This is a genomic window from Novosphingobium sp. HII-3 (assembly GCF_002916655.1).
GTDB lineage: Bacteria > Pseudomonadota > Alphaproteobacteria > Sphingomonadales > Sphingomonadaceae > Novosphingobium > Novosphingobium panipatense.
Genome location: NZ_PPSM01000014.1, coordinates 55,016 through 109,445, shown reverse-complemented (window position 1 = coordinate 109,445; position 54,430 = coordinate 55,016). Strand labels below are relative to the sequence as shown.

Annotated in this window: 64 protein-coding genes (2 of these 64 cut by a window edge); 29 read left to right on the top strand and 35 right to left on the bottom strand. The window is 66.0% G+C overall.

Annotated features, from left to right (window positions below):
- Positions 1–1,001: the 3' portion of a sensor histidine kinase KdpD gene (locus tag C2R25_RS04365; protein ID WP_103728014.1), read on the top strand. 448 nt of this gene lie to the left of the window's left edge; 1,001 of the gene's 1,449 nt are visible here — the last part of the coding sequence; the start codon falls outside the window, past its left edge; the stop codon is at positions 999–1,001.
- A gap of 14 nt (positions 1,002–1,015) precedes the next feature.
- Here the strand turns inward: C2R25_RS04365 and C2R25_RS04360 are convergent, their stop codons facing one another.
- Entirely contained in the window at positions 1,016–3,670 is a 2,655-nt protein-coding gene (locus C2R25_RS04360) for a M1 family metallopeptidase (RefSeq protein WP_233203759.1), read from the bottom strand.
- 262 nt (positions 3,671–3,932) lie between these two features.
- On the opposite strand from C2R25_RS04360, the gene pabB reads away from it, so the two are divergent.
- The 4 genes from pabB to arfB all read left to right on the top strand — a co-directional run bounded on the left by pabB (position 3,933) and on the right by arfB (position 8,097).
- Positions 3,933–5,744: an aminodeoxychorismate synthase component I gene (gene pabB / locus C2R25_RS04355; protein WP_103728013.1), complete on the top strand. Its 1,812-nt coding sequence runs from the start codon at positions 3,933–3,935 to the stop codon at positions 5,742–5,744.
- Between the two features lie 48 nt (positions 5,745–5,792).
- On the top strand, positions 5,793–6,959 hold the full coding sequence (locus tag C2R25_RS04350) for a pyridoxal phosphate-dependent aminotransferase (protein ID WP_103728012.1): 1,167 nt from the start codon (positions 5,793–5,795) through the stop codon (positions 6,957–6,959).
- 68 nt (positions 6,960–7,027) lie between these two features.
- Positions 7,028–7,684, top strand: a complete 657-nt coding sequence (locus tag C2R25_RS04345) for an RluA family pseudouridine synthase (RefSeq protein ID WP_199183761.1) — start codon at positions 7,028–7,030, stop codon at positions 7,682–7,684.
- The gene (arfB, locus tag C2R25_RS04340; protein WP_103728011.1) at positions 7,681–8,097 is read left to right on the top strand and encodes an alternative ribosome rescue aminoacyl-tRNA hydrolase ArfB; all 417 of its coding nucleotides are present in this window, start codon (positions 7,681–7,683) and stop codon (positions 8,095–8,097) included. The genes C2R25_RS04345 and arfB overlap by 4 nt, the downstream gene beginning before the upstream one ends.
- On the opposite strand, the gene C2R25_RS04335 is transcribed toward arfB, so the two are convergent.
- The 5 genes from C2R25_RS04335 to dksA form a co-directional block, all read right to left on the bottom strand.
- Positions 8,098–8,310, bottom strand: a complete 213-nt coding sequence (locus tag C2R25_RS04335) for a hypothetical protein (RefSeq protein WP_103728010.1) — start codon at positions 8,308–8,310, stop codon at positions 8,098–8,100.
- Positions 8,311–8,334: 24 nt separating this feature from the next.
- Positions 8,335–8,724 carry a DUF4112 domain-containing protein gene (locus C2R25_RS04330; protein ID WP_103728009.1) on the bottom strand — a complete coding sequence of 130 codons (390 nt, stop codon included), beginning with the start codon at positions 8,722–8,724 and terminating at the stop codon, positions 8,335–8,337.
- Positions 8,725–8,793: 69 nt separating this feature from the next.
- On the bottom strand, positions 8,794–10,278 hold the full coding sequence (locus C2R25_RS04325) for an ABC transporter substrate-binding protein (protein WP_103728008.1): 1,485 nt from the start codon (positions 10,276–10,278) through the stop codon (positions 8,794–8,796).
- Between the two features lie 64 nt (positions 10,279–10,342).
- Entirely contained in the window at positions 10,343–10,714 is a 372-nt protein-coding gene (locus C2R25_RS04320; RefSeq protein WP_103728007.1) for a PilZ domain-containing protein, read from the bottom strand.
- A 161-nt stretch (positions 10,715–10,875) separates the two neighbouring features.
- The gene (dksA, locus tag C2R25_RS04315; protein ID WP_103728006.1) at positions 10,876–11,334 is read right to left on the bottom strand and encodes an RNA polymerase-binding protein DksA; all 459 of its coding nucleotides are present in this window, start codon (positions 11,332–11,334) and stop codon (positions 10,876–10,878) included.
- A 313-nt stretch (positions 11,335–11,647) separates the two neighbouring features.
- Here dksA and C2R25_RS04310 point away from each other — a divergent pair, with 313 nt between their 5' ends.
- A complete protein-coding gene (locus C2R25_RS04310; protein WP_103728005.1) occupies positions 11,648–11,986 on the top strand; it encodes a hypothetical protein in 339 nt (112 codons plus the stop codon).
- A gap of 1 nt (position 11,987) precedes the next feature.
- On the opposite strand, the gene C2R25_RS04305 is transcribed toward C2R25_RS04310, so the two are convergent.
- From C2R25_RS04305 to C2R25_RS04285, 5 genes are read right to left on the bottom strand one after another with little or no spacing between them, the layout of a single operon-like run.
- Complete coding sequence (locus tag C2R25_RS04305; protein WP_233203758.1) at positions 11,988–13,154, bottom strand: GNAT family N-acetyltransferase; 1,167 nt, start codon at positions 13,152–13,154, stop codon at positions 11,988–11,990.
- Complete coding sequence (locus tag C2R25_RS04300) at positions 13,147–13,941, bottom strand: glycerophosphodiester phosphodiesterase family protein (RefSeq protein WP_103728003.1); 795 nt, start codon at positions 13,939–13,941, stop codon at positions 13,147–13,149. The genes C2R25_RS04305 and C2R25_RS04300 overlap by 8 nt, the downstream gene beginning before the upstream one ends.
- Positions 13,922–14,386, bottom strand: a complete 465-nt coding sequence (locus C2R25_RS04295; protein ID WP_103728002.1) for a RidA family protein — start codon at positions 14,384–14,386, stop codon at positions 13,922–13,924. Before C2R25_RS04295 ends, C2R25_RS04300 begins: the two co-directional genes overlap by 20 nt.
- A complete protein-coding gene (locus C2R25_RS04290; protein WP_103728001.1) occupies positions 14,379–15,020 on the bottom strand; it encodes a hypothetical protein in 642 nt (213 codons plus the stop codon). The genes C2R25_RS04295 and C2R25_RS04290 overlap by 8 nt, the downstream gene beginning before the upstream one ends.
- Positions 15,017–15,289: a DUF3572 domain-containing protein gene (locus tag C2R25_RS04285; protein WP_346770688.1), complete on the bottom strand. Its 273-nt coding sequence runs from the start codon at positions 15,287–15,289 to the stop codon at positions 15,017–15,019. The genes C2R25_RS04290 and C2R25_RS04285 overlap by 4 nt, the downstream gene beginning before the upstream one ends.
- A gap of 64 nt (positions 15,290–15,353) precedes the next feature.
- On the opposite strand from C2R25_RS04285, the gene C2R25_RS04280 reads away from it, so the two are divergent.
- The 3 genes from C2R25_RS04280 to C2R25_RS04270 all read left to right on the top strand — a co-directional run bounded on the left by C2R25_RS04280 (position 15,354) and on the right by C2R25_RS04270 (position 17,406).
- Entirely contained in the window at positions 15,354–15,716 is a 363-nt protein-coding gene (locus tag C2R25_RS04280; protein ID WP_103727999.1) for a response regulator, read from the top strand.
- A 177-nt stretch (positions 15,717–15,893) separates the two neighbouring features.
- Positions 15,894–16,133, top strand: coding sequence for an acyl carrier protein (locus tag C2R25_RS04275; RefSeq protein ID WP_103727998.1), 240 nt, complete (start codon positions 15,894–15,896; stop codon positions 16,131–16,133).
- 7 nt (positions 16,134–16,140) lie between these two features.
- Positions 16,141–17,406, top strand: a complete 1,266-nt coding sequence (locus tag C2R25_RS04270; protein WP_199183760.1) for an aminotransferase class I/II-fold pyridoxal phosphate-dependent enzyme — start codon at positions 16,141–16,143, stop codon at positions 17,404–17,406.
- A gap of 39 nt (positions 17,407–17,445) precedes the next feature.
- On the opposite strand, the gene C2R25_RS04265 is transcribed toward C2R25_RS04270, so the two are convergent.
- From C2R25_RS04265 to C2R25_RS04240, 6 genes are all read right to left on the bottom strand, one after another.
- Entirely contained in the window at positions 17,446–17,994 is a 549-nt protein-coding gene (locus tag C2R25_RS04265; RefSeq protein WP_103727997.1) for an NADPH-dependent FMN reductase, read from the bottom strand.
- A gap of 77 nt (positions 17,995–18,071) precedes the next feature.
- Positions 18,072–18,377, bottom strand: coding sequence for an usg protein (locus C2R25_RS04260; protein ID WP_103727996.1), 306 nt, complete (start codon positions 18,375–18,377; stop codon positions 18,072–18,074).
- 121 nt (positions 18,378–18,498) lie between these two features.
- Entirely contained in the window at positions 18,499–19,014 is a 516-nt protein-coding gene (locus C2R25_RS04255) for a nuclear transport factor 2 family protein (RefSeq protein WP_103727995.1), read from the bottom strand.
- A gap of 3 nt (positions 19,015–19,017) precedes the next feature.
- Positions 19,018–19,884, bottom strand: a complete 867-nt coding sequence (locus C2R25_RS04250) for an alpha/beta fold hydrolase (RefSeq protein ID WP_103727994.1) — start codon at positions 19,882–19,884, stop codon at positions 19,018–19,020.
- A gap of 4 nt (positions 19,885–19,888) precedes the next feature.
- The gene (locus tag C2R25_RS04245; RefSeq protein ID WP_103727993.1) at positions 19,889–20,848 is read right to left on the bottom strand and encodes a TauD/TfdA family dioxygenase; all 960 of its coding nucleotides are present in this window, start codon (positions 20,846–20,848) and stop codon (positions 19,889–19,891) included.
- A 67-nt stretch (positions 20,849–20,915) separates the two neighbouring features.
- Entirely contained in the window at positions 20,916–21,554 is a 639-nt protein-coding gene (locus C2R25_RS04240) for a YqaA family protein (protein ID WP_103727992.1), read from the bottom strand.
- A 196-nt stretch (positions 21,555–21,750) separates the two neighbouring features.
- On the opposite strand from C2R25_RS04240, the gene C2R25_RS04235 reads away from it, so the two are divergent.
- The 19 genes from C2R25_RS04235 to C2R25_RS04150 all read left to right on the top strand — a co-directional run bounded on the left by C2R25_RS04235 (position 21,751) and on the right by C2R25_RS04150 (position 36,805).
- A complete protein-coding gene (locus tag C2R25_RS04235; protein WP_103727991.1) occupies positions 21,751–22,242 on the top strand; it encodes a hypothetical protein in 492 nt (163 codons plus the stop codon).
- Positions 22,229–23,554 (top strand): DNA-packaging protein, encoded by a 1,326-nt coding sequence (locus tag C2R25_RS04230; protein ID WP_103727990.1) that lies wholly within the window; start codon positions 22,229–22,231, stop codon positions 23,552–23,554. Before C2R25_RS04235 ends, C2R25_RS04230 begins: the two co-directional genes overlap by 14 nt.
- A 69-nt stretch (positions 23,555–23,623) precedes the next feature.
- Positions 23,624–24,766 (top strand): phage portal protein, encoded by a 1,143-nt coding sequence (locus tag C2R25_RS04225; protein WP_103727989.1) that lies wholly within the window; start codon positions 23,624–23,626, stop codon positions 24,764–24,766.
- Between the two features lie 15 nt (positions 24,767–24,781).
- Entirely contained in the window at positions 24,782–25,090 is a 309-nt protein-coding gene (locus tag C2R25_RS04220) for a DUF6127 family protein (RefSeq protein WP_103727988.1), read from the top strand.
- Entirely contained in the window at positions 25,090–25,479 is a 390-nt protein-coding gene (locus C2R25_RS04215) for an HK97 family phage prohead protease (protein WP_103728568.1), read from the top strand. The genes C2R25_RS04220 and C2R25_RS04215 overlap by 1 nt, the downstream gene beginning before the upstream one ends.
- Positions 25,480–25,518: 39 nt before the next feature.
- The gene (locus C2R25_RS04210) at positions 25,519–26,649 is read left to right on the top strand and encodes a phage major capsid protein (protein ID WP_103727987.1); all 1,131 of its coding nucleotides are present in this window, start codon (positions 25,519–25,521) and stop codon (positions 26,647–26,649) included.
- Between the two features lie 70 nt (positions 26,650–26,719).
- The gene (locus tag C2R25_RS04205) at positions 26,720–27,268 is read left to right on the top strand and encodes a hypothetical protein (RefSeq protein WP_103727986.1); all 549 of its coding nucleotides are present in this window, start codon (positions 26,720–26,722) and stop codon (positions 27,266–27,268) included.
- A complete protein-coding gene (locus C2R25_RS20355) occupies positions 27,265–27,426 on the top strand; it encodes a hypothetical protein (protein ID WP_158250613.1) in 162 nt (53 codons plus the stop codon). Before C2R25_RS04205 ends, C2R25_RS20355 begins: the two co-directional genes overlap by 4 nt.
- A 3-nt stretch (positions 27,427–27,429) precedes the next feature.
- Positions 27,430–27,819, top strand: coding sequence for a DUF3168 domain-containing protein (locus tag C2R25_RS04200; RefSeq protein ID WP_103727985.1), 390 nt, complete (start codon positions 27,430–27,432; stop codon positions 27,817–27,819).
- Positions 27,820–27,880: 61 nt separating this feature from the next.
- A complete protein-coding gene (locus C2R25_RS04195) occupies positions 27,881–28,288 on the top strand; it encodes a phage major tail protein, TP901-1 family (protein WP_103727984.1) in 408 nt (135 codons plus the stop codon).
- The gene (locus tag C2R25_RS04190) at positions 28,285–28,590 is read left to right on the top strand and encodes a gene transfer agent family protein (protein WP_103727983.1); all 306 of its coding nucleotides are present in this window, start codon (positions 28,285–28,287) and stop codon (positions 28,588–28,590) included. The genes C2R25_RS04195 and C2R25_RS04190 overlap by 4 nt, the downstream gene beginning before the upstream one ends.
- Entirely contained in the window at positions 28,587–28,772 is a 186-nt protein-coding gene (locus C2R25_RS04185; RefSeq protein ID WP_103727982.1) for a phage tail assembly chaperone, read from the top strand. Before C2R25_RS04190 ends, C2R25_RS04185 begins: the two co-directional genes overlap by 4 nt.
- The gene (locus C2R25_RS04180; RefSeq protein ID WP_103727981.1) at positions 28,765–29,340 is read left to right on the top strand and encodes a tail tape measure protein; all 576 of its coding nucleotides are present in this window, start codon (positions 28,765–28,767) and stop codon (positions 29,338–29,340) included. Before C2R25_RS04185 ends, C2R25_RS04180 begins: the two co-directional genes overlap by 8 nt.
- Positions 29,341–29,350: 10 nt before the next feature.
- Positions 29,351–31,699: a DUF2460 domain-containing protein gene (locus C2R25_RS04175; protein ID WP_103727980.1), complete on the top strand. Its 2,349-nt coding sequence runs from the start codon at positions 29,351–29,353 to the stop codon at positions 31,697–31,699.
- Entirely contained in the window at positions 31,696–32,517 is an 822-nt protein-coding gene (locus C2R25_RS04170; RefSeq protein WP_103727979.1) for a DUF2163 domain-containing protein, read from the top strand. Before C2R25_RS04175 ends, C2R25_RS04170 begins: the two co-directional genes overlap by 4 nt.
- Positions 32,514–32,936, top strand: coding sequence for a C40 family peptidase (locus C2R25_RS04165; protein ID WP_103727978.1), 423 nt, complete (start codon positions 32,514–32,516; stop codon positions 32,934–32,936). Before C2R25_RS04170 ends, C2R25_RS04165 begins: the two co-directional genes overlap by 4 nt.
- A 1-nt stretch (position 32,937) precedes the next feature.
- Positions 32,938–35,121 (top strand): phage tail protein, encoded by a 2,184-nt coding sequence (locus C2R25_RS04160; RefSeq protein ID WP_103727977.1) that lies wholly within the window; start codon positions 32,938–32,940, stop codon positions 35,119–35,121.
- Positions 35,122–35,141: 20 nt separating this feature from the next.
- Positions 35,142–35,597, top strand: coding sequence for a DUF2793 domain-containing protein (locus tag C2R25_RS04155; RefSeq protein WP_233203757.1), 456 nt, complete (start codon positions 35,142–35,144; stop codon positions 35,595–35,597).
- Positions 35,598–35,785: 188 nt separating this feature from the next.
- On the top strand, positions 35,786–36,805 hold the full coding sequence (locus C2R25_RS04150; protein ID WP_103727976.1) for an OmpA family protein: 1,020 nt from the start codon (positions 35,786–35,788) through the stop codon (positions 36,803–36,805).
- Positions 36,806–36,937: 132 nt separating this feature from the next.
- Here the strand turns inward: C2R25_RS04150 and queC are convergent, their stop codons facing one another.
- From queC to C2R25_RS21200, 6 genes are all read right to left on the bottom strand, one after another.
- Entirely contained in the window at positions 36,938–37,645 is a 708-nt protein-coding gene (gene queC / locus C2R25_RS04145; protein WP_103727975.1) for a 7-cyano-7-deazaguanine synthase QueC, read from the bottom strand.
- A 39-nt stretch (positions 37,646–37,684) separates the two neighbouring features.
- A complete protein-coding gene (locus tag C2R25_RS04140; RefSeq protein ID WP_199183759.1) occupies positions 37,685–38,086 on the bottom strand; it encodes a hypothetical protein in 402 nt (133 codons plus the stop codon).
- Positions 38,087–38,142: 56 nt separating this feature from the next.
- Positions 38,143–39,051 (bottom strand): Hsp33 family molecular chaperone HslO, encoded by a 909-nt coding sequence (locus tag C2R25_RS04135; RefSeq protein ID WP_103727974.1) that lies wholly within the window; start codon positions 39,049–39,051, stop codon positions 38,143–38,145.
- Positions 39,048–39,974: an ornithine carbamoyltransferase gene (gene argF, locus C2R25_RS04130; protein WP_103727973.1), complete on the bottom strand. Its 927-nt coding sequence runs from the start codon at positions 39,972–39,974 to the stop codon at positions 39,048–39,050. Before argF ends, C2R25_RS04135 begins: the two co-directional genes overlap by 4 nt.
- The gene (locus tag C2R25_RS04125) at positions 39,974–41,164 is read right to left on the bottom strand and encodes an aspartate aminotransferase family protein (protein WP_103727972.1); all 1,191 of its coding nucleotides are present in this window, start codon (positions 41,162–41,164) and stop codon (positions 39,974–39,976) included. Before C2R25_RS04125 ends, argF begins: the two co-directional genes overlap by 1 nt.
- Positions 41,165–41,298: 134 nt before the next feature.
- Complete coding sequence (locus C2R25_RS21200; RefSeq protein WP_103728565.1) at positions 41,299–42,051, bottom strand: cold-shock protein; 753 nt, start codon at positions 42,049–42,051, stop codon at positions 41,299–41,301.
- Positions 42,052–42,336: 285 nt separating this feature from the next.
- Between C2R25_RS21200 and C2R25_RS04115 the strand changes: the two genes are divergently transcribed.
- A complete protein-coding gene (locus C2R25_RS04115) occupies positions 42,337–42,762 on the top strand; it encodes a TIGR01244 family sulfur transferase (RefSeq protein ID WP_103727971.1) in 426 nt (141 codons plus the stop codon).
- Positions 42,763–42,999: 237 nt separating this feature from the next.
- On the opposite strand, the gene C2R25_RS04110 is transcribed toward C2R25_RS04115, so the two are convergent.
- The 12 genes from C2R25_RS04110 to C2R25_RS04055 all read right to left on the bottom strand — a co-directional run.
- Complete coding sequence (locus tag C2R25_RS04110) at positions 43,000–44,316, bottom strand: ammonium transporter (protein WP_103728564.1); 1,317 nt, start codon at positions 44,314–44,316, stop codon at positions 43,000–43,002.
- 14 nt (positions 44,317–44,330) lie between these two features.
- Positions 44,331–44,669: a P-II family nitrogen regulator gene (locus C2R25_RS04105; protein ID WP_007687500.1), complete on the bottom strand. Its 339-nt coding sequence runs from the start codon at positions 44,667–44,669 to the stop codon at positions 44,331–44,333.
- Between the two features lie 161 nt (positions 44,670–44,830).
- Positions 44,831–45,535 (bottom strand): endonuclease/exonuclease/phosphatase family protein, encoded by a 705-nt coding sequence (locus tag C2R25_RS04100; RefSeq protein ID WP_103727970.1) that lies wholly within the window; start codon positions 45,533–45,535, stop codon positions 44,831–44,833.
- A 79-nt stretch (positions 45,536–45,614) separates the two neighbouring features.
- Positions 45,615–47,150 carry a peptide chain release factor 3 gene (locus C2R25_RS04095; protein ID WP_103727969.1) on the bottom strand — a complete coding sequence of 512 codons (1,536 nt, stop codon included), beginning with the start codon at positions 47,148–47,150 and terminating at the stop codon, positions 45,615–45,617.
- Between the two features lie 66 nt (positions 47,151–47,216).
- On the bottom strand, positions 47,217–47,966 hold the full coding sequence (locus tag C2R25_RS04090; protein ID WP_103727968.1) for an SDR family NAD(P)-dependent oxidoreductase: 750 nt from the start codon (positions 47,964–47,966) through the stop codon (positions 47,217–47,219).
- A gap of 11 nt (positions 47,967–47,977) precedes the next feature.
- Positions 47,978–48,868, bottom strand: a complete 891-nt coding sequence (locus C2R25_RS04085) for an aldose 1-epimerase family protein (protein ID WP_103727967.1) — start codon at positions 48,866–48,868, stop codon at positions 47,978–47,980.
- Between the two features lie 19 nt (positions 48,869–48,887).
- Complete coding sequence (gene pheT / locus C2R25_RS04080) at positions 48,888–51,296, bottom strand: phenylalanine--tRNA ligase subunit beta (RefSeq protein ID WP_103727966.1); 2,409 nt, start codon at positions 51,294–51,296, stop codon at positions 48,888–48,890.
- A 19-nt stretch (positions 51,297–51,315) separates the two neighbouring features.
- Entirely contained in the window at positions 51,316–52,413 is a 1,098-nt protein-coding gene (gene pheS / locus C2R25_RS04075; RefSeq protein WP_103727965.1) for a phenylalanine--tRNA ligase subunit alpha, read from the bottom strand.
- Between the two features lie 204 nt (positions 52,414–52,617).
- Positions 52,618–52,980 (bottom strand): 50S ribosomal protein L20, encoded by a 363-nt coding sequence (gene rplT, locus C2R25_RS04070; protein WP_103727964.1) that lies wholly within the window; start codon positions 52,978–52,980, stop codon positions 52,618–52,620.
- A gap of 13 nt (positions 52,981–52,993) precedes the next feature.
- Positions 52,994–53,197: a 50S ribosomal protein L35 gene (gene rpmI / locus C2R25_RS04065; RefSeq protein ID WP_008829613.1), complete on the bottom strand. Its 204-nt coding sequence runs from the start codon at positions 53,195–53,197 to the stop codon at positions 52,994–52,996.
- Positions 53,198–53,320: 123 nt separating this feature from the next.
- Positions 53,321–53,743 carry a gamma-glutamylcyclotransferase gene (locus C2R25_RS04060; protein WP_233203755.1) on the bottom strand — a complete coding sequence of 141 codons (423 nt, stop codon included), beginning with the start codon at positions 53,741–53,743 and terminating at the stop codon, positions 53,321–53,323.
- Between the two features lies 1 nt (position 53,744).
- Positions 53,745–54,430: the 3' portion of an inositol monophosphatase family protein gene (locus C2R25_RS04055; protein WP_103728563.1), read on the bottom strand. The gene runs 103 nt beyond the window's last position; only the last 686 of its 789 coding nucleotides appear in the window; the start codon falls outside the window, past its right edge; its stop codon occupies positions 53,745–53,747.

Genomic DNA, 54,430 nt, shown 5'->3' with positions numbered 1-54,430 from the left:
AGAACGGCCGCATCTCTCCGTCCGAGGCGGACGAGATCATGGCGGGGCACCTTCTTGTCGTCGGAGTCAAGCAGCCCGGCAAGGCCAACTGGATGATCGCCCGCGTCCGCAGCCCTGAAGCTTTTGGAGGGATGATCCGCACGCTGGTGATCCAGACCCTGATCATCTACCTGGTCCTGGTTGGCGCGGTCGCCCTGATCCTGCGGCGGATGACGCGCCCGCTTGCGGCGCTCACCCGCCGGGTGGAGCAATTCGCCGTAGCGCCCGGTTCCGCCGGGCAGCTGGCGCCGGCCGGCCCCGAAGACATGCAACGCCTCATCGTCGCACACAACGCCATGGAAGCGCGGATCGTCGCGATGCTTGACGAGAAGGACGTGATGCTCGGCGCCATCGGTCATGATCTGAAGACACCGCTGGCAGCCCTGCGCGTGCGCATCGAATCGGTGGAGGACGACGCAGAGCGCGGGCGGATGGCGCACACGATCGAGGACATCGTGCGCACGCTGGACGACATCCTCTCGCTCGCCCGGGTCGGACGCCCGAGCGATCCGCGCGAACGCACGGAACTCTCCGCCCTCGTCGCTTCCGTGGTGGAGGAGTACGAGGACATGGGTGAGCCGGTGGAACTGGCCGACACGCAGCGGATCGTGCTGGAGTTGCGGCCCACCTGGCTGCGTCGTGCGCTGCGCAACCTCATCGACAATGCCATCCGCTATGGAAGCCAGGCGCGCGTGCAGCTTGAGCGGCACGGCGAGCGCGCGGTGATCCGCATCGACGATGACGGGCCCGGCATCCCAGACGACGAGATCGACGCGATGACGAACCCGTTCACACGCGGCGATCCCTCCCGCAACAAGGCCACCGGCGGGGCCGGGCTGGGCCTCGCCCTCGCACGTGCCATCGCGGACCAGCACGGCGGTGCGCTGGTGCTGGCCAACCGCCTCTCGCCCGCCGGAGAGGTCGAGGGGCTGACGGTAAGGCTGGAACTGCCGCTGGCCTGAAGCGCCTCCTTGATTTAGCGCAGGGCGGCGAACTCCTCGTCGATGCGGCTGCCCATCATGTCGTCCAGAAGGCCGCAGTTGCGAACGCGCTCCACTGCGCGCTCCAGTTCCAGTACACCGGGCGTCCCCGCGAAGGCCGGGCCGAAGTCCCGGGCGATCCTTTCGGCCCACGGGACCGAGCAGAACCGCCCCAGCATCTGGGGAAGACGAGTCGAAAACGCTTGCGCATCCGCCGCGTCCAACAGCGGCTTCACATTCCGCAAAGCCCAGTCGTACCCATATTCGCGACTGGCGCTGCGGGCCATGACGCCATCCAGGATGTCGCGCCGTTCGCCTTCGCGCAGGCGCGGATCCTTCAGCTCCAGCAGCCAGGCCGCCATTTTCGGAAAGCCCGTCCTCGCCACCGCCGCCAGTGCAGCGGGACGGAACACCGGGTCTTCCGAGGCAAGCGCCTGATCGAGGAGCTTTCTCACCGCCTCAGCGTCCCGTTCGTAGAGGTAGAGGTCGAAAGCGTGATCGAACCAGGTCGGATCCAGCGCGGCGCGGTCTCCCGCCAGGTAAGCCACCGCCGCGTCTTCGAGCAAACGGCGCAAGGCGCGTCCCCCGCGTGCGCCGACAAGCGCGTTGACCACCTGCACCCGCCGCTGCGCCCGGGAGGCTGGCTCGCGCGCGTAGACGCCGAAGCGCGGATCGAAGCCATACTCCTTCAGGGAAGGGCCATAGAGCCGGTCCCGCAGTTGACGGAACCCCCGCCGCCCCTGCGCACCCACGATGTTCTCCCGCACCAGACGCGACATCGCCTTGTCGGGAGCATCCGCTGCATGAGGGTCGTCATGGCGGATAAGCTTTCGCTGCAATGCCGCCATTTCGTTAATGGTGCCCCGGCCTGCACGGATCGATGCATAGAGCGAATCCACCAGCGCCAGCGCCTCGCCTCCGGGCAGGCCATCAGCCGTCGCAATGAGGCTCTTCCAGTGCCCTGCGGTAAGTTCGAAACGGTAGTAGCCCGTCCCCCCGGCGTTCGGGAACACCTCGCCCTCTCCCGGAAGCTCGAAGGTTTGCGTACGCTGGTCCAGGATGAAACACCGGCGCACGGCGCCGCGCCGGAGGCAGAGCGGTATCGTCCAGAGCGTCTCCGGCGGCGCCACACCTGCAGTGGTATAGGGCAGCTGCGTCACCGTCACGCGCTGCCGGTCCCGCCGCAGGGCGAGCAGAGGCACCCCCTGCTGTTCGACGAAGCTGCGCAGGGCGGGAACGAGCTTCGGGTTGCCTGCCACTTCGGCGAGAGCGAAGAAGAAATCCTCGCTCGTCGCAGTTCCGCCGCGATGCGCCGCGAGGTAATGGCGCACGCCTTCACGGAACCTGTCCTCTCCCAGCCACGCGGCCACCATGCCCACGACGTGCCCGCCCTTGCCGTACGTCATGGCGTCGAAAGCCGTCTTGATGCGGCGGCTGTCGTCGATCGGCTGGCGAACCGGCCTGCCCGCGATCAGCGAATCGGTCTCCATCGCCTCATACCCCGCCGCGAGCGCGTCTCCCGCGATCCCCAGATCCGGCCGCCAGGCGTCCGCGATGCGGTAGCCGATCCAGTTGGCGAAGCTTTCATTCAGCCAGAGGTCGTCCCACCACTCGGGAGTGACGAGGTTCCCGAACCACTGGTGTCCCAGTTCATGCGCCACGACGCGGCCGAATGCGCGCTGCTGCGCGACCGGCGCTTCGTTGTCGAGCACCAGAAGATCGTCCCGGTAAAGCGCCGCCCCCGCGTTCTCCATCGCGCCGGAGTGAATTGGCGTCGTCACCTGGTCCATCTTCGCGAAGGGAAAGGCTTCGCCGAAGTAGTCCTCCAGCAGAGCCGTGATCGCCCTTGAGCCCTCCAGCGCGAAGGACAGGCGGTTCCGGTTCGGTGCGGTGGAAACGATCCGCAGCGGAAGGGCATCCGGGTGCCGCGCCCGCGGCGGCACCTCACCGCTGGCGGAGACGAAAGGTCCTGCCATCACGGCCACGAGGTACGTGGGCAGCGGCACTGTCGGCGCAAAGCGATGGACGAGCAGCCCGCCCTCGCGTGTCGGCTCTCCCTGCTCAGGCGCATTCCCGATTGCGGTGATGCCGTCGGGCGTACGGAGGGTGAGCGTGAAGGGCGTCTTGAACCCCGGCTGGTCGAAGCCGGGAAAGGCCGCACGCGCATCGACAGCCTGGAACTGGCTCCACGCATACCATGCCCCGTCCACCTGCACGCGGAACAGGCCCGCCGGTTCGTCCGCGAAGGGTGCGTCGTAATCGAAGGCCAGCGTCACCGCGCCCGGCCCAAGAGCCCGGGCGAACTCAGCCCTGGCAAGGCCCACCGGATCAAGCTGCACCCAGCGGCCCTCCACCGCTTCCCCCGTCCTATGGGCCGTCAGGCGGCTGACCCGAAGTCCCCGCCCGTGGAGATAGAGGGAAGCCGTTTCGCGGGCTAGGACGACGTCGATCTCGACATGGCCGGAGAAGCGCGGGCGCGACGGATCAACCGTAAGGTCAAGGCGATAAGCAGTGGGCACGGCGGCATCATCCAGCCGCCCCAGCGGAAGGGTATCGGCCCGCGTGTGGGACGCCCCGCCTAACAGGGCCAGAACGGCTGCAAACAGCGCCGCAAAAGGCGCCCATCCACGTCGGCCTGCCTTTCCCCTCACCCGCGCATCCAGCCCCCGCTGCAATGAGTTGACGGCCCGTTAGCGTAGCCGGCGTGGGGGGCGCAGGCACTCGCCCCGGCTCGTGCCGGAGGGGTTCCGCGCAGCCGAAGGCATTCCTCGCTCATCCCGGTGTCTCGTTTGCTTGTTCTACCAGGGTGTACGGGCATCGCCCCCGATTGCAACATGGGGCGCATCTGGCGCACAAGGCGCTGCAGAGGAGTTTTGCCAGCCGCCATGACTGCGGCTAAGGGCCGCGCCTACCATGGTCCACCCTTTCGTCCTTCTTGATGACGCCCGTTCCGAGGGCGCGGTCGATGCGCGGCTGTACCGGGCCTTGCGCGAAACCGTCGTGGCGATGCGCGCCAGCGAGGTTCTGCCGGCGCTGGAGCGTCTTCAGGCGCTCTCGAAAGCGGGCCTGCATCTGGCGGGGTACATGACGTACGAAGCGGGACTCGCGCTGGAACCACGGCTTGCCCCCCTGCTCGTCGAGACCGGCCGTCCGCTGCTGTGGTTCGGCGCTTTCGACGGCTACGAGACGATACACGCGCCGGAGGTGCCCCATTGGCTTCGCGCCACCGCCCGCCCAACCCCGCCCGCCATAGGCCCGCTCGAGCCTCAGGTGAGCACCGGCGAGTATGCGCGGCAGTTTGCGGCCATTCGTGATGCGATCGAAGCGGGAGACATCTACCAGGCCAACCTCACATTCCCGCTCGAAGGGCCTTGGAGCGGCGACCCTCTTGCGCTTTATGCCGCGCTGCGTCCTCGCGCCGCCGCCGGCTATGGCGCCGTCATCCACGACGGCGCCCGATGGCATCTCAGTTTCTCCCCGGAACTGTTCTTCACCCTCCACGGCCGCGATGTCGAGGTTCGCCCGATGAAGGGCACACGTCCGCGGGGGCGCAACGAGGCTGAGGATGCCGCGCTGCGTGCCGACCTTGCCGCCAGTGTGAAAGACCGGGCCGAGAACCTGATGATCCTTGACCTCATGCGCAACGATCTCTCGCGCCTTGCGGTCCCGGGAAGCGTACGCGTGGAAGCGCCCTTTGCCGTCGAGAGCTATCCGACGGTGCACCAGATGGTCTCCACCGTCCATGCCCGGCTTCCGCAGGATCATGGTGCCGTCGACCTCCTTCGCGCACTTTTTCCCTGCGGATCCATCACCGGCGCGCCCAAGATCCGCGCGATGGAACTGATCGCGCAGGTGGAGAGCGCACCGCGCGAAGCCTACTGCGGCAGCATCGGTTATCTCGAACCCTCTGGCGATGCCGCCTTCAATGTGGCAATTCGCACCTTGCGTCTCGATTGCAGCGGCCGCGCGGTCCTAGGGGTTGGATCGGCCGTAGTCGCGGATTCGCAAGCGCTTCCCGAATGGCGGGAGTGTCTGGTCAAAGGGGGTTTCGTGCGAGAGTCGGAAGTGCGGGTTGCCGGAGCAGCGGCCTCTGTGGCCGCATCGCCCGCCAGCTTCGATCTGATCGAGACGATGCGATTCACGCCAGAGGACGGCATCGCGCTGCTGGAACTGCATCTGGAGCGAATCGCCGCAAGCGCGGCCGCGCTGGGCTTCGGCTTCGACCGTCATGGCGTGCGCAATGCCATCCAGGCGCTGTGCTTCGATGCGGACGCTGCCTCCAGGCTGCGGCTCGTGGTCGGCCGCAGCGGCGCGTTCTCGCTGGAACTGGCCGCCCTTCCCCCCGCTCTGCCTGTCCCCGCCATCGTCGCGGCCCTGCGCCTGCCGGTCGACAGCGGCGACTGGCGGCTGCGCCACAAGACGACCGACCGCGGCTTCTACGAAAAGGGTCTCGAAGTCGCGCGCGCCAACGGTGCCGACGAGGCCATCATGCTGCGGGACGATGGCCTCGTCACCGAAGGCTGCTTCACCAGCATCTTCGTCGAGCGAGGCGGCAAGCTGCTGACTCCTCCTGCCGCACTTGGCCTGCTGCCGGGCATCCTTCGGCGGTCGCTGCTGGACAGCGGCCGCGCCGAGGAAGCGAACCTCACGCTGGACGATCTGAGCGCCGGTTTCCTCATCGGCAATGCCTTGCGCGGCCTGTCGCCTGCGCGTCTGCTCGACTAAAGTGGCCGATCTCGCATTTTCAACGATCCTGATCTAAGACTCCCGGCGATGCACATCTCAATCGCTCTCTCCCGCATCGCTCCATCGCAGACCACCGCGATGACCGATCGCGCCACGCAGCTTCGCGAAGCGGGGCGGGACATCATCTCGCTGTCGGTTGGGGAACCGGATTTCGCGACCCCGCCGCATGTCCTCGAAGCCGCCAAGGCTGCACTGGACAGGGGGGAGACGCGCTACACGCCGGTGGGTGGCACCTCGCGCCTCAAGCAGGCTGCCGCGCTGCACTTCGGCCGGGACCTCGGCATTGCGGTGTCGCCTTCGCAGGTCACCGTCAGCGCCGGCGGCAAGCAGGCGATCTTCCACGCAATGGCGGCCACCGTCAGCGAGGGGGACGAAGTGATCGTGCCCTCCCCCTGGTGGGTCAGCTATCCTGAAATCGTGCGCTTCGCCGGTGGCAAGGTGGTTCCGCTGCGCACTCACGCGAAGGATTCCTACCGGTTCACGCCGGCCGATCTCGAAGCGCAGATCGGTCCGCGCACGCTGTGGCTCATGCTCAACAGCCCCGGCAATCCGACAGGGGCCTGCCTGCCGGCGGAAACCTTGCTGGGCATTGGCGAAGTGCTGCGGCACCACCCGCGCGTCATGATCCTGTCGGACGACATCTACGCCCCGATCAATTATACCGGCGGCGCCCACGCGACGCTGGCCAACCTGTGCCCGGATCTTGCCGATCGCATCCTGACTATCTCCGGTGTCTCCAAGAGCCACGCAATGACCGGCTTTCGCATCGGAGTCGCGGCGGGGCCGGAATGGCTCATCACCGCAATGGAACGGCTGCAGTCGCACTCGTCAGGCAATCCCTGCTCGATCAGCCAGGCCGCCGCGGTCGCCGCCTTCGAAGGTCCGCAGGACTTCCTCGTGGACTGGTGCGAGCGTTTCCGCGCCCGGCGCGACCTCGTCGTTTCATCGATCAACGCCATACCCGGCCTTTCCACGCCCTCTCCGGACGGCGCCTTCTACTGCATGGTCGATGCCACGCCCCTGATGGAGCGGTTCGAAGACGATACGAAGCTGGCGCTTCACCTCCTCGACCATGGCGTCGCGGTCGTCCCCGCCTCGGCGTTCTGCGGCCGGGACGGCTTTCGCATCAGCTTCGCGGCGGACGAGGCGCGGCTTGTCGAGGCCTGCCGGCGGATCGCCGGGGCCGTGGCCTGATATTCCCGGCGGCATCGCGTCGACGGTGCCGCGACCGGCTCCCGAAGGGGGCAACGAAAGAAAGAATCATGGAACTCGAAATTCTCTTCGAAGACGGCGAAGCGCTCGTCATCGACAAGCCCGCCGGCCTGCCGCTCGATCAGCCGCGCGCCGGTGGACCAAGCCTCGAAGATCGGCTGGACGAGCTGAAGCTCGGCTTCCAACGTCAGCCTTTCCCCGTCCATCGCCTTGACCGCGACACGTCCGGATGCCTCCTTCTGGCCCGCAACCCAAAGGCGCTCAAGCGCTTCGCCGCCGCTTTCGAGGAGCGCACGGTCGAGAAGCGCTACCTCGGCATCGTCGCAGGTGAACTGAACGAGGAGGAGGGCACGATCGCCCTAAACCTCTCCAAAGTCAGCACGGCAAAGGACGGCTGGCGCATGATCCCTGCGCGCAAGGGCAAGCCGGCCGTCACGCACTGGCGAAAGCTGGACGCGCGCGGCGGACTGACGCTGGTGGAGTTCCGCCCCGAGACGGGCCGGACACATCAGATCCGCGTGCACGCCGCCTCCGGGCTGGGCTTTCCGCTCCTGGGCGATCCCGTCTACGGGTCCAGGAGCGGAGCCGGCCGCACGATGCTTCATGCGGCAGGTCTGACCGTTCCGCGCGGCGGCGAAAAGCCTCCGATCGTCGCCGTCAGCCCGATGCCTGCCGATTTCCGCGCCCTTGGCTTCACGGATGAATGACTGCGGTCGATGACATAGTGGAGCGCGCCCAGGCTCTCGCGAGCGAGAGCTTCATCGCCTCCACCGGGCCGGGCGGGCAGAACGTCAACAAGGTGGCCACGGCCGTGCAGCTCCGTGTCGATATCTACGCTCTGCGTCTGGTGCCGCCGGTCTTCGCCCGGGTCAGGGAATTGGCCGGAAGCCGCATGACGGCGCGCGGCGAGCTGATTCTCACCGCCCGCCGCTTCCGGACTCAGGAAGCCAACCGGGCGGACGCGCGCGAACGGCTGGCAGAGCTTCTGGTGGAGGCGCACAAGCTTCCGGAAAAGCGAGCCAAGAGCCGTCTCAACCGTGTCGGCAAGGAGCAGCGGCTCAAGGGCAAGAAGCTGCGCGGCTCCGTCAAGGCCGGCCGCGGCAAAGTCAGCTTCGACTGATCAGTCCGCCGCCTCCGCCGGCGTGGGGGCAGAAAGCGTGGCATCTTCTGTCGGCGGCCGGCGTGCATCGAGGATAGCCGCCGCCTCGTCGAGTGCGCGGGCTTCTCCGACCGTGACGCCGCCGGGGCCGGGCGCCGTGTCCGACTGCGAACAGGCTCCCAGTGCAAGCAAGGGCAGGGCAAGCAGGGGAAGGGCAAGGCTGACTGGTCTCATGATCCTGCCGTAGCCCAGTCGCGATCAGGCGTCGATGACCCGGGTATGCGGGTGATGCTTGTCCAGATGCTTGCGGATGATCTTTAAGTTGCGGCTGTTGGACCGGAACACGAAGTCGAACAGATCGCCCGCGATCGGTATAGCGCCCACCAGACTGTCGAACCCGACATTGGCGCTCATGCGTGCCAGTTGCCACTTCGACATGCCCAGATTGCGCGCCTCCCAAACCAGGTAGAGGCCCAGTGCCGCGGCAATCAGGTCGCCCGCCACGGGCACGAGGCCCACGACCGCGTCGAGCCCTACCTGCCGGCGGATGCCCGGCACGGTAAACGCCCGCTCCAGCACCCGCTCAAGCATCTCGATACGACGCCGCACCGATGCCGGGTCGTTCCCTATCGGAAGTTCATGCTCCATGCGCCGGGCAGGCTGCGGTCCTATCGCCACTCTCAGGCCTTTTCTTGACGCGGCTCGGCGCCGCATCTTCTACTTGGGGAGCCAGGCGAGCGGCATCAAGGGATGCCAGCCCCACTGGTTGGGAGAGAAGCCGGACACGGTGCCGCGAACCAGCGACCAGCGGATGGGCGTGCCGAACGGTATGAAGACATTCGCGCCCGCGAGCTCTGCTTCCGCTTCGGTCAGCATCGCGGCGCGTTCCGCCGAGGAGACGGCGACGGCAGCATCGGCCACGCGCGCATCGGCCTCGGGAGAGCAGATTCCCCGTCGCGCCCGGCAGGACAGGCGGTTCAGGAACCAGGCCGCGCGGGGGTAGCGTGCCACATCGTCGATGAGGAGCAGATCAGCCCCTTCCTGCGCCTCCGCTCTGTCGAGGCCAACGCCGATCGCCGCGAAATTGCTGGAGAGGCGCTCGAACAGCACCGACGATCCGCCTCCGTCCGGAAGCCAGATCGTCAGGCGCGGGCGGCTGGCTTCGGCGCCATTGCTCGCGATCCAGTCGCGCACACGGGCCGCGGCCACGGCCCGGCGTTCCTCGATGGTCTGTCCTGACCACCGCTCCCCGATGGTGCCAAGGTCACCGTCCAGGCTCGGCGACACGATGCGCGTGGTCGGCACCCAGCCGCCAACCCCGAAGGGCGCGATGAGGGCGTCCCGGTCGACCGTCATGGCCAGCGCTTCCCGATTGGCGGCTTGCGAAAGGAAGCCCTGCTCGTTCATCACCCGCAGCCCGAACAGGCCGATCACGGGGTCAAGCTGGATAGTGCCGCGCAGGATGCCGACGGAGCGGGTCAGAAGGAAATCCTCAATCCGTCCACCCAGTACGAGATCGACACTGCCCTCGTTGAACGCGGCAACTGCATCCTCTCCGCGCAAGCGGCGCAGCTCGATGCGTCGGGTGCGCTCCGCCCAGCGGTCGATCGCCGGCATGCCCAGTTGTACAGGATCAATGGCGGTCAGCAGCGTCCGGTCACCCGCGCGCGCAGCGATCATTGGCCCGGTGCCTTCCCCCTTGTGGCGCAGGCCCAGCTCCGGCTGGGCAAGCAGCTGGAGCAGGTAAGGCATGGGCCGGGCAAGCCGGATCTCGATCACGCGCCCGGCGGTGGCACGTACATCGTCCAGACCGGCAAGGTCCATCGCCAAAGGCGTTCCCTTGACCGCCTGCAGGGCGGCACGGAAGGCGCGCCGTGCGCTTTCGGCCGTGATTGGCTCACCGTTGGCCCAGGTGCCGTCGCGCAGCCGGAAGATATAGCTCTGGCCGTCGTCCGTCACGATCCAGCGGTCCGCCAGAGCCGGGATGACGCGGCCTGCGTCGTCGAATGCCACCAGCCCTTCGACGGTGGAGGCGTGGACCAGCAGCCCTCCAGTCGATGACAGGTCATCGCCGGATAGCACGCCCCTTTCCTCGCCGAGAACCGCCACGCCAAAGGCGGAATTGTCGGAGCCGCTGCAGGACGCGAGCATGAGACCGGCCATGACAGCCAGGACCCGGTAGACGGGGCGCTTGAACACCATGGCTAGGGACTAGTCGATTTCATCTGTCTCGCAAATGAAACCACAACCTTTTGGTTGCAGATCCTCAGATCTTGCGCAGAGCCGATTTGTCTGTGGTGGGCTCGGGCGTAGAGATGCGCATGTAGTAATCCAGGGAGGATTCCGGCGTACGGGCGATGGGCTCACGTGCCAGGCGCGGATCGATGTCGTCGCGGAACGCCACGCCGAAGCGATTGTCCTGCACCCAGGCCACAGTGCCCTCGACCCAGCCGATATTGCGGATGTTGACTCGCACGACGGTTCCGCGCGCGACGCGCACGTTACCCTCGCCCATCATGCCTCCCGCCGAGAGATTCCGGACCTTGATACGGAACTCGCCCTCGATACCCTCGACACGCAGATCAGCCAGCAAAAACAGGCTGTCCCGTGCGATCTGCCGATTTTCAGCTTCGTTCATGCGCTTTGGTCCGGGCGTTCAGGGCAGCACCTCCATGTGCCGCCGATGCAGGCAAATTACCGTGCCTGGGCCAGGATTTCTAGCGAACATTGGCGAATAAAGGGTTAACGCGACGGCTTCGAGCAAAGGCGAAGCCGCGCGCCCCTTAAACTTCCGCCGGTTCAGTCGTCCCGAGACACCTTCTCGCGGCGCTCATGCGCTTCCTGCGCCTCAACCGTCATGGTTGCGATCGGGCGAGCTTCGAGACGGCCCAGGCCGATCGGTTCGCCGGTCACTTCGCAGTACCCGTACTCGCCTTCCTCGATGCGGCGCAGGGCCGAATCGATCTTGGCGATCAGCTTGCGCTGACGGTCACGCGTACGAAGTTCGATGCCCCAGTCCGTCTCGCTGGAGGCACGGTCGTTCAGGTCAGGTTCGCGCAGAGGCCCGTCCTGCAACTGCTGCAGGGTTCCTGCAGAGGCGTCGAGGATGGAGCGCTTCCACGCAAGCAGCAGCTTACGGAAATACTCCTGCTGCGCCTCGTTCATGTATTCTTCGTTAGGTTCGGAAATATAGGCGCCGCCAATTGCGCGTTTCGCCTTTGCGAGTACATCAATTTCGTCAGCTAGGGCCGTTGCCATCCAGAGAACTCCGCAGTGCCTCCTCGGATCGCCAACGCCCTGCAGTCCCGGATTTTTCCGATAACCGTAACGATCCGCGGGTTGTGCCGCGCCTATAAGTCGACGTCACCTTGCGCACAAGCGGTTAAGCGAGGGAGAGGCAAGAAACTTGCCTGAGCACAGCAGTGGTGACTTGAAGTTAATACGACCACGTTCAGGTCAGCTAACGGCATTAACCATATCTTGACCCGCGCGACGCAGTTTCATCTGCAGAACGCAAACGGACTTCCTGTCCCCCGTTCCGGGACGAGGTCGCAGCCGGGGGAGAAATGGAATGGAAGCAACGAAGATAGACGGGCGGCTGGCTACATGCGCAACTGGGCAGGACCTGGACACGGCCGACATGATCATCGCGCAAGCGCTGGCCGCGGCAGCGGCAGGCGACGCCTCCGGCTATTTTGACCTCGGTGTCGCGTACTCCACCGGCAGCCCCGCCCTCGCCTGCGATTTCATCGAAGCGCACAAGTGGTTCAATCTTGCGGCCGTAGGCGGGCATGAGGACGCCGCGTCGTGCCGCGCGCAAGTGGCGGAGGACATGACCGCTCGCGAGATCGCCGAAGCGCAGCGCCGGGCCCGGCAGTGGCTCGGCGCGACGATCCGATGCGCCGCCTGACCTAGCGGTCGGCCGGTCCGGGCGCAGGCGCCTCCGCCTTGCGAAAAGGCGTCCTGCCGTCGAGCCATATCTGATCCAGCGCGATGCCCGCGCGCTCCTGCGCGAGGTAATCGGCTATGGCAGCGCGCAGCCCATCGTGCACGATGTAGTGCGCGGAGACGGTGCGTACCGGCTCGTAGCCCCGGGCAAGCTTATGCCCGCCCTGGGCCCCCGCTTCCACGCGATTCAGCCCCAGACGAATGGCCGCATCGATGGCCTGATAATAGCACAGTTCGAAGTGCAGGAAGGGCTTGTCGATCCGGGCGCCCCAGTAGCGGCCGTAGAGCGCATCCCGCCCAATGAAGTTCAAAGCGCCCGCCACCGCCTCGCCCGCGCTGAAGGCGAGGACCATCAGCATGCGGTCCGCCATCGCCTCCCCCAGGAGGCTGAACGCCTGGCGGGTAAGATAGGGCCGGCCCCACTTGCGCGCGCCCGTGTCCTGATAGAATTCCCAGAAGGCGTCCCAATGTTCCTCGCGGATCTCCGTGCCAATCAGCGCGCGAATCTCCACGTCCTCCTGCGCCCTGGCGCGTTCCTTGCGCAGGTCCTTGCGCTTGCGGGAAGAAAGGACGCCGAGGAAATCGTCAAAGCTGGCGTAGCCGCGGTTCTCCCAATGGAACTGGATATCGTCGCGCAGGAGCCATCCCGCCCGCTCGAAGATCGGCACTTGTGCAGGCTCGATGAAAGTGGCGTGAGCGGAGGAAAGACCGTTGTCCCGGCAGAGCGTCTCGGCCGCACGCAGCAGGGGAACGGCAAGTTCTGGGTCCTGCGTCAGCACGCGCGGGCCGGTAGCGGGAGTGAAGGGAACCGCGATCTGCAGTTTGGGATAGTACGACCCACCCGCCCGGTGCCATGCATCGGCCCAGGCATAATCGAAGACATACTCGCCCTGAGAATGGTCCTTCAGGTAAGCCGGCAGCGCGGCTACCGGTCCTCCGCCGGGACTGTCGACGACGATCGGCAGGGGTGTCCAGCCACTGCGCCCGCCAACGCTTCCCGACCGTTCCAGAGCGCTGAGGAAGGCATGGCTGACGAAGGGATTGCCGCCATCGGTCAGCGCATCCCAATCTGCCGCCGGCAGATCGCCGACAGCGCCAAGGACACGGGCGGTGAAGCTGCCGTCATTCACGGTCGGCCGGTGCTCCCGTCCTTGCCTTCCCCACGGTGCCTTCGAAGATCGCGGCATCCGCGAAGGCTTCGACCCCCGCATCGTCCTCGGCATCGCGGACCGTCCAGGTGGCGACCGGCACACCACGGCGACGTTGCGCACCGGCGAAGCGGCTCGGCAGGTCACGCACGTCGTAAGCAAGGAAATCGGGCCGGCAATGCCATAGGGCGAGATGGCGGCGGATTACTCCCGAAACGCCCCTGGCATCGCTTTCGGAAACGACCAGCCCGCGCACCGTGTGCGGCGAGTGGCGCCAGTACCAGCGCGAGACGCGCGGGTCGAAGCTCATCACGGCGTGGGGTCCCATGTACCCTTCAAGGACTCGGCGGACCGCCAGGCACAGCGCGGCGACGCGTGAGCCACGCTCCGACTTGATCTCGATGAGAACGGGCACCTGCCCGGCGACTTGGGCAAGCACCTGCCGCAAAGTCGGGATCGTCTCGGCGCTGCCGGTAAGCGCGAACGCTCCAAGCTGGGCGGCGCTTCTCCGGGCGACCGGGCCGGTTTCGGCGGTCAGGCGCTCAAGCCCGTCATCGTGAAACACCACCGGCTGGCCGTCGCTGGAGCGTTGCACGTCCAGTTCGATCCCGTGCCCCGCCTGTATCGCGCGTGCAAATGCCGCGCGGGAATTCTCTGGCACCCCGGCCCCGTGCAGGCCGCGGTGCGCATAGTCCTGCGCACCGATCCACACGACCTTGCGCGGATCGGGCGCGGGCGAAAGCCAGCGATCAAGCAGGGCGAACGGCAACGATGGCGTCCACTTCCGCCGCGGCACCCAGTGGCAGGACAGGCACGCCGACGGCGCTGCGCGCGTGCTTTCCGGCATCGCCGAACACCGCCACCATCAGCTCCGAAGCGCCGTTGATCACCTTGGGCTGGTCTGTGAAGGCTCCCGTCGAGTTGACGAAACCGCCCAGCTTCACGATCCGCTCGATCCGGTCGAGCGAGCCAAGGGCAGCCTTGAGCTGCGCCAGGATCATAAGCCCGCACGCCTGCGCCGCTTCATTGCCCTGCTCCAGCGTAACGTCTTCGCCAAGGCGGCCGGTAACAAGCTGCCCTTCGACGAACGGCAACTGGCCGGACACGTGAGCAAGGCCTGCGGCCTCCACCACGGGCACATAAGCCGCCACCGGGGCGGCGGCTTGCGGCAAAGTCAGGCCGAGTTCGGCAAGGCGGGCTTCGATCTTACTCATGAACGTCCTCTTCTTCGCGCATGAGGCTGTCGAGCAGCCAGGGAAGTGCGCTGTTCCAGTCGTCTATACGGGCGTGGGCATGGCCCAGTTGCAGGGCGCACGCGATGTTGGGGGCAATCTGGGGCTCGCCGCAGAGATGTAGGCGCCGCACATGCGGCGAGACTTCGAACACCGAGCCATGATGCTGGGACAGGTCGTCGATGAACACGGCCCGGTTGGGCTTGTATTCGTCAAGGATTGCCTGAAGCGCGGGGCCTTTCGGCCCCTGATTGGTGAAAACCCGCAGGGGCATGCCGTGGCCGAGGAGTTGCGCTTCCCGAGCTTCGCGCCGAAAATCGAGCAGGTTAGTGAGCACCACAACGTCCGCATGCTCGCGAATGGCTGCAATCGCATCCACGGCTCCTTCGATCGGCGTCTGCCGGTGCATCTGGGTGTCGAAAAAGCGGTTGAGCAGCTGCCACATCTCCGCCTGCTCGAGCGGCTCATCACTGCCGACCCGGCGCATCGAGCGGAAGAACTCGCCGTTTGCTAGGTCGAACTGCACGCCCTCATCTTCGGAGAGCCAGTCGCGGAAGTGCTTTATCATGTGCAGCAGCACTTCGTCGCAATCCGTGATGAGCAGCGGCCGCGTCATGCGCCGAGCCTTGCGCGCGCGGCCACCAGAGCCTCGGGCTTGATGCCCAGCGCATCCGCTGCGGCCAGCAGGTCCGGCTCGTGCGAAGCCAGGAAGTCCAGCACGGCGGTCAGCGTGCCGCGCTCCATGAGCGAGGCGCGCAGTTCATCGGGCGTCAGCCCGGTGAGCGAGAGGAAGCGATCGGCGCGGCTCTGTTCCGCCAGCACCCAGCCCAGGGCGCTGAGCGCCAGGGCCTGCGGATCCGATGGGGATGACGTCTCTCGAAGAATTGTCAGTCTCTCTCATGTGGAATAGACGGGGGTTCAATACCCCAGATGGTCATCAGGGCGTCGAATGGCAAAGCGAATCCTCGTTGTCGAGGACAACGATCTTAACCGGAAGCTGTTTTGCGACGTGCTCCGCAGTCAAGGGTACGCGGTGGAGCCGTGCGCCGATGGTCTGGACGCCCTGGAACGGGCGCGCCAGTTCGTGCCCAATCTCATCATCATGGACATCCAGCTCCCCAACGTCTCGGGGCTGGACCTGATCGAGACGGCTAAGAAGGATCCCGTCCTGCGTGCCATTCCGGTGCTGGCCGTGACCGCCTACGCCGGCAAGGGCGACGAGGAGCGTATCCGGGAAGCTGGAGCGGAAGGCTATCTGGCGAAACCGGTTTCGATTGGTCCTTTCATGCAGGCGGTCCGGGCGCTGCTGTAAGCCGACGGCGGCGACAGCCGGCATCTCGCGTTCTGCCGCTCGGCGGCGACCGGAAAGACACAGGACGCAAACGTAGCGCATCTCAAGCCATTCCCGCCTTGACATGATACACCTGCGCCGCTTTTGCGCCGCAATTCGCGGCGAGAGAGCCGCCCGACGCTTTCGGAGTTAAGACCCATGGACCGCGAAGAGACCTCGGCCCGCATCGCCGCGCTGATCGAACCTTTCAACAAGAAGGGCATCGCCATCGACGACACCACCCGCTTCACCGACGACCTGGAATTCGACAGCCTGACCGTGATGGACTTCGTCGCCGCCATCGAGGACGAGTTCGACATCATCATCTCGATGAACGCGCAGGCCGAGATTGAGACCTACGGCCAGCTCGTCGACGCCGTGGTCAAGCTTCAGGGTTGAGCGCACGATGACCGAGGCCGTTAGCCAGCCCGACCAGCCGCAGACCGTAGAGGGCGGCGACATGACCGGGGACCGCGATCTGTTCAGCAAGTTCGACCCGCTCATCAAGATGCGCTCGGACCTGCTCTCCACCGGTGTGACCGATCCGTTCGGCCTCGTTATGGAGCGCGTGATCTCTCCGACCGTCGCCATGTGCAACGGGCGCGAGACGATCCTGCTGGGCACGTACAACTACATGGGCATGACCTTCGACCCCGACGTGATCGCGGCGGGCAAGCAGGCGCTCGACGATTTCGGCGCCGGCACCACCGGCAGCCGTGTGCTGAACGGCACGTACGCAGGCCACAAGGCGGTCGAGGAAGCGCTATGCGACTTCTACGGCATGAAGCACGCCATGGTGTTCTCGACCGGCTACCAGGCCAACCTCGGGATCATATCGACCATTGCCGGCAAGGGCGATTACATCGTCCTCGACATCGACAGCCACGCCTCGATCTGGGATGGCTGCAAGATGGGCGACGCCGAGGTCGTGCCGTTCAAGCACAACGACATAGAGGCGATGGAAAAGCGCCTGAAGCGCATTCCCGAAGGCGCGGGCAAGCTGGTCGTGCTCGAAGGCGTTTACTCGATGCTGGGCGACATCGCCCCGCTGAAGGAAATGATCGCCGTCGCAAAGAAGTACGGCGCCATGGTGCTGGTGGACGAGGCGCACTCCATGGGCTTTATCGGCCCCAACGGGCGCGGCGTGGCCGAGGAGCAGGGCTGCCTCGACGACGTCGACTTCGTGATCGGCACGTTTTCGAAGTCAGTCGGCACCGTCGGCGGTTTCTGTGTCTCGAACCACCCCAAGTTCGAAATCATGCGTCTGGTCTGCCGCCCCTACGTTTTCACCGCCAGCCTGCCGCCGAGCGTCGTCGCCACCGCCACGACCTCGATTCGCAAGCTGATGACGGCCAGCGAGAAGCGCGCGCACCTCTGGGATAGCTCGCGCACGCTGCACAAGGGGCTGACGGACGCAGGTTTCCAGCTCGGCACGACCGAACCGCAGAGCGCGATCATCTCGGTCATCATGCCCGATCTGGAGCGCGGCGCGATGATGTGGGAAGCGCTGCTGCGGGAGGGCCTTTACGTGAATCTCGCCCGCCCGCCGGCAACGCCCGCGAACATGACCCTGCTGCGTTGCTCGCTCTGCGCCGAACATTCGGCCGAGCAGGTGCAGCAGATCATCGGCATGTTCACCCGCGCCGGCGAGGCCGTGGGTATCCTGGGCTGAGGACGAACCTTCCCCCGCCCCCGAGGCGGGGGAAACGGCTCAGACCGAATGAAGATCTACGTAGTCCAAAAAGGCCTGCATCCAGCCGTTCAGGAACTCGGACGACTGGGCGCCCACCGTGCCATCGTCATTGAGAAGGCCATCCTTCCACTGCAGGAACGCCTCGGGCGCACCGAGCGTCGGCATGTCGAGATAGGCCAGGATATTGCGCAGGTGCTGCTGCGCCAGAGCCGTGCCGATGGCCCCGATCGACACGCCGGTGATACCCGCCGGTTTCCCGGCCCAGGCGCTCTGTCCATAGGGCCGCGAGGCATGGTCCAGCGCGTTCTTGAGCACGCCGGGAATTGACCGGTTGTACTCCGGCGTGACGAACAGGACACCGTCCGAGCCGGACACCAGCGCCTTCAGCGTCATGACGGGTTCCGCCTGATCGTCATCGTCATCCTGGTTGTAGAGCGGCAAAGCCCCGATTTGGGCGAAGGTGAAGTCGTGGCCCTGTGCAGCCGGCAGCCGTGTCAGGGCTTCGGCCAGTCGGCGGTTGTACGATCCTTCGCGCAGGCTGCCGATAATGATGGCGATCTTTGACATGGCTTCTCCTCGTCGCGGTGCCGTTCCGTCGCGGTATCCGGGTACGGACCGCCGAGCACCGCGACGGTTCCTGTCCATCAGTGGATAGAGATGATCCCGTCCACCGCCTGCCACTCCTGCGGGCCGATCAGCTTCCTGTGCGCGACGCGGACGGAATGCAGCGGTCCTTCGATCTCTCGCGTCCAGTAGTCCAGGAAGTCGCGCAGCACCGGAAAACGTGGAGCCACATCATACTGCTGGAAGGCGAAGAGCTGGAGGAAGCTGGGATGATCCGGCAGGAAGTAGTGGATTTCGACGGTCGTCAGACCGTACCCCTCCAACTGCCTCAGGAAATCTGCAGAAGCGCGGAAATCCGACGATGCTCGAACAGAACGACCAGCCATAGCCCTCCTTCCGGCGCCGCCACCTTGCGGCGCAGCGTGAGGAGGATGACACAGAGCGAACGGCAGTCAAGTGACCGCAACAGCTACGCATTCACCGGGCGGATGGATGGAGCGATGGGGCCTAGCGTGGTCGACGGGGCAGCGGCGGGCGATGATAGCTGACATCGCTGCGGTCCCGTCGCGCCTGTGAAGGCTCGTTAGCGGAATACGGGCTGGCCGGTGCATGCGCCGCCTTCGGCACATCGTAGGTTCCCTCCACGATGGTGACGCGGTTGGCGATGCGCCATTCGCCGTCCCGCCTGCAGAAGTGATCGACATACCTGCCGGTGGACATGAAGTTCGGTCCCTCAGCCGTGACCCCTGAAAAATGATAGTAGGTCTCGCAGAAGGCTTCGTCGCCCTGAAGATCGCAGACGTGATTGAGGATAGCGTGCTGCGTCGTCTCGAACATCAGCGTCGTGCCATCGGCCCAGGCGATGAAATCGTCCGGTGACCCGACGAAGTGCCCGTGATCCTCTATCGCATCGTCCCAGTAGCAGGAGCGGACCAGTTCGTTGTCGAGCCGGTCCAGCCCCCGGGCATAACGCAGCAGCACCTGATGGATGGTGTAACGGTCGGCAAGTTTGGCAAGGTCCATCGGTCAGGCCTTCAACCAGTCCAGCAGCAGGGGGGCCAGGAGCGGCCATCGTTCGAAACGTCCGCGACGGTTCGCGGGATCGACCGGGAAGGTCGAGACGCAGTTCCATTCCTGGTCGCCCCATGGCGGCTCCACCAGTGTGGAGTTCGGCAGGAGGTGATGGACCCATTCCGAGGTTTCGCGTGTGTGCGCCATGTCGCTCTTGCCCGAACGAAACGTCAGGACCGGCATCGTCAGCCGCGCAAAGTCCTGCGCAGTCATCCCTGGCACGGGCGATTCGTCGGAATAGGCGAAAGCTTTGCCCCACCGCTGCATGGTCGCGATGTATGCGTCAGGGTCCTGAGCCATAAGGATGCTGCGAATCCGTGGATTGCGGGCGATCTGATCGGCCCAGCTCGGAAGCTGGACGACCGCCTCCATGCCGCCCTTGCTCGCCGCAGCGATCTGGTCCCCGCAGTAGAACCACGCCAGCCCCGCAAGACCGACGGGGCCGCCGCTAATCCACCAGATGGCGATCTGGCGCACGTTCGCAGGCTGGCGGGCAGCCGCCATGAGAGTGACGCGGGACCCTGCCGACCCTCCCACCAGTGTGACATCCCGAAGACTCAGGGCGTCGATCAGTCCAACCAGCGCCTCGCAGTTCATCACCGACTCGCTCGGCGCCGTGAACGCGATATCCGAGGCCCCGCATCCCGGCCTGTCCCACAGGAGGACGCGGTAGCCGCCTTCCGCCAGTTTCGCCCCAAGTTCCGGGACACCTGCGGTGTCGCGCGGGTAGCGACCGCCCGGTGTCAACACCAGCGGCCGCCCACCTTCGTCTCCGATCAGTTCATAGTCGATCGCAAGGCCGTTCACATCGATCTTTGGCATCCGTTCAGACCATCGCGTCCGCCGCCATCGCCGCACCGGGTGCAGTCTCCCAACGGCCCAGCCGGTAGTCCCCGCTGATCGTTGTGCGGTACATCAGCCGCTCCTCCTCCGGGTTGTTCCCGGACACGCAGTGGAGCATGCGCAGGTTGTCCCAGATCACCATATCGGCGGGCCGCCACTTGTGGTGATAGGAACACAGGGTGCCGAGCCGGTTGATCTCCTGGCACACCTCCTCCAGCAGCGCATCCCCTTCCGGTGTCTCGTTGCCCAAGATGCCCTGCGCCATATACGGGGAAACGTGGAGGACCTTTTCCCCTGTCGGCCGGGTCCAGACCGCAGGATGAATTGCGCGCGGCATGGCTGCGACCTGCTCGGCGAAACCGGCGGGCATCGGCTTGGGCTCAATCATGCGATACTGTTCGGGACGGCCGAACTTCAGCTGGTCGAACTGTGTTTCCAGACGATAGACGATCTGCGCCCTCTCGATCCGGTCCCGCAACCGGGCGGGGAAGGCTTCGTACAGGGCCACCCCGTCCAAGAAGCCGGTGATGCCGCCTTCCTCAACCCGTTCTACCGACCGCAGAACTCCCGCACGGTTCAGTTCGTCGTTGTAGCAGTGATCGAAGTGCCACGGCAGCCAATGCGACACCTGCCGCCCGTCCACCTCCACGACGCCGCGGCCGCGCTGGCTTCGGATTTCTATGACACCGGGCATGCGGTTCGAATCGACGCGGCTGACGCCCTTGACCGGGTGTTCCTTCAACGGTCCGAAGCAGCTTGAGATCGCCAGCTGCATCTCGTCCGTCTGTTCGACGTCCTCAAAAACGATCATGCCGTGCTTGACGAAAAGCGCGTCGATGTCGTCCCGAACGGCCTTGTGCTGCAGTTGGCCAAGAGTCAGTCCGCCAATGCGCAGGCCGAACGGAAGATTGTCCTGCAACGGACGTGTGGTGAATGACGACACTGCCTCGACTCTCCCAATCGCTCTTCGGGAGAGAAGCTAGATCGAGCGCCCCGCCGGGGCCAAGCGCTCAAGCGGTTTTTGCCGCCACAGCCGAGGCGCACTTCTCGCTGGTCTCCTCCGCCCCGCCGCCGAGGAACGCCAGAGCGAGGAAACCGGCGACCACGGCAACCGCGAAGGCCGCCGTGACCTTGCCCAGATGCTTGTCGATCACCGCCTTGATCGGTGCGCCGAACAAACGGAACAGCACACCCACGATCATGAAGCTGATCGAGCGTGACACAAGCGAGGCCCCCAGGAACACCATGAGGTTCATGCCAATGAACCCGGCGGTGATCGTCAGGAGCTTGAACGGGATAGGGGTGGCGCCCTTCACGATGATGATCTCCGCGCCATAATCGCGCAGGTAGCACGCGGCCTTGGGGAAGCTGTCCGCCAGCCCCAGCGCGCGCAGCATGGCTTCACCGAACGCCTCGTAGGCGAAGTGGCCGATCGCGTAGCCCAGCAGCCCGCCGACGACGGACGCCAGCGTGGCGATCAGGCTGAAGCGCAGCGCCTTCTTCGGCTCGGCCAGGCACATGAGGCCCAGCAGCGGATGCGGCGGCACCGGGAAGAAGCTCGCCTCCATGAAGGCGAAGATCGCCAGCCACCACTCGGCGTGGCGGTGCGCCGCCTTGGCCATAGTCCATTCGTAGAGGCGGCGCAGCATCTTCAAGAATCCCCCGGGTGTGATCGCGCCCTGCCTAGAGGGGCGGCGGAAGACGGACAAGAGGCAGAGCCTAACCAATAAGGTTATTTTTGCTTGACAACAGCACGCCAGAACGGTACATATCGTGAACATTGCAGCACCGGCCGGGTTCCCCCGGCTGATCTCGCCTCCCCAATCTTCTGGAACGGAACAGCTCATGGCGGACAAGAGCCCTCCTCGCCGGCGTGCGCCTGCGGGCCATACCGACGCGCCTGCCCGAAGCTGGCGCCGCATCTTCCTCGCCGAACTGGCTGCAACCTCCAACGTGGCGGCTTCGGCTCGCACCGCCGGGATCAGCACCACCCGCGTCTACGAGGTGCGCCGCAGCGATCCCGTGTTCTACCGGGAATGGCAGGAGGCGCTCTGCGAAGGGTACGACCTTCTGGAGATGAACCTCCTCCACCGTCTCCGCGAGGGCGAGATCAAGCCGGCCGCCGGGGCGAAGCGGGGAACCCGCGTCTTCGACAACGCCACGGCCCTGCGCCTCCTCGTCGCGCATCGGGAAAGCGCCACCCGCCAGCGGGCGGTGATCGAAAACCGCAATTCAGAAGCGATCATCGAGGCGATCAACGCCAAGATCGAGAAGATCAAGCAACGCCGCCTCGCCGCGCCGGCGGAGACGGAGGCGCCCTCGCATGCAGATCAGTGATCAGCTCGCGACTCTGGAGGCGCTGCCGCTGGAAGAACGCCGGGCCGAACTGCGCAAGTTCAGCGACAAGGAGCAGGAGGAGCTTGAGACTCATTGGCGGCTCTGGGCGCGCGCGGAGCAGCTTGCCCCGGCAGGGGACTGGCGAACCTGGCTCATCATGGCGGGCCGGGGATTCGGCAAGACGCGAGCGGGCGCCGAATGGGTGCGCACCATTGCGGACGCCGATCCGGCGGCGCGCATCGCTCTTGTTGGGGCAACACTGCCCGAAGTGCGCGCCGTCATGGTGGAGGGCGAAAGCGGCCTTCTGTCGGTCTGCCCGCGCCGCCACCGCCCGCGTTTCGAGCCTTCGCTGCGCCGGCTGGTCTGGCCCAATGGCGCGCAGGCGGTGCTGTACTCCGCCCAGGAGCCCGAAGCCCTTCGCGGCCCGCAGCACAGCCACGCCTGGTGCGACGAGATCGCCAAGTGGGACAATGCCTCGGGAAGGGCCACGGGGGCCTGGGACAATCTGCTGCTTGGCCTGCGGCTTGGCGAACGCCAGCGCGCCCTTGCGACGACCACACCGCGCGCGGTGCCGCTCGTTCAGCGCCTGCTCGGAATGCCGCAGGAAGAAGTGGCGATCACACGCGGCCGGACGGAGGACAACCGCGCGAATCTGCCCGCGCAGTTCCTTACCGACATGCGCCGCAGCTTCGGCCGCTCGCTGCTCGGAAGACAGGAGCTCGACGGCGAACTGATCGCCGATATCGAGGGTGCTCTGTGGACGCGGTCGCTGATTGAGGCCTGCCGGAATGAGCGCACACCGGATCTGGTGCGCGTCGTCGTCGGGGTCGATCCGCCGGCATCCTCTCACGGTGACGCTTGCGGCATCGTCGTGGCGGGGCTCTCGCAGGACGGCTCGGCCCATATCCTTGCCGATGCCTCGGTGAAGAAGGCGGGGCCGGAACGCTGGGCGCGCGCCGTCGCCGTCACGGCCGAAGCCTGGAACGCCGAGCGGGTGGTCGCCGAAGCCAACCAGGGCGGCGCCATGGTGGGCTCGGTCCTTCGCGCGGCGCAGCTTTCACTGCCGCTGCGTCTGGTCCACGCCAGCCGCGGCAAGGCGGCCCGGGCCGAGCCTGTCGCCGCCCTGTACGAAGCCGGGCGCGTGCATCACGCCGGCACATTTCCCGCGCTGGAGGATGAGCTTTGCGGGCTCGTCGCCGGCGGCGCCTATCAGGGGCCGGGACGGTCCCCGGACAGGGCGGACGCACTGGTCTGGGCCTTGACCGAACTGCTGCTGGGCAAGGCGGCGGAGCCGCGTGTCCGGGTGGCTTGACATAAAGACAGCGGAGCACCCGCGAAGCAGCGCCTTCTCCCCTGATATTGATCTCGAAAGGAACCTGCCGTGTCCTTCATCGCCTCTCTTGCCGCCGCCTTCAAGGGTGGGAGTTCCCGCGTGCCCCTTGCCCGTGGCGCCGCCTCGCCGTGGCTGTTCGCCCAGAACACGGGTTTTGCGCAAAGCGGCCGTGCGCCGTTCGACTACGGTCAGGCTGTACGCCGGGCCTATCTGGAAAACCCGGTGGCGCAGCGTGCGGTCCGCCTCGTCGCCGAAGGCATTGCGGGCGCTCCTCTGAAGCCGGTCGAGCCCCGGCTGGCGGCGCTCATCGCTGAGACCAGCGCGGGCCAGTCCCTGCTGGAAACGCTCGCCTCTCACCTTCTGCTGCACGGCAACGCCTACGTGCAGGTCATGAAGGACGCGCGCGGCGTCCCTGTCGAGCTGTTCGCGCTGCGACCCGAGCGCGTGAGCGTGGTGGCCGGGGATGATGGCTGGCCGGCCGCTTATGCCTACGACGTCGCAGGGCGCCGCCTGTCGCTTCCGCTGCTGGATGAAGATGCATCCGCAAACGTGATCCACATCCGCCACTTCCACCCCGGCGATGACCACTACGGCGCCGGGTGCCTGTGCGCTGCGGACGAAGCGATCGCCACGCACAACGCCGCCTCGGCCTGGAACCGGCAGCTGCTGGAGAACGCGGCGCGTCCGTCCGGTGCGCTGGTCTACGACAGTGGAGACGGCGCGGCCCTCACGACCGATCAGTTCGATCGGCTCAAGGCGGAATTGTCCACGGCCTACGCCGGAACCGCCAACGCGGGACGGCCGATGCTGCTGGAAGGCGGCCTCTCCTGGCAGGCGATGGCGATGACCCCGGCGGACATGGACTTCGCGACGCTCAAGGCTGCGGCCGCCCGGGACATCGCGCTCGCCTTCGGTGTTCCGCCCATGCTGCTCGGCCTGCCGGGAGACGCCACCTACAACAACTACAGGGAAGCGAACCGCGCTCTCTGGCGTCTGACCCTGCTGCCTCTCGCCGGGAAGATCCTTTGCGCTCTGGGCGAGGCGCTCACCCCGTGGTTTCCCGAGGCGACCCTCGCCATTGACCTCGACCGCGTCCCTGCCCTTGCGGAAGACCGCGAGCGGCTCTGGGCGCAGGTCAGTGCCGCCGATTTCCTCGACAGCGCGGAAAAGCGTGCCCTTCTCGGCCTCTAGATCGGAGAACAAATCATGAACTCCAATGATATGCTTGCCGGGCTTCTTGCCCAGGCGACGGCGGAAGGCGGAACCCTCGTCACTTTGCGGGCCATCGTCGAGGAGGCGAGCGAACTCGGTGCGCGGCGCATGCTCGCGCGGATCGGGCTTGACGATGCAACAGCGCCGCAGGACGTGAGCGAGTTGCGCGAACTGCTCCAGGCCTGGCGCGACGCGAAGTCCACCGCACGCCGAACGGTGTTCAGCTGGATCGTGCGCGGCGCACTGGCTCTGCTGCTGCTTGGGCTGACCGTGCGGCTCGGCGCGACGGAGCTGCTGCGATGATGCGCCTGGCCGGTTACGCCGCGCTGTTCGGCACGCCGGACGCCGGCCGCGACGTCATCCGCCCCGGCGCATTCGCCCGCTCGCTGGCGGAGCGGGGCGAGCCCCTGCCGCTGTTCTGGCAGCACCGCGCGGACCTTCGCATCGGCTGGATCGAGACCGCCGCTGAAGATGCACGCGGGCTGCGGGTCGTCGCCACCGTCGACAACCCGTCCGGCGCGGCGGGACTGGCGCTGAAGCGCGGCGCGGTGACCGGCCTCTCCTTCGGCTACCGCGCACGCGCCGCCCGGAAGTCCCCGCACGGACGCGAGTTGCTCGACCTCGACCTCTTCGAGGTCAGCCTCGTGACGCACCCGATGCAGCATGGCGCCCGCGTGCACCTGATCGCCTGATCCACTTCCTTTTCCCCACCAACGAAAGGTGAATGCTCCATGGAATCCCCATCTTCCGTAGAGGCTCTCGACGCGTCCTTCGACCTTGTCGCCCGCCAGGATGCCACCGACGCTGCCGTCACCGCCCTGCGCGGCGATGTCGACGACGTCAAAGCCCGGCTGGACCGCGTCTCGCGCGCAGCGGCCCGCCCGCTGATCGAAGGCGCGCCAAGCCTGGAGGTCAAGAGCTTCGTGCAGGGCTACCTGCGGGCCGGCCGCGAGACCGAACTCAAATCGCTTTCGGGCACGGTTGCCGCCGACGGCGGGTACTGCGTTCCACGTGAAATCGACGCGCTCATCTCGGCACGGCTGAAGAATATCAGCCCCATCCGCGCGATCGCACAGGTCGTGCAGACCGGTTCGGCTGGCTACCGCAAGCTGATCACGACCGGCGGCACCGCCTCGGGCTGGGTGAGCGAAACCGCCGTCCGCCCGGAAACGGCCACTCCGGTCTTCGCCGAAATCGCGCCGCCGTCCGGTGAGCTCTACGCCAACCCGGCGGCCAGCCAGGCGATGCTCGACGACGCCGCGTTCGACATCGAATCCTGGTTGGCGGATGAAATCGCCATGGAGTTCGCGCGGGCCGAGGGTGCTGCGTTCGTCAGCGGCACCGGCACGAACCAGCCGCGCGGCTTCCTTGCCGGCACCACCAGCGCCGCGGTGGACGGGACGCGCGCCTTCGGAACCCTGCAGCATGTCCTTTCGGGCAACGCCGCCGGCTTCGATACCTCACCCGAACTGAAGCTGATCGACCTCGTGCATTCCCTGAAGGCCGGGCACCGTCAGGGGGCGAGCTGGGTGATGAACTCGAAAACCCTGGCTCAGGTCCGCAAGCTGAAGGCCGCGGACGGGTCGTTCCTGTGGCAGCCGGGGCTGATGGAAGGCCAGCCGAACCGCCTGCTCGGCTATCCGGTGGTCGAGGCCGAGGACATGCCGGACATCGCGGCCAACGCCCTGCCCATCGCCTTCGGCAACTTCCGCGCCGGGTATCTCATCGCGGAACGCACCGCGACGGCGATCCTGCGCGATCCGTTCACCAACAAGCCCTTCGTCCATTTCTACGCGACGAAGCGGATCGGCGGGCAGGTTCTCGATTCCGACGCCATCAAGCTGCTGCGCATCTCCGCCTGATCGGTCGACCGCCCGCGCCGCCACGGGCGCGGGCGCACCGTCCACCCCGTAGTTCAGATCGGAGACACTCATGAAGCGAGTCATCCTCACCCCGGCCGCGCTGCCATCCTCGGCGCTTGCCGAACTCAAGCAGTGGCTCGGCATCACCACCGCAGTCGACGATGCGCCGCTCACCGCGCTGCTCACGGCCGCGCTTGACGTCTGCGAGGCCTTCACCGGCGCCCTGCCCCTGGAGGCTGAGTGCGAGGAGGCGCTTCCGGTCTGCGCAGGCTGGCATCACTTGGCCACGCGGCCCGTGCACGCCGTCGCATCGGTGATGAGCGTCGCTGCCGATGGCACGCGAACACCCCTTCTTCCGGGCGCGTGGGAAACCGACCTTCTTGCCGACGGTTCAGGCCGGATTCGCCTGTCCGCACCCGTGGAAGGCACGCGCGCGGTGGTCCGTTTCACAGCCGGTCTCGCCCCTGAGTGGGGCAGGCTTCCCGAAGGCCTGCGCCATGGCATCGTGCGCCTCGCCGCTCACCAGCATCGTGCGCGGGACGGTGACGGAGCGGCTCCGCTGCCGCCTGCATCTGTCGCAGCGCTGTGGCGCCCCTGGCGGCGGATACGGCTCGCATGAAAGCCGCCACCGACTTCGAAGCCCTTGCCCGGCGCCTGACGGTGCGTGCCGCCGCCGCTGCGACCGCCCGCGTCACCGCCCTGCGCCTCGTGCGGCAGCAGGATGAACGTCACTGGCGCCGGGCGAACCTGCTCTGGCCGCTTTTCGGAAGAGGATAGCTCATGGAAATCGCCCTGCGCGCCGCCCTTGTCGCCTGGCTTGCCGCCGACCCCTTCCTTGCTGGAAACCTCAACGCCATCGTGGAGGAGGCGCCGTCGCGGACAAGCCTGCCCTGGCTTGCCCTCGCCTCCAGCGCGAGCGTGGACTGGAGCTGCACGTCCGCAAGGGGCCGGGAAGTGCGCCTCGCCCTCGAACTCCACTGCCGGGGCGACGCTCCGCCCGCCGCAGGCGGTCTCGTCTCCCTGATCGAGGCGCGGATCGAAAGCCTTCCGCGGGACCAGCCCTCCTTCCGGATCGTCACCATCCAGTTCCTGCGGGCCCGCGCCGAGCAGCGCCCGCAGAACCGCCGCGCGGTGCTGCTCGAATACCGGTTTCGCCTTCTCGCCGCCTGAACGGGCACGGCGTCTCCATCCTCCTTGCCGCTTTCCTCTCTCACCCGAAAGGACTTGATCCATGCCTGCACAAAAAGGCAGCGCCTTCCTTCTCAAGATTTCCGATGGCGCATTACCCGCCGGTTACCATACCGTTGCGGGCCTGCGGACCACTCAGATGTCGGTCACCGGCGATGCGGTCGTCGTTACCTCAAAGGAAAGCGGCGGCTGGCGCGAGCTGCTGTCAGGCGCGGGCGTCCGCTCCGTGTCCGTCAGCGCGGCCGGCATCTTCCTTGGCAGCGCGGCCGAAGCGCAGGTGCGTGCCAATGCCCTTTCGGGACTTCTGGACGACTACGAACTCAGCTTCGAGGACGGTGAGCGGCTGCGCGGCCGGTTCCTGGTCCAGCGGCTCGACTACGCAGGTGATTTCAACGGGGAGCGCAACTACACGCTCCAGCTGGAAAGCTCCGGCAAGGTGGTGCCGGCATGACCGCCAACCCGCTGCGAGGCGAAGCCTGCCTCACCGTCGCCGGAGCGCAGCGGCAGTTGCGCCCAAGCTTCTCCGCACTGGTTGCCGCAGAGGAGGAACTTGGCCCGCTGTTCGCGCTGGTGGAGCGCGCCGGATCGGGCGAACTGCGCCTCAATGAGATGGCCGCCCTGTTCTGGCACTGCCTGGCGGAGCGCGGCATCACCCGCGAAGCCGTTGGCGACGCGGTCATTGCCCAGGGACTTGCCGCCTGCGCGGCGCCGCTGCGGGTGCTTCTCTCCCAGATCCTCAAGGGAACGCCGTGAACTTCGCGGCGCGCGCACTCGCCCTGTGCGGGCTTGCCGCCCGATCGCTCGGCTGGCGGCCACAGGAGTTCTGGTCCGCCACCCCCGCCGAATTGGCCGCGTCGCTCGGCCTGCTCGCACCTGAAACTCCCGGCATGGATCGGGATGCCCTGCACACGCTGATGGAGCGCGATCATGGATGACGAGATGGACAGCCTCCTTGTCGAGGTGCGCGCCGGAACCGAAGGCTTTGCGCGCGACATCGCGCAGATGCGCGGCGCCGTGGACCGCGATCTCGTCTCCGGCTTCGCCCGGGCGGGCGACGCGCTGGAGCGCGGCCTTGCCGGGCCGATCCGGAAAGGCAACCTCGGCTTCGACGATCTGAAGCGCACCGCCGTCTCCGTGCTCGATGCGATCGCGGCAGAGGCGGCGCGGACACTCGCGTCGGGATTGGCCGGCTCCGCGACCGGCAGCACCGGCAACGGCATCGACCTGGCCTCCATCCTTGCCGGCGCACTGGACCTGCGTGGTCTTCCCGGTCGCGCCACCGGCGGCAATGTCTCGCCGGGCCGGGGTTACGTGGTCGGCGAAAGGGGGCCGGAGCTGTTCGTGCCCACGTCGGCAGGCCGGATCGAAGCGGGCGCCGCCCCCCGCCGGGACGTGCGCGTGGCGATCAACCTGTCCGCCCCGCGCGGGTCGGACACGCCGCAGTCCCTGCAGCGCTCGTCCCGCCAGATCGCGAGCGCCATCCGCCGCGCCCTTTCCAACTGAGGAGACTCCGATGGCATTCTGGCTTGCAGAGGCCCGGGAAGGGCAGGCTTCGAACTGGATCATGCGCTTCGATCCGCGCTTCTGGACGGTGAACTTTCCGCGCCCGATGGTGGCGACGGTGATCTCAACGGCGCCGGACGCCTTGCGGGTGGAAGCCTCTTTCCTGCGGCGGGCTGATCTTGGCGGCCTCGTCTGGGACAGCGTCGACCGGCTCGACCATCCCCTCCTCGCTTACAAAGCAGACCGGGACTATACCGACACCACCCTTACCTTCCGCTGGCGCTCGCAGGGGCTGATACCGCTTGACGGCATCAACGGACCTACCCTCACCATCGAGGGCCGCGCGGAGAACGATGAGGCGCGCACTTGGTACGTACGCCTCTGGAACTACGCCGTCGGAACGAACGAGGACGCCTTCGTCTCGATCGACTTCTCGGCGCTGGACGGCGGCTACAGCCTTCCCTCCGATGCCGACCGCGTGTGGCCCGGCGCGATCGAGCGCATGTTCCTCTCCTTCGCGCCTCCCGATTACGACGGCGCCAGTCCCGACCCTCTGCCACAGGAGAGGGAAGGCTGGTTCGAGATGAGCGGGATTGTCGCGGACGGCGCACGCGCCATGCTTGACATCGGGGATGTCGTGATGCCCGCCAACGGCCTTGCCGTCGCCACGGGCTATGACGACCTGGGCGTGCAGACGCCTGCACGGCTCATTCGCGGCATCCGCCAGCTCGGGTATCGCGGGTCGGTCGTCCATTACGTGGGGATGAGCCACTTTTTCCGTCTCGCGGCCGTGGAAAACGCCTTTCTGGCCGGCGCCGATGGTGCCACGCTCAACCAGCCGACGATCGCCTGGCACCGCGCCTTCTTTGCCGAGTGCCACGCCGCGGGGCTGAGCCCGATGGCGTCCCTGTCTTATGAATTGCTCGACCAGCATTGCCCCGAAGCATGGAAGCAGCGCGATCTTGACGGCAACCCGGCGCTCACCGGCTGGGAGCCGCCGTCCACGATCCTTTCCCCGGCCAATGGCCCGGCAATGGGCTGGCTGCAGGCTGTAGCCGCTGACTTCGCGCAGCTGATGGCCGAAGCACAGGCGCCGGTCCGCTTTCAGGTCGGCGAACCCTGGTGGTGGACCTTCGCCGACGGCCGGATCTGCCTTTACGACGCCGCAGCCAAGGCAGCCTTCGGCGGCAACCCGTCTGCCATACCGGACATGCGGGCGCCCCTCTCGCCGGCACAAACGGCGCTGCTGGATCAGGCAGGCGCGTTGCTTGCCGCTTCCACGGCGGATCTGATCCGCGCCGTCCGTGCCGCCGTTGCGCCACGGCCGGTCGAAGCGCTGGCGCTGGTATTCACGCCCACCCTGCTGGCGCCTGACATGCCCGAGCTGAAGCGGGCCAACCTGCCGCTTGGCTGGGCCGCGCCCGCGTTCGACCGCCTGCAGGTGGAGGATTACGACTGGCTCACCGCCGGGGCCGACGCCAGCCGACGGCGCGCTCATGCCGAGGTCGATGCAAGGCTGGGCTACCCGCCCGAGGAGCAGGATTACCTGGCCGGTTTCGTCCTCCGCCCCGAGCAGCGCGACCAGTGGCGCCAGATCGATGCAGGCATCGACGAGGCGCTTGGTCGGGCGCACCACGAAGTCGTTGTCTGGGCGCTGCCTCAGATCACACGTGACGGCTACGTCCGCCTTCCTCAACCCCGATTGCAGGTCTCAGGAGCTGACCCGATGCAGGCCTTCGACGACGTACCGTACCCGCTCGCGCTTGGACGCGACGCAGCAGTGGTGACCGAATTTTCCACGACCGTCGCCGTCACCGCCTCCGGCTTCGAGCGGCGCAACAGCCTGTGGTCGAACGCGCGGCTACGCTTCGATGTCGGCCCCGGCGTGCGGTCCGAAGCGGAATTGGGCGCTCTGATCGCCTTCTTCCGCGCCCGCAGGGGTCCGGCACGGGGCTTTCGCCTGCGCGACCCGAGCGATTTCAGCTCCAGCGGCATGACCGGAGCGCCCGGCCCCCACGATCAGGAGCTTGGCCGGGGCGACGGCCTGACAGGCCGTTTCGCTCTGGTGAAACGGTACGGTGACGGCGCTTCGGCGCAGGTCCGGCGCATCACCCGCCCCGACGCGGCATCCCTCACCATCTCGGTCGATGGTGCGCCGCAGGTCGACAGCTGGCGGCTGGAGGAGGGCGGCATCGTCCGGTTCGATGAAGCACCCCCGCCCGGAAGCGTTGTGCGCGCGGGCTTCCTCTTCGACGTGCCGGTCCGTTTCGCCGAAGACAGGCTGGAGATCTCCAGCGCCGCCTTTGCGGCCGGCGAAGCGCCCAGCGTCCCGCTGGTCGAAATTCGGGAGGCGCCGTGATGCGCACGTGGTTCGCCGAAGAGCTTGAAACGGCAGCGACCTTCTGGCGAGTGCTGCGCCGCGACGGTATCGCCGTCGGCTTCACTTCTCACGACCGCGACCTGTGGTTCGACGGCATCCTTCACCGCGCCTCGCCGGGCATGGTGCCGAGTTCCATCCGCAAGTGCGCCGACCTCGAACCCGACAGCGCCGAAGTTCGCGGTGCGCTGACGCACGAGACGATCGATGGCGCCGATCTCGTCGCCGGACGGTTCGACGGTGCGCAGGTGCGAATCGGCCTGGTGGATTGGGAAAGCCTTGAGCGGCTTACGCTTTACGCAGGAACACTCGGCACCATCACGCAGGAAGACGGCCTCTTCAGCGCCGATCTCGTTTCCCGCAAGGCCGAGCTCTGGCGCGACCTGACGCCCCGCACCAGCCCGTCCTGCCGCGCCTCCTTCTGCGGCCCCGGGTGCAATCTCAACCCACAGAAGCACACCCGCGAGCTTGCTGTTGCGGGAGTGGATGCAAGCTCAAACACCGTCCGCTTCAGCGCGCACCTGGATGGATCCTCCTACGCTGGCGGCACCCTGCGCTGGCTCGACGGACCGCAAGCAGGGCTGTGGGCCGGTGTCATGAACGCCGACGAGGCGAATGGGCTGGTGCTCGACCTGCCGGTCGATGACACTGTCACGTGCGGAACACGCGTGCTCCTGCAGGAAGGCTGCGACCGCACGCTCGACACCTGCGCCGTGCGCTTTCACAACGCAGTGAACTTCCGTGGCGAACCGTTTCTTCCCGGCAACGACATGCTCACACGATATCCGGTGCCGGCATGACGAGGGGCGAAGACCTGGCAACGGCGGCGCTTTCCCTGATCGGCATACCCTTCAGGCTCCACGGCCGGAACCCGGAGACCGGGCTGGACTGCCTCGGCGTAGTGGCAGCGGCGCTTGAGCGAACCGGCCGACCCGCCGCTCCGCTGCTGCCCAACGGCTACACCCTGCGCAGCACCATCGATCCCGACTTCGACAGCCTGGCCCGGTCTCTGGGCGTGGCCGCATCCACCACCGCGACCGCGGCCGGGGACATTTTGGCGGCGCGCCCTTCCCCGTGCCAGCTGCACTTCGGCATCGCGGTGTCTGCGACCCAATGGGTCCATGCCCACAGCGGTCTGCGCAAGGTCGTGCTCTGCCCCGTTCCACCTGAATGGCCGTGCGCCGGACGATGGCGCTTCTCCCCTGAGCCAAGGAGCTGACATGGCGACACTTGTATTTGGAAGTCTCGGCTCGCTCATGGGCGGGCCGGTCGGCGGGGCCATCGGCTCGCTCATGGGGCAGCAGGTGGATACCGCGCTGTTCGGCTCCACGCGCCGCCAGGGGCCGCGGCTCAAGGACACAGCCTTCACCACCTCAAGCTACGGCCAGCCCCTGCCCAGGCATTTTGGACGCGTGCGCACGGCGGGCTCGGTCATCTGGGCCACCGATCTGGTGGAGCGCAGCGAGGTGCAGGGTGGAGGAAAGGGAAGCCCCGCCGTCTCAACTTTCCGCTATTCAGCGAATTTCGCGATCGCGCTCGCCAGCCGACCTATCCAGGCAATCGGCCGGATCTGGGCAGACGGGCAACTCCTGCGCGGTGCCGGCGGTGACCTGAAGTGCGGTGGCACCATGCGCGTCCATACCGGAGCGGGGAACCAGCCGCCGGATCCGCTGATCGTCGCGGCGGAAGGTGCGGATCGATGCCCCGCCTATCGCGGGCTCGCCTATGTGGTGTTCGAGGAACTGGACTTGTCGGGCTTCTACAACCGGATCCCGGCCCTCACCTTTGAAGTCATCGCAGACGCGGACTTCACCCTACAGGATATGCTCGGAGGTGCGGAAAGCCCGATCGACGCCGCGATCCCGCTCCCCGGCGTGCTCGGCTACACCAGCGAGAGCTCTCCCGCCGACGATCTTCAGGCGTTCGGCCAGCTTATCCCACTGGAGATAGATGCGGGCAGCGCCCTCGTCATCGCGCGTCAGCGCACGCAGGCGAGCGTACTTCCTCTTCCCGAAGCGGCCATCGCAACCGGCGACGGAGACTTCGGAGCAACAAGCGGCTTCACCCGCCGCCGCGGGGTGCCTGCGGCCAACCGGCCCGGCATCCTGCGCTACTACGAGCTGGAGAGGGACTACCAGGCCAGCCTTCAGAGGGCGAGCGGACCGGCGTCGTCATCTGAACCGGCTGCCATCGAACTCCCAGCCACCCTCGAAGCCGCCACTGCCCGCACCCTGATCGAGAAGGCGTCCCGCAGGATCAACTGGACGCGTGACCGGGTGGCCTGGCGGAGTTGCGGACTGGATCCTGACCTGTCGCCGGGGGCATTGGTCGCAGTCCCGGGCGTTGCCGGCCACTGGCGGGTCAGGGAGTGGGAATGGCGTGACAGCGGCGTGGAACTGAGCCTTGAGCGCTCACTGCCCGCCGGGGCCGACGCCAGACCGAACCTTGCCTCGGACCCGGGGCGGAGCAATCCGGCTCCGGATCTGCCCGCCCCCGCGACGCGGCTTGTCGCCTTCGAGCTTCCTCTGGAACCCACGGCGAAGTTCGATGCGCCGCGTATCTTCGCTGCGGTGTCTGCCGCCGGTGAAGGCTGGTCAGGCGCAGCGCTCTACGCAGACACAGGGGACGGAGCCATGTTGCCGGTGGGCCCCAGCGGGCGAAAACGGGCCGTCATCGGTGACACTCTCACGATCCTGCCGGCCGCCACTCCGCTCCTGCTGGACCGGGCCTCCGAACTCGACGTCCTGCTGCTCGATCCGACGATGCAACTGGTGAGCGTTGATCCGCTGCCCTTGGCGCAAGGCCACAACCGCGCGCTTGTCGGCGAGGAAATCGTGCAGTTCGCCAGCGCGTGTCCGCTCGGAGGCGGCCGCTGGCGCTTGTCCAATTTCGTGCGCGGCTGCGCGGGAACGGAGAGCGCATTGCACGCGCACCAGCCGGGTGAGCCCTTCGTCCTGCTGGGCCGGGGTCTCGTTCCAATCGCCTCCGAGACGGTCGGCGCCGATCCGGAACGACGCATCCTTGCTCTGGGGCGGGGCGATCACGATCCTGTCTCCAGCCCCGTCCATCTGTCCGGCCTTTCATTGCGGCCGCTGGCGCCTGTCCATCCACGCCGGATGCAAGCGGACGACGGTGCAACGGTGTTCACCTGGACGCGGCGGGCGCGTGGCGAATGGTTCTGGCGTGACGGCGTCGATGTGCCCCTGACCGAACAGGCCGAACGCTATCTCGTCCTGCTGGGCTCTGTGGAAGCGCCTCTGGCGACCTGGGCCACGGCAGAGCCGCGCATCACCTTCGCTCCGGGAATGCTGACGACTTTCCCGTCGGACATGCCGCTTCATGTCCGCCAGTCGGGCACTCACGCCCTCTCGCCACCGCTCCTGCTGGGACGAGTGACGCCATAGATCGATCGGAGACCAAACCCGTGCCCGAACACACCTTTGACAGCATGACACCCCGGTTTGCCCTGCCTCTCCTTTATTCCGGGCAGGCGCAGAAGGAGATCTTCGTCAACGAATCCCTCTTGCTGGCCGACACCCTCCTGCATTGCACGGTGCGTGGCGAAATTGTCGCACCTCCGGAAAATTGCGAAGACGGGGAAACCTGGCTTGTAGCACCGGCGGCAACCGGGGCGTGGTCAGGGCGCGATGGCGCCATAGCCATGAAAAACGGCCATTCCTGGACCTTTATAGCGCCTCGAGACGGCCTGCGCGTCCTGGACCTGACCCGGGGTGCAACGCTGTTGTATCTGGGGCACTGGAGAAAAGCTTCTGTGCCCGTGGAACCACTTGGAGGGACGAGTGTTGATGGGGAGGCCCGGACCGCGATCAATGATCTGGTCGCGGCGCTGCAGGCCTTGGGTATTCTGCCCTCGGCTTGATGGGTGCAAGACACAGGGGTTTTTGGGGTGTTGCAGTTTCAATTTCCAGAAGGCGCAACAACTTCTCGCCCGATAACGAGCGCGGCAATTATGCAACAGTCGCGTTTAATGTGCGCTTGCACACGCAAGGCCGAGGGGGTAGACACTCTCGAACTCGGTGGCTCCAAATCTCTTAGTAGGGGAAACGTATGAGGAAACTCGTCATTGGATTGGCCATGGCATCTGCTGCCATCGCTACTCCCGCGCTGGCGCGCGATAATTCGTGGTATATTGAACTCGGCTTCGGCGGCATGATCGTCGAAGATGCGGACGTTGACGTCGGTCCCGTCGACAACGCCGCAACGGTCGACTTCAAGAAGGGCTTCGATGGCGGCGCCACTATGGGCTACGACTTCGGCGCTTTCCGTCTGGAAACCGAAGCCAGCTACCGTCAGGCCGATATCAAGAACAGCGGCGGTGACGACGCGAGCAACCTGTCGTTCATGGTGAACGGTCTGCTCGACTTCGGTCCGGACGATGGCCTTCAGGGCTTCATCGGCGGTGGTGCGGGCGTGGGTCGCGTCCATGTCGACGGCATCGATGACTCCGACACCGGCTTCGCGTGGCAGGCAATCGCGGGCATCCGCGCGCCGCTCAGCGCCAACTGGGACGCTGGCCTGAAGTACCGCTTCATGAACGTGTCGAACGTTGACCTCGTCAGCGCTGCCGGCGAAGACATCAGCACCCGCTGGCGTTCGCACTCGCTGCTCGGCACCCTGACCTACAACTTCGGTGGTGAAGAAGCGGCTCCGCCGCCGCCCCCGCCGCCGCCGCCGCCGCCGCCCCCGCCGCCCCCGCCGCCCCCGCCGGCTCCGGTCTGCAACAAGGGCCCGTACATCGTGTTCTTCGACTGGGATAAGTCGGACATCACGCCGGAAGCGTCGACCATCCTCGACAGCGCCATCAGCGCCTACGCAAACTGCGATAGCGTGCCGATCATGTTGGCAGGCTACACCGACCGTTCGGGTACGGTCACGTACAACCTGGGCCTCTCGGAGCGTCGTAACGCTTCGGTCCGCGCGTACCTGACCGGCCGCGGCATCCCCGATGCCTCGATCTCGAGCCAGGCCTTCGGTGAAGCTAACCCGCGCGTCCCGACTGCGGACGGCGTGCGTGAGCTGCAGAACCGCCGCGTCGAAATCACTTACGGTCCGGGTTCGGGCATGTAAGCGAACCGGCAACGGTAAAGATTGGGGGGTCGGAGCAATCCGGCCCCCTTTTCTTTTGCCCGCAGCGGACAAGAAAAATGGCCCGGAAAGCCAATGCTTCCGGGCCAGATCGGCTAAGTACCTTGTCGTGGTTTACGCCGCGTAAGGCGTGGGATCGATCAGGCCGGCGTCGGCAAACCCAGCCTTGCGCAAGCGGCAGCTATCGCAGAGCCCGCAGGCCCTGTTCCCGGGCTGGGGATCATAGCACGACCAGCTCATGCCCGGGTCAAGGCCCAGGCGGGCCGTCTCACGGGCGATGTCCGCCTTGCCCATGAACTGCAGGGGGGCATGTATCCGCAGCTTCTGCCCTTCCGCGCCGACCTTGGTCGCCAAGCCGGCGATGTTCTCAAACGCGGCGATGAATTCGGGACGGCAATCCGGATAACCGGAATAGTCGAGGGCGTTGACGCCGATAAAGATGTCGGCAGCCCCGATCGCCTCGGCCCAGGCCAGCGTGAGGGACAGAAACACGAGATTGCGGGCCGGCACGTAAGTGACCGGAACTTCGGCTCCCACGCCATCCTTGGGCACGGCGATGTCATCGGTAAGAGCTGAGCCGCCGAACCTTCGAAGATCCAGCGGTAAGACCACGTGGCGCTCCGCACCCACGAACCGTGCGATCTTGGCGGCAGCGTCCAGTTCGCACCTGTGGCGCTGGTTGTAGTCGATCGTCAGGGCATTGACTGCGAAACCCTGCTCACGCGCGATGCCGGCGCAGACCATGGAATCGAGTCCGCCCGAAAGCAGCACTACGGCCGGCTTCGACCCGGCTGGCGGAGGGAAAGATGTGTGTTCCTGCATGACTGTCCCGCTACGCCTCCCGCAGCGGCACGACAATCCTCAACTGCGGCAGTTGCCTGTCTGGCGAGCCTCGGCCGAGAACGCGAACGGGACGCCGCGCGATATCCCCTGGCTGTCTATTTGAATCAGCCGGTTCGTTTCGCGCCGCACCTGCGTACGGCCGTAGCCGTTGCCCCGGCAGGTGTACTGCACCGTCACCTGATCGGCCTTGTCTTCGATGACGACCCTTCTGCAGGCCATTCCCGGGTGGCGGAGCTGGATCAGGCCATGGCCGCCTTCAACGCACAAGTTGTGTACCCCGCCGCCACGTTCGCGCATCTCCCAGTTGCCGTCCTGCAACTCATCGAGCATGTGCAGGGCCGGGCGTTGGCCATGCGCCGCACCGGCGATGGCCACGCACGCACCAAGGCTCAGAGCCGAGAGAATGATCTTTGTTCTCATTCCACCGTTTCCTGCTTCACGCGGCTGCAATACCCGCCGGTGGCGGCGTTCGTTCATCAAACCCGTATGCGCAGAATCTTCGAACAGAACGCACAGTCCACCGGTATCGACCCGTCCTCGTCCCTCAGCTCGGCAAGCTGGTCCTCCGGGAAGCGGGACAGGATCGATAGATAGTGATCGACGGTGCAACGGCAACCGCGCTGAAGCAGTTGAAGTGGCTCGACACGCACTTCGTTTTCTTCATGGAAAAGGCGCCAGACCAGTTGTTCCAGACTGAGCACCGGGTCCACAAGTTCGGCCTCCTGAACCGTGCCGGCCAGTATGGCCACATGTTCCCAGTCCGGGTGCTGCTCCTTGGCGTGAAGCCGCTCGCGGCCTTCCTCTCCATCGGGAAGATGCTGGACGAGGATGCCGCCGGCGGTGCAACGCGGCCCATTCGAACGCACGGCTACGCGGATCAGCGTCGGGATCTGCTCGGACTGGGCGAAGTACGCCTCGCAAGCCTGGGCGAACGAAGCGCCTTCCAGCGGCACGACGCCCTGGTAACGGTCGTTGGTGGCCGCGAGATCGAAGGTGATCGCAAGATACCCCTTGCCGAAGATCGTCTCCAGCGAGCAGCCCTCCTCCAGCGCTCCCACCTTCTCGGGATCGTGGCGCAGATAGCCGCGGACTTCGCCGTTGCGATAGTCGCAGACGAGCAGGTCCACCACGCCACCTTCCGCCTGCGCCTGTATGGTAAGCTGCGCCTGGTCGTCCTTCAGCAACGACCCCATGAGCGCTGTCAGGACGAGGGCTTCTGCCAGCACATGCTTGACCACCTTGGGGTAGTCATGCGCCGACAGCACTGTTTCCAGCACGGGCCCAAGCCGCACGACGCGTCCGCGTGCATGCCGGTCAGGCACGCTGAAGGCCAGCACCCGGTCGAAACCGGTATCATCAGTGCGCAGAAGATCGTCCCCGTTCACAGCTTGCCCAATGCCCAAAGCAGAACCGACTTCTGGGCATGAATGCGATTTTCCGCCTCATCCCAGACAGCCGACTGCGGTCCATCCATCACCTCGTCGGTGACTTCCTCGTTGCGGTGCGCGGGAAGGCAGTGGAGGAACGTCGCCCCCGGCGCTGCTGCCGCCATCAGGGCCGCATTGACCTGGTAAGGCTGCATGGCGGCCACGTGCTGTTCCCCACCGGCCTGGCCCATAGACACCCACGTGTCGGTGACCACGACCTGCGCCCCGGCGACGGCCTCGGCCGGATCCTGGCTGAGGACCACCTCGCCGCCCGCTGCGCGCGCGCGTTCGATGAAGCCGGCGTCGGGCTCGTAACCCTTGGGCCCGCCGATGCGGATCGTGAACTTCATCAGACCGGCGGCTTCGATCAGCGAGTTGACGACGTTGTTGCCGTCACCCAGCCAGGCAAGCTGCAGCCCCGGCAGCGCATGCCCGCGTTCCACAACCGTCAAGAGGTCTGCCACGATCTGACAGGGATGCGACAGGTCGGTCAGCCCATTGATGACGGGCACGTCCGCATAGCGGGCAAGTTCCTCGACCTTCGCATGGTCGTCGGTGCGGATCATGATCGCGTCGACCATGCGGCTGAGAACGCGTGCGGTGTCGGCAATACTTTCTCCACGGCCGATCTGCGTATTTCCCGCTTCCATGATCAGCGCCGAGCCGCCGAGCTGGCGCATGGCCATGTCGAAAGACACCCGCGTACGGGTGGAGTTCTTCTCGAAGATCATGGCAAGCACGTGCCCGGCAAGCGGAGCGTCCACATCCGGGCGCCCCTTGGGCCAGGCCGCGCGGGCCGCCTTGCGGTCGATCGCGTCGTTGATCATGGCTGCGATCGTGTCGCCGCCGGCATCGGAGAGGCTCAGGAAGTCCTTGGCCATCAGGCAGCCTCCTCGGGCTGGTAGCTTGCGGCCGCTGCCGACAGCTTCTGCATGAATTCGTCGATGTGGCTGTCGTCAATGACGAGCGGCGGCAAGATGCGCACCACGTTGTCTCCGGCCGAAACCGTCAGCAGACCGTGCTGGTCGCGCATGTGGGCGACGAACGCACGCGGCTCTACCTTCATCTTGAGACCGATGAACAGGCCTCGGCCGCGCACCAGTTCGAACAGGTCGGGATAGTTTCCGATGAACTGCTCCAGCCGCGCCTTCAGGCGCTCCCCCTTTGCCCGTACCTCGGCGAGGAAGGCGTCGTTCGGGATCACGTCCAGGACGGCGCCGACCGCCGCCATGGCGAACGGATTGCCCCCGTAGGTCGACCCGTGCGTGCCGGCGGTCATGCCGCGCGCCGCTTTTTCGGTCGCAAGACAAGCGCCGACCGGGAAGCCGCCGCCGATGCCCTTCGCGGTCGCCATGATGTCCGGCGTGATGCCGTACTGCTCGTAGGCGTAGAACGTCCCGGCACGGCCGACGCCACTCTGCACTTCGTCCAGGATCAGCATGAGGTCGAACTCGTCGCAGAGCGCGCGCAGGCCTTGCATGAACTCGTCCGTCGCGATCCGTATGCCGCCCTCTCCCTGGATCGGTTCCACCAGGAAGCCTGCCGTGTTAGGCCCGATCGCCGCCCGAGCCGCTTCAAGGTCATTGAAGTCCACGTACTTGAAGCCGGGAAGCAGCGGGAGGAAGCCCTTGTGCATCTTCTCCTGGCTGGAAGCACTGATCGTGGCGAGCGTGCGGCCGTGGAAAGCGTTATTGAACGTGATCAGTTCGAACTTCTGGTCGTTGCCCGCGGACTGGTGATAGGCCCGGGCGGTCTTGATCGCGCATTCCACCGCTTCTGCGCCGGAGTTCGTGAAGAACAGCGTGTCTGCAAAGGTCAGGTCGACCAGGCGCTTGGCCACGGCTTCGCCTTGCGGGCTGCCGTAGAGGTTCGACACGTGCATCAGCGTGCCAGCCTGCTTCTGGATGGCTTCCACCAGCGCCGGGTGCGAATGACCGAGGGCATTCACGGCGATGCCACTGGCGAAGTCAAGGAATCGACGGCCGTCCTCGCTGATAAGATGGCAGTGCTCGCCGCGAACGGGCCGCACGCCGCACCGGGGATATACGGGCATCAGCGGGGTAATGGACATGTCGGTAATCCTTGAAGAAATCGTGGTCCTGAAGATCGCAAACGACAAATGGCGGCCCCATACGGACCGCCATCTGCGCGCATTTAGACTGTTGCAGCCCCCCGGTCAAACCGCCGGGGGTCGTGCTGGCAGGATCAATCCTGGCGCGGCACCAGATTGACCGCCGAGTACTTGCCTCGTCGATCGACCTCGATGTCGAATTCCACGCGATCGCCTTCGTTGAGGCCGGACATGCCCGAACGCTCAACCGCGCTGATGTGCACGAAAGCGTCCGGCTGGCCGTCATCGCGCGTGATGAAGCCAAAGCCCTTCATGGAGTTGAAGAACTTGACCGTGCCGGTGGCCTTCTCGCCAGTGAGCTGGCGCTGCGGCGCCGGTTCACGCTTGGCGACGGGGATCACGTCACCCACGACCGAAAGGTCGGTAGCCGAGATCTTGCCGCCGCGATCGACGAGCTGGAATTCGAGCTGCTGCCCTTCAGCCAGGCCTTCGAGGCCGGCGCGTTCGACCGAGCTGATGTGCACGAACACATCGTCGCCACCTTCGTCGCGCTGGATGAAGCCGAAGCCCTTGGCTGCGTTGAAGAACTTCACGACGCCACGGCCTTGTCCGACAACCTGGGCAGGCATCCCGCCGCCGCGCTGGCCGCCGCCGAAGCCGCCACCACCGCCGCCGCCGAAGCCGCCGCCACGGGAACCGCCGCCGAAGCCGCCGCCGCCCCCGCCGCCACCGCCGAAGCGGTCACCGCCGCCGAAGCGATCGCCGCCACCGCCGAAGCGGTCACCGCCGCCGAAACGATCCTGTCCAGCGAAGAAAGGATCGAACTCGTCCTCTCCGAACCGCTGCTTGTCGCGTCCCCTTCCGCGACGACCTCTGTCAAAACCCATGTCTACGAACGTACCTTCGCTGCGCCCCTCAAGCATTCGCCAGGCGCGTGGACGATCCGCGCCAAACGTCAGGAGAACAGCCGAGCACAAGCCCGGCCCTTTCCTGCGATCATCACTCTTACACGAGTCTGAACGCTATGGCGAACGGAAATGCGCGTCGTTCCGGGGCAATTACGACGAATCTGGCTATTTTTGGGTACGAAACGGCTTGCCTGTTGAGGACGAAGGGTCTTCATGCGGGCACCAGGCCGGCGATGCGCCGCAGTTACCGGGAGAATGCGCAAGATGTTCCGCCAGATCACCGAAACGGTCTATGCCAGCCCGCAGATCGATACTGACGCCGTGGCACAGGCAAAGGCGCTTGGTATCGTACGCATCATCAACAATCGGCCCGAAGGCGAAAGCGATGACCAGACGCCAAGCGACGTGATCGAGACGGCCGCCCGGGCCGCAGGTATCGACTATGTCGCCATTCCCGTGTCTCACGCCGGGTTCAGCCAGGCGCAGGTCGACGCGATGGGAGAGGCTCTCGACACGGACGGTCCGGTGCTGGCCTATTGCCGCTCCGGTACGCGCTCTACGCTGCTGTGGGCCCTCGCCCGCGCCAAGGCTGGCGATAATCCCGCCGTCATCGCCTCGAAGGCCGCTGGCGCGGGCTATGATGTCAGTCCGGTACGGCAACTGATCGACATGCTTTCCGCCGGGCGCTGACTCGAGGGGCGCGTGCCCTCACCTCTTCGCTGAAGACCTGAGGCCGGAGTGCTCTTTCCCGGGCGCTTCGTCGCGCGTCGCGCCGACCTGCCGGCCCGCCCGCCGGGACCGACGCACAAAAAAGGGCCGGAGCGCTTGGCCCCGGCCATCAAGGTTGTGTTCGCAGGAGGAACATCGGTTGGCGACGACGGGTGGGAGGAGAGGAGGAAGTACCCGCCGCCGCCAAACTGGAGAAACTTAGTTGTAAGCGCGCTCCCCGTGCTCGCCGATGTCGAGGCCGTCTGCCTCCACTTCGGGGCTGACACGAAGACCCGTCACTGCCTTGGCGATGAACATCGCGATGACCGTGCCGACGACCGAGAGGACGATGGTGGCAACGACGGCGGCGATCTGGGTTCCGACCTGAGAGCCGATCGAGAAGTCTGCGCCCCCGGGTCCGCCCAGCGAAGGAGCATAGACAATGCCGGTGCCGATGGCGCCGACGATGCCGCCGACACCATGGATGCCGAAGGCGTCGAGCGAGTCGTCATAGCCAAGGGCGGGCTTCACCTTGGAAACGAAGATGAAGCAGACGATCGAAGCCACAGCGCCAAGGACGATCGCACCGAAGGGGCCCGAGTTGCCGGCTGCGGGAGTGACGGCAACAAGGCCGGCAATGATGCCCGAGCAGTAACCCAGCGCCGAACCCTTGTGGCCCGAAAACTTCTCGGCAAGCATCCAGAACAGAGCAGCCGAAGCGGTTGCGGTAAAGGTGTTGATCATGGCCAGCGCCGCCGAACCATTCGCTTCCAGCGCCGAACCGGCGTTGAAACCGAACCAGCCCACCCACAGGAGACCGGTGCCCACGAACGTCAGCGTAAGCGAGTGCGGAGCCATCGGCTCGGCCGGGTAGCCTTTGCGCTTGCCGAGGATCAGGGCCGCGACGAGCGCCGAGACGCCGGCGTTGATGTGAACTACGGTGCCGCCGGCGAAGTCCAGGGCGCCCATCACGAAGAACACCCCGCGCGCTTCCCAGACCATGTGCGCGATCGGGTAGTAGACGATCAGAAGCCAGACGACGGCAAAGGTCATCACGGCTGAGAACTTCATGCGCTCGACCACCGAGCCGAGGACCAGTGCGATCGTGATCGCGGAGAAGGTCATCTGGAAGCAGACGAAAATCAGTTCCGAAATGACGACGCCGTCCGTGAAGGTGGCGGCAGTCGCGTCCGGCGTAACACCGGCGAGGAAGAACTTGCCCCAGCTGATGAACTGGTTGCCTTCAGGGCCAAAAGCGAGGCCATAGCCCACCATCACCCACATCAGCATGGCCAGCGCGGTGACGCCGCCGATCTGAGTCATCGTCGAGAGCATGTTCTTGGAGCGGGTGAGGCCGCCGTAGAACAGTGCCAGCCCCGGCAGGATCATCATCAGGACGAGCAGCGTGGAGACCATCATCCAGGCGTTGTTGCCCGGATCGGGCACCGGCGCGGCAGCGCCCTGCGCCCAGGCTGCGGTGGAGGCGGCGAGCGACGAAAGCGTCGCTGCAAGGCCGCCGAACAACTTGCGGTTCATCATGAAAGCCCCCCTCAGAGCGCGGTATCGCCTGCCTCGCCGGTGCGGATGCGCACGGCGGAAGCGAGGTCCAGGACGAAGATCTTGCCATCACCGATGGCCTCTGTGCTTGCGACCTGCTGGATCGTTTCCACGATCTTGGGCGCAAGATCGTCAGGTGCTGCAACCTCGATCTTCACCTTTGGCAGCATGTTGGTCGAGTACTCGGCTCCGCGGTAGATTTCGGTCTGCCCCTTCTGGCGGCCGAAGCCCTTTACTTCCGAGACGGTCATGCCGGCGACGCCGATGGCCCCCAGCGCCTCCCGCACTTCGTCCAGCTTGAAGGGCTTGATGATGGCGATGATGAACTTCATGCCGATCCCCTGTTAGCCACCGGCCCCAGCGCCGGCTAATCAGGATTAAGCAAGCACCGTGCCAAATGGGCATAGAGGAGGAACTGGCGAAGCCAGGCGCAGCCTTGGCTGCAAAAAGCCTTCGTCAGGCGATCAAAGCCGCCTGTTCTAGAGGCAGTTGCCTAATTTTTAGGCAGACTGAGCGCGGCGACGACTGGAAGATGGTCTGAGCCGACGGCCGCCAGCGGACTGTGATGGACGTGCGTGTCCTCCACCGCCCAGTCGGGTGAGACGACGATCCTGTCGAGCATGGCAAGCGGGCGGCGCGACGGGAAGCTGCGGCCCGGCGCAAGGACACGCCACTGGCCGCCGAACTCCCGGAGCGAGCCGCCGCGCTGCGCCCACTCGTTGAGGTCGCCCATGATGACTGTGGGCACGCGCGCTTCGCAATGCTCGCAATGGGAGAGGATGGAACGGATCTGGAGGCGTCTGCGCAGCCCCGACAGATCAAGATGCATGCCGACGATGCGCAGCCGCCGGCCTTCCACCACCAGGTCGGCGCGAACGGCACCGCGCGGTTCGAGCACCGGCAGGGGCACCGGCGAGGCTTCCACCAGGTCGATGCCCCTGCGCACGAGGATGGCGTTGCCGTGCCATCCCAGACTGTCCGGCTTCATCGACATCGGAACCGGCTCGTAGTCTGTCGCCCCGTGGATCGCGTCCAGCGGCAGCACCGCCATACGGCGACCGTAGCGCCGGTCCACTTCCTGCAAGGCCACGACGTCGGCGTCGATCTCTTTCAGCACCGTAAGGATACGTTCGGGATCCCGACGCCGGTCCAGCCCGACGGCCTTGTGGATGTTGTAACTGGCGAACTTGAGGAGCAATGCACGGTTCCGCTGATTTGGCCTTGAGTGACAAGCACCTGGGGAGCCGTCAGGTTCCGTGAGAGCGTCTGGCGATCCCTCAGCGCTCCTTTGTGGCGCTGAAGGTCAGGTCCGGGTTGCGCTCCTGCTGATAGCTGACGTCCCATGCCGAACGTGCCATGAACACCGGATCTCCGTCCCGGTCCCTTGCCAGGTTCATCTTGTTGAACTCCGCAAAGTCACGCAGTGCCTTATCATCGCCCTTGAGCCAGCGGGCGGTGTCGAACGGCGATCCCTCGAGCACGGCTTCCACCTTGTACTCGGCTTCGAGGCGGCTGATGAGCACGTCGAGCTGAAGCTGACCCACCACGCCGACGATCCACTGCGATCCGATCTCCGGATAGAACACCTGGATCACGCCTTCTTCTGACAGGTCGTCCAGCGCCTTCCTGAGCTGCTTGGTCTTGGTCGGGTCCTTCAGCGCCACGCGGCGCAGGATTTCCGGCGCGAAGTTCGGCAGGCCAACGAAGCGCACGTCGTTGCGTTCCGACAGCGTGTCACCCACGCGCAACGTGCCATGATTGGGAATACCGATGATATCGCCCGGCTCCGCGTTATCCGCGATCTCGCGGTCCTGCGCGAAGAAGAGGATCGGCGAATGAACGGCGATCGGCTTGCCCAGCCCGGAGGGCGTAAGCTTCATGCCGCGCTTGAACGTGCCGGACACCAGCCGCATGAAGGCGATGCGGTCCCGGTGCATGGGATCCATGTTCGCCTGCACCTTGAAGATGAAGCCGGTGACTTCCTTGTTCGAAGGCTCAATCGGGCCCTGATCGGACGGCTGCGGGCGGGGCGGGGGCGCATAACGCGCGATGGCGTCGATCAGCTCAGCTATGCCGAAATTCTTGAGTGCCGAGCCGAAGTAGACCGGCGTCAGGTCCCCGCCGCGATACGCCTCGACGTCGAATTCGGGATAGCCTGCCTGGGCCAGCTCCAATTCTTCCGCCACCGCTTCGGGCAGGGTGGCGCCCTCCTCCACCTTGCCGAGGAACTCCTTCGAGGGGCCTTCCGGCCGGCTGATGCGGCCGGAGGCGATGTCGAGGATACCCTCGAACTGGCCACCCATACCGACCGGCCAGGACATCGGGCACACGTCGAGCGCCAGCATGTCGGCCACTTCGTCCAGGAGGTCGAAGCAGGCGCGGCCTTCGCGGTCGACCTTGTTGATGAAGGTGATGATCGGCACCGAGCGGAGACGGCACACTTCGAACAGCTTGCGGGTCTGGGGCTCGATGCCCTTCGCCGCGTCGATCACCATGATCGCCGAATCGACGGCCGTCAGGGTCCGGTAGGTGTCCTCCGAGAAATCCTCGTGGCCCGGCGTGTCGAGCAGGTTGAAGGTGATACCGTCGCGCTCGAACGTCATGACCGAGCTGGTCACCGAGATGCCGCGCTGCTGCTCGATCTTCATCCAGTCCGAACGCGCGCGCCGCGCCGCCCCGCGTGCCTTTACCTGGCCGGCAAGATGAATCGCACCGCCCTGAAGCAGCAGCTTCTCCGTCAGCGTGGTCTTACCGGCGTCAGGGTGGGAAATGATCGCGAAAGTGCGCCGGGACGGGTGGGCAGAGGTTGTCATCCGCGCGCTTTAGTTTGCCGGCGGGCAGAAGGAAAGTCCGTCGTCTGCCCCTTTCGGCAAGCCGGGTCAGCCTTCGCGCGCGACCTGGAAGCCGGCGAAGGACTGATTGACCGGCATCAGTTCCAGCGTGTTGATGTTGATGTGAGGTGGCAGCGAAGCAACCCAGAGCACGGTTTCAGCGATGTCATCGCCGGTCATCGGGTTTACGCCCGCGTAAAGCCGGTCCGATGCGTCCTGGTCGCCGCCGTTGCGCACGACGGTGAATTCCGTTTCCACCATGCCGGGCTCGATCGAGGTGACCCGCACGCCGGTGCCGGACAGGTCGGATCGCAGGCCAAGGGCCAGCTGGCGCACGAAAGCCTTGGTGCCGCCGTACACGTTGCCGCCCGTGTAAGGATACGTCGCCGCCACGGACGACAGCATCACGATCGCTCCTTTGCGCTCGATCAGGCCAGGCAGAAGCCGGTGCGTGATCGAAGCCAGCGCGGTGACGTTGGTGTCGATCATCGTCTTCCAGTCCGCCAGTTCGGACTGCTGCGCGGGGGCCGCACCGCGCGCCAGTCCGGCGTTGTTGACCAAACAGTCGATCGCCGAGAATTCCGCCGGCAGCGCATCAAGCGCCGCGTCACGCGCCGCCTCGTCGCGAACATCGAAGACGGCGGCATGGAAGCGGTCGCCTCCCAACTCCGCACCAAGGGCGGCAAGCCTGTCAGCCCGGCGGCCGGTGCCGACGACGCGCCAGCCCGCCTTCACGAAAGCACGAGCGCAGGCTTCGCCGATGCCGGACGTGGCGCCGGTTACGAGAACGGTTTTCATGGCGGGCTCCTTCAGTCGGCGGGCAGGACTTTAACGTCCATGCGAAAGCTGCGCACCTCGGACGGCGGCAGGATGACGATGCCGGGCTTTTCGCGGAAATCCTCGGCGAAGCCAAGAGGGTCCGCCATGCCCTGCCACGGCTCTATGCACAGGTAGGCCGCGCCCGGCTTCTGCCAGATGCCCAGCATCGGCGTATCGGGGAAGGCGATCGCGAGCTGGCTTGATCCGGGAGCGCCGAATGTCAGGCTGCGGCTGGAAAGGCGATCCCAGATGAGGGCGTCGTCCTTGAAGTGCGCTTCGTCCGGTTGCAGCAGGTGGCCTTCGACCGGAGTGGCGAGAGGTTCCGGGAGAACCAGACCTGTTGCCCGGTCCAGACGGCGGATCGGTTGAGGCTCGGGACAGTCGAACGCGATGGCATGGTCACCCTTCGCGGCGCTTCCGGGAAGCGGCCAGGCGAAGGCCGGGTGAAAACCGAAGCTGAAGGGCATCGCCTCAAGCCCCGTGTTCGTGATGCGGGCTTCCATGCACAGGCTGGAGCCTTCGATCCGCAAGAGCATCTCCAGCGCAAAGGCAAACGGGTAAACCGCACGCGTCTCCTCCGTATCCGTCAGCCGGAACATGGCGTGGCCTCGGTCGGCCTCCACGACCGCAAAGGACGAATGCCGTGCGAAGCCATGCTTGGGCAGCGCGTACTCTCGCCCGTCCAGACGGTAGCGATTGTTGTTCACTGCGCCAACGATCGGGAACAGCAAGGGCGCGTGCCCGGTCCAGAACGCCGGGTCCGCATCCGTCATGTACTCACGGCCGAGCCTGTCCGTGAGCGACCACAGCTCCGCCCCGATCGGATTGATCCGGGCGGTGAGATCGCCGGAGGTGATGGTTACGAAATTCCCGTCAGTCACCGGCGATCTCCCTTGTCCGTTACCCGCGCAGGACCGCACCCAGCTTTGCGGCAGCGGTCGTTACCTTCTCGCTGATCGCCTTCAGGTCATCGTCCTTGTAGCTCTTCTCGAGCGGCTGAAGGGTGACCTCCAGCGCGAGGGACTTCTGGCCCTCAGGAACGCCCTGCCCGCGGAAATCATCAAACAGGCGAACCGCGACGATGTTCGCCTTGTCCGCGCCCTGGACCACGCGGACCAGATCGCCGGAGGGGAAGTGCGCGGGCACGAGGAAGGCATAGTCCCGCGTCACCGCCTGCAACGGCGGAGGCGCATAGGAGACGCGCGCGAAGCTGGCTGCGCCCTTGCGCGCCGGAATGGCGTCGAGGAACACTTCCGCCAGCGCAACCGGACCGTCCACGTCGAACTGCTTCGCAACCGTGGGGTGCAGCATGCCGAAGCGGGCGAGCACTGTCTTGGGGCCGAGACGCAGCGTAGCCGACTGGCCCGGGTGGAACTGCGGACCCGCCTCACCCATCACCTGAAGCTTCTCCACCGGCGCGCCGGCTTCCGCCAGCAGGGCGAGGACTTCAGCCTTTGCGTCGTAGGCGTCGAACGCCGTCGCCTTTCCGGTCGCCCAGCCGCGCGGGGCCTTCTCGCCCGCGAGCACAAGGCTTACCGTGAGGCGTTCGTCGCTGATGCCGGCGGCACCGCGAAGGTAGCGGCGACCGAGCTCGAAGAGGCGCAGCGATGCCGCACCGCGATCGAGGTTGCGCTTCGCCGCCATCAGCAGGCCCGGCAGCAGCGAGGGGCGCATGGCCTTCATGTCCTCGCTGATGGGATTGGCAAGAACCCAGAGCGGCCCCTCGGCAAAGGCCTGCGCTGCGGGTTCCGGCAGGAACGACCAGGTGACCGCTTCCTGCATCCCGCGGGCCGCCGCTGCCCGGCGCACGCGCCGCTCCAGCGTCTGGGCAGGCGTGGCGGTCGGCTTGGCGACACCATCGGCGCGCGGCAGCGGCACGCTGGCCACCTTGTCGAGACCGTGGATGCGTACCACCTCCTCCACGATATCCGGGCCGCCGTCGATGTCGGGACGCCAGCCCGGAACCGTGACGGCCCAGCTCTGATCCCACTCCGCCTCCTCGCCCACGACCGCGAAGCCGAGGCTCTCAAGGATGCGCTTCTGTTCGGCCGGTGCGACCTTCACACCGCCGAGCTTCTCCACCAGCGAAGGCGTGAAGTTGACGATCTTCGGCGTGCCCGGCGCGGCACCGGCGCGAACGATCTCGGACGCCTCGCCGCCGCAGAGGTGCTGGATGAGCTTCGTGAGGTGAGCGAGCCCGGCTTCGAGGAAGTTGGGGTCGATGCCCCGTTCGAACCGGCCCCGCGCATCGGACGTCAGGTTCAGCTTGCGACCCGTCTTCGCGATACGCTCGGGGTCAAAGTACGCGATCTCAAGGAGAATGTCGGTCGTCGCGTCTCCGCAGCCCGAGTGCTCCCCGCCCATGATGCCCGCGATGTCGTGTACGCCGGACTGATCCGCAATCACGGTCATCTCGGCATCGAGCGTGTAGGTCTTCTCGTTCAGCGCCACGACCGTCTCGCCCTCAGCCGCGCGGCGTGCGACGACCGCGCCGTTCAGCTTGGCAAGATCGTAGGCGTGAGCCGGGCGCCCGTAGGCGAGCATGATGTAATTGGTGGCATCCACCAGCGCCGAGATCGGACGCTGGCCTGCTGCCTTCAGTCGATCCTGGAGCCACTGCGGAGACGGCCCGTTCTGCACGCCCTTGATGACGCGGCCATAGAAGGCGGGGCACCCTTCGGTGTCCTCGATGCGGATCTCGACCGGGCACGGGAAGCTACCGGGGATATCCAATGCCTCGATCGGCTTCAGCGTCCCGACGCCGGCCGCCGCCAGATCGCGTGCGATGCCGTAGACGCCCATGCAGTCGGGACGGTTCGGCGTGATCGCGACGTCGATGACCGGATCGGCGCCGTGGTACTCCGCAAAGGACGTGCCGATAGGCGCGTCTTCGGGAAGTTCGATGATGCCATCGTGATCTTCACCCAGTTCCAGTTCGCGGGTGGAGCACATCATGCCGTTGGATTCGACGCCGCGAATGGCCGACTTCTTGAGGACGAGGCCATTGGCGGGCACGGTCGCGCCCGGAAGGCCCAGCACACCGACAAGGCCCGCCCGCGCGTTGGGGGCGCCGCAGACAACCTGCAGCGGGGCTCCTTCGCCCGTATCCACAGTGAGGACCTGCAGCTTGTCCGCGTCCGGATGTCGGGCGGCCGTCAGCACCTTGGCCACCCGGAAACCGGCGAGCTTCTCGGCCGGATCCTCGATGCCTTCGACTTCAAGCCCGATGGCGTTGAGCTTGGCTGCGATCTCCTCGATCGTCGCGTCCGTGTCCAGGTACTGCTTCAGCCAGGAAAGCGAGAATTTCATCGTGTAATATCCTTCCCGCTCAAGCCGGCGTGCCGACGCCGCCCGAAAGGGTCGGCACGTCGAGGGCGGAGAAACCGTAGTGGGAGAGCCAGCGCACGTCGCCGTCGAAGAAGGCGCGCAGATCGTCCATGCCGTACTTCAGCATGGCGAGGCGATCGACGCCGATGCCGAAGGCGAAACCCTGCCATTCGTCCGGGTCGATGCCGCCCGCCGCGATGACGTGGCGATTGACCATGCCGCAACCCAGGACTTCCATCCAGGCGTGGCCCGGTGCGTCGCCCGATCCGCCGACCACGCGGCGGCCGCCCTGATTGGCGTAGCCGACATCGACCTCGACCGAAGGCTCGGTGAAGGGGAAGTAGCTCGGACGCAGGCGCAGAACGATGTCGTCCCGCTCGAAGAACGCCTTGAGGAAGGCCTCGAGCGTCCACTTCAGGTGACCTAGGTGAATGCCCTTGTCGATGACCAGCCCTTCGATCTGATGGAACATCGGCGTGTGCGTCGCGTCGCTATCCGAGCGGTAGACGCGGCCCGGCGCAACGATGCGCAGCGGTGCGCCCTGGCTCAGCATCGTGCGGACCTGAACCGGCGAGGTGTGCGTGCGCAGCAGCATCTCTCGGCCGGCGTCGTTCCTGTCAGGGAAGTAGAAGGTGTCGTGCATCGCGCGCGCCGGATGGCTTTCCGGCATGTTGAGCGCGGTGAAGTTGTGCCAGTCGTCCTCGATTTCCGGCCCGGTCGCCACGGCAAAGCCGAGGTCGGCGAAGACTTCCGCCAATTCGTCCATCACTTGCGAGATCGGGTGCACCACCCCGCGAGGAGCGGCAGGAGCCGGGAGCGAAAGGTCGATCGTTTCGGAGGCAAGGCGCGCGTCCAGCGCGGCCGTTTCCAGCACGTCCTTGCGGCTGGCCAATGCCTCGGTCACACTTTCGCGCAGGGCGTGGATCTTGGGTCCTTCCACCTTGCGCTCTTCCGGATCGAGCTTGCCCAGCGTCTTGAGAAGACCCGAAATCGAGCCTTGCTTGCCGAGAAATTCGACGCGCAGGGCTTCCAGCGTATCGAGATCATCGGCGCCCGCGATGCGGGATAGCGCCTCCTGGCCGGTTGCTGCGTAGTCCACTGGTCGTCTGCCTGCCTAATGGTTTGAGTTGGTCGTGCTGGCGCTCCTTAGGCAGAAGGGCCGTCGACCGCAATCTATGAGGCCTCTGCCGGAGGCAGGCGTTCCACGTGGAGCTTTCTGCTCCGAACGCAAAAGGGGCGTGGAAGCAACCGCTCCACGCCCCTCTCGAAATCGCTTGTGAAGCGTCTGCTTCGCAGCCGCGGATTACTCCGCCGGCAGCGCCGCCTTGGCCTGAGCGATGACAGCGCTGAACACGCCGCCTTCGTTCATGGCGAGGTCCGCCATCGCCTTGCGGTCCAGTTCGATCCCGGCGAGCTTCACGCCGTGGATGAACTGCGAGTAGGTCAGGCCTTCAGCGCGGACTGCCGCGTTGATGCGCTGGATCCACAGCGCGCGGAAGGTCCGCTTCTTGATCTTGCGGTCACGGTACGCGTACTGGCCGGCCTTTTCGACGGCCTGACGGGCAACGCGGATCGTGTTCTTGCGACGGCCACGGAAACCCTTGGCCTGTTCCAGAATACGCTTGTGCTTGGCGCGGGTGGTGACACCCCTCTTAATACGGCTCATCGGTCAGTACTCCTCAGTTGAGCCCGTAGGGCGCCCACTTCTTGATCACCTTGGCATCGGCGTCAGAAATGACTTCCGTGCCGCGGTTCTGGCGGATGTACTTGCCGTTGTGGCTCATGAGGCGGTGGCGCTTGCCGGCAACGCCGTGCTTCACCTTGCCGGTCGCGGTGAGCTTGAAGCGCTTCTTCACGCCGCTCTTGGTCTTCAGCTTGGGCATTTTCGTCTCCTTGGTCGGGACACGTCCCGCCGGCCATGGCAGCCCTTTTCGCCAGGCCGACCCGCGAATCTCCCGAAAGGCAGACTCGACCGTGTCGATTGAAGGACGCGCCCTTAGGGGCAGTTACGCCCGAAGGCAAGCAGTCTGCGAAAAGACCGGCAGGCGGTGCCGCCTCAACCAGTCGAGAAAGTCCCCGCATGGGATACGCAAGGCTCCCCTCGGCGGTGCGCCTCGCCATAGATAAGCCTGCGCGGCAACCAGCCGTCCGGCCGCCGTTCGTACCCGCACGGTTTCCCGCCGGTACTCCCGACCCTCGTAGCGGTCGAGCCGCGCCTGGTCTCCGGCACTCAAAGCGAGGTCGCACAGCCGCCCGGAGACCCGGCCCTGCCCCCGCACGAGGGCAGGAAACCAGCCGCCGTCGTGCGCGATACCATGGAGGCGCCCCGCCGCATACGCGGGTTCCGCAAGAGCCAGCCGCGCCCCCATCCATGCCGCCATCGGCGTGGCTGCATCGGGCTGAAGCGTGCCGTAGAGAAAGAGGCGCAAGTCAGTCGTGGTGATGGCAGGCCATAGCCTCGATCACATCTTCGAGACGAGCCGGATCTCCCATAGCCAGGACCTCTCCGGTCGAACCGGCGTTAAGCGGCTCCCCGTTCCAGTCGCACATGGTGCCGCCCGCCCCTTCGACGATCGGCACCAGCGCCGCCCAGTCGTGGAGCTTGAGCCCGGCCTCGCAGATGAGGTCAAGGTGACCGCTGGCGAGAAGGCCGTAATTGTAGCAGTCCCCCCCCATCATCATGCGCTTGTGGTCCGTTTTGGCCGCAAGCGTCATGAAATGGTCGCCCTGATGGTCGTCGAAATACTGCGGGCCGGTGGTCGCGAGCATGGCATCGGACAAGGTGCGGCAGGGGCGGGTACGCACCTCCCCTCCGTTGAAGGTCGTCGCACGCCCGCTCGCTCCGACCCACCGCTCCTTCAGAATGGGCTGGTCTATGATTCCCAGAACCGGCCAGCCGTCCACGAGCAGTGCGATCAGGGTGCCGAAGATCGGTCGCCCGGCGATGAAGGATACCGTGCCATCGATGGGATCAAGAACCCAGGTGCGGTTGGACGACCCCTCTTCGGTGCCGAACTCCTCACCGATGATCGTATCGCGACCGGCCTCGGCTTTGAGGATGCGGCGCATGGCTTCCTCGGCCGCACGATCCGCAACGGTCACCGGAGAGGCATCCA

Bases quoted from the DNA above. Each gene is read 5' to 3' on its own strand.
- C2R25_RS04150 (WP_103727976.1), top strand. From the start codon at position 35,786: ATGAGGAAACTCGTCATTGGATTGGCCATGGCATCTGCTGCCATCGCT.
- C2R25_RS04115 (WP_103727971.1), top strand. From the start codon at position 42,337: ATGTTCCGCCAGATCACCGAAACGGTCTATGCCAGCCCGCAGATCGAT.
- C2R25_RS04165 (WP_103727978.1), top strand. From the start codon at position 32,514: ATGACGAGGGGCGAAGACCTGGCAACGGCGGCGCTTTCCCTGATCGGC.
- C2R25_RS04210 (WP_103727987.1), top strand. From the start codon at position 25,519: ATGGAATCCCCATCTTCCGTAGAGGCTCTCGACGCGTCCTTCGACCTT.
- rpmI (WP_008829613.1), bottom strand. From the start codon at position 53,197: ATGCCCAAGCTGAAGACCAAGAGCGGCGTGAAGAAGCGCTTCAAGCTC.
- C2R25_RS04110 (WP_103728564.1), bottom strand. From the start codon at position 44,316: ATGAACCGCAAGTTGTTCGGCGGCCTTGCAGCGACGCTTTCGTCGCTC.
- C2R25_RS04205 (WP_103727986.1), top strand. From the start codon at position 26,720: ATGAAGCGAGTCATCCTCACCCCGGCCGCGCTGCCATCCTCGGCGCTT.
- arfB (WP_103728011.1), top strand. From the start codon at position 7,681: ATGACTGCGGTCGATGACATAGTGGAGCGCGCCCAGGCTCTCGCGAGC.
- C2R25_RS04320 (WP_103728007.1), bottom strand. From the start codon at position 10,714: ATGAACGAAGCTGAAAATCGGCAGATCGCACGGGACAGCCTGTTTTTG.
- argF (WP_103727973.1), bottom strand. From the start codon at position 39,974: ATGGCCAAGGACTTCCTGAGCCTCTCCGATGCCGGCGGCGACACGATC.
- C2R25_RS04250 (WP_103727994.1), bottom strand. From the start codon at position 19,884: ATGCCAAAGATCGATGTGAACGGCCTTGCGATCGACTATGAACTGATC.
- C2R25_RS04200 (WP_103727985.1), top strand. From the start codon at position 27,430: ATGGAAATCGCCCTGCGCGCCGCCCTTGTCGCCTGGCTTGCCGCCGAC.
- C2R25_RS04260 (WP_103727996.1), bottom strand. From the start codon at position 18,377: ATGGCTGGTCGTTCTGTTCGAGCATCGTCGGATTTCCGCGCTTCTGCA.
- C2R25_RS04270 (WP_199183760.1), top strand. From the start codon at position 16,141: ATGACCGAGGCCGTTAGCCAGCCCGACCAGCCGCAGACCGTAGAGGGC.
- queC (WP_103727975.1), bottom strand. From the start codon at position 37,645: ATGCAGGAACACACATCTTTCCCTCCGCCAGCCGGGTCGAAGCCGGCC.
- C2R25_RS04095 (WP_103727969.1), bottom strand. From the start codon at position 47,150: ATGACAACCTCTGCCCACCCGTCCCGGCGCACTTTCGCGATCATTTCC.
- C2R25_RS04180 (WP_103727981.1), top strand. From the start codon at position 28,765: ATGGATGACGAGATGGACAGCCTCCTTGTCGAGGTGCGCGCCGGAACC.
- C2R25_RS04195 (WP_103727984.1), top strand. From the start codon at position 27,881: ATGCCTGCACAAAAAGGCAGCGCCTTCCTTCTCAAGATTTCCGATGGC.
- C2R25_RS04280 (WP_103727999.1), top strand. From the start codon at position 15,354: ATGGCAAAGCGAATCCTCGTTGTCGAGGACAACGATCTTAACCGGAAG.
- pheT (WP_103727966.1), bottom strand. From the start codon at position 51,296: ATGAAATTCTCGCTTTCCTGGCTGAAGCAGTACCTGGACACGGACGCG.
- rplT (WP_103727964.1), bottom strand. From the start codon at position 52,980: ATGAGCCGTATTAAGAGGGGTGTCACCACCCGCGCCAAGCACAAGCGT.
- C2R25_RS04345 (WP_199183761.1), top strand. From the start codon at position 7,028: ATGGAACTCGAAATTCTCTTCGAAGACGGCGAAGCGCTCGTCATCGAC.
- C2R25_RS04290 (WP_103728001.1), bottom strand. From the start codon at position 15,020: ATGACGCGGCCGCTGCTCATCACGGATTGCGACGAAGTGCTGCTGCAC.
- C2R25_RS04175 (WP_103727980.1), top strand. From the start codon at position 29,351: ATGGCATTCTGGCTTGCAGAGGCCCGGGAAGGGCAGGCTTCGAACTGG.
- C2R25_RS04215 (WP_103728568.1), top strand. From the start codon at position 25,090: ATGCGCCTGGCCGGTTACGCCGCGCTGTTCGGCACGCCGGACGCCGGC.
- C2R25_RS04090 (WP_103727968.1), bottom strand. From the start codon at position 47,966: ATGAAAACCGTTCTCGTAACCGGCGCCACGTCCGGCATCGGCGAAGCC.
- C2R25_RS04140 (WP_199183759.1), bottom strand. From the start codon at position 38,086: ATGAGAACAAAGATCATTCTCTCGGCTCTGAGCCTTGGTGCGTGCGTG.
- C2R25_RS04350 (WP_103728012.1), top strand. From the start codon at position 5,793: ATGCACATCTCAATCGCTCTCTCCCGCATCGCTCCATCGCAGACCACC.
- C2R25_RS04235 (WP_103727991.1), top strand. From the start codon at position 21,751: ATGGCGGACAAGAGCCCTCCTCGCCGGCGTGCGCCTGCGGGCCATACC.
- C2R25_RS04325 (WP_103728008.1), bottom strand. From the start codon at position 10,278: ATGGTGTTCAAGCGCCCCGTCTACCGGGTCCTGGCTGTCATGGCCGGT.
- C2R25_RS04105 (WP_007687500.1), bottom strand. From the start codon at position 44,669: ATGAAGTTCATCATCGCCATCATCAAGCCCTTCAAGCTGGACGAAGTG.
- C2R25_RS04275 (WP_103727998.1), top strand. From the start codon at position 15,894: ATGGACCGCGAAGAGACCTCGGCCCGCATCGCCGCGCTGATCGAACCT.
- C2R25_RS04230 (WP_103727990.1), top strand. From the start codon at position 22,229: ATGCAGATCAGTGATCAGCTCGCGACTCTGGAGGCGCTGCCGCTGGAA.
- C2R25_RS20355 (WP_158250613.1), top strand. From the start codon at position 27,265: ATGAAAGCCGCCACCGACTTCGAAGCCCTTGCCCGGCGCCTGACGGTG.
- C2R25_RS04335 (WP_103728010.1), bottom strand. From the start codon at position 8,310: ATGAGACCAGTCAGCCTTGCCCTTCCCCTGCTTGCCCTGCCCTTGCTT.
- pabB (WP_103728013.1), top strand. From the start codon at position 3,933: ATGGTCCACCCTTTCGTCCTTCTTGATGACGCCCGTTCCGAGGGCGCG.
- C2R25_RS21200 (WP_103728565.1), bottom strand. From the start codon at position 42,051: ATGGGTTTTGACAGAGGTCGTCGCGGAAGGGGACGCGACAAGCAGCGG.
- C2R25_RS04310 (WP_103728005.1), top strand. From the start codon at position 11,648: ATGGAAGCAACGAAGATAGACGGGCGGCTGGCTACATGCGCAACTGGG.
- C2R25_RS04265 (WP_103727997.1), bottom strand. From the start codon at position 17,994: ATGTCAAAGATCGCCATCATTATCGGCAGCCTGCGCGAAGGATCGTAC.
- C2R25_RS04160 (WP_103727977.1), top strand. From the start codon at position 32,938: ATGGCGACACTTGTATTTGGAAGTCTCGGCTCGCTCATGGGCGGGCCG.
- C2R25_RS04255 (WP_103727995.1), bottom strand. From the start codon at position 19,014: ATGGACCTTGCCAAACTTGCCGACCGTTACACCATCCATCAGGTGCTG.
- C2R25_RS04220 (WP_103727988.1), top strand. From the start codon at position 24,782: ATGAACTCCAATGATATGCTTGCCGGGCTTCTTGCCCAGGCGACGGCG.
- C2R25_RS04295 (WP_103728002.1), bottom strand. From the start codon at position 14,386: ATGAGTAAGATCGAAGCCCGCCTTGCCGAACTCGGCCTGACTTTGCCG.
- C2R25_RS04240 (WP_103727992.1), bottom strand. From the start codon at position 21,554: ATGCTGCGCCGCCTCTACGAATGGACTATGGCCAAGGCGGCGCACCGC.
- C2R25_RS04125 (WP_103727972.1), bottom strand. From the start codon at position 41,164: ATGTCCATTACCCCGCTGATGCCCGTATATCCCCGGTGCGGCGTGCGG.
- C2R25_RS04190 (WP_103727983.1), top strand. From the start codon at position 28,285: ATGACCGCCAACCCGCTGCGAGGCGAAGCCTGCCTCACCGTCGCCGGA.
- C2R25_RS04330 (WP_103728009.1), bottom strand. From the start codon at position 8,724: ATGGAGCATGAACTTCCGATAGGGAACGACCCGGCATCGGTGCGGCGT.
- dksA (WP_103728006.1), bottom strand. From the start codon at position 11,334: ATGGCAACGGCCCTAGCTGACGAAATTGATGTACTCGCAAAGGCGAAA.